This is a genomic window from Streptosporangium sp. G11 (genome assembly GCF_051192615.1).
In the GTDB taxonomy this organism is placed as follows: Bacteria; Actinomycetota; Actinomycetes; order Streptosporangiales; family Streptosporangiaceae; genus Streptosporangium.
The window spans coordinates 114,030-155,703 of the sequence record NZ_JBPJUQ010000016.1; the positions used below are offsets into that span (position 1 = coordinate 114,030).

At 72.4% G+C, this 41,674-nt stretch carries 31 protein-coding genes and 2 pseudogenes (1 of these 33 running past the window's edge); 13 read left to right on the plus strand and 20 right to left on the minus strand.

The genetic code is table 11. The features are described 5' to 3' along the window. Positions 1-355: the 5' portion of a glycerol-3-phosphate acyltransferase gene (locus ACSDR0_RS18090; protein WP_435289989.1), read on the minus strand. 242 nt of this gene lie to the left of the window's left edge; the window shows 355 of its 597 coding nt (coding positions 1-355); it begins with the start codon at positions 353-355; its stop codon lies off the left edge, out of view. Between ACSDR0_RS18090 and ACSDR0_RS18095 the strand changes: the two genes are divergently transcribed. Further along, entirely contained in the window at positions 330-1,040 is a 711-nt protein-coding gene (locus ACSDR0_RS18095) for a spheroidene monooxygenase (protein ID WP_435289990.1), read from the plus strand. The two genes, ACSDR0_RS18090 and ACSDR0_RS18095, sit on opposite strands and share 26 nt — an antisense overlap. A gap of 174 nt (positions 1,041-1,214) precedes the next feature. Here ACSDR0_RS18095 and plsX read toward each other — a convergent pair whose 3' ends face one another. From plsX to ACSDR0_RS18145, 10 genes are all read right to left on the minus strand, one after another. After that, positions 1,215-2,186: a phosphate acyltransferase PlsX gene (gene plsX, locus ACSDR0_RS18100; RefSeq protein WP_435289991.1), complete on the minus strand. Its 972-nt coding sequence runs from the start codon at positions 2,184-2,186 to the stop codon at positions 1,215-1,217. A 190-nt stretch (positions 2,187-2,376) separates the two neighbouring features. Continuing rightward, positions 2,377-3,276 (minus strand): phytoene/squalene synthase family protein, encoded by a 900-nt coding sequence (locus ACSDR0_RS18105; RefSeq protein ID WP_435289992.1) that lies wholly within the window; start codon positions 3,274-3,276, stop codon positions 2,377-2,379. Then, positions 3,273-4,733, minus strand: a complete 1,461-nt coding sequence (gene crtI, locus ACSDR0_RS18110) for a phytoene desaturase family protein (protein ID WP_435289993.1) — start codon at positions 4,731-4,733, stop codon at positions 3,273-3,275. Before crtI ends, ACSDR0_RS18105 begins: the two co-directional genes overlap by 4 nt. Positions 4,734-5,111: 378 nt before the next feature. Next, a complete protein-coding gene (locus tag ACSDR0_RS18115) occupies positions 5,112-6,710 on the minus strand; it encodes an AMP-binding protein (protein ID WP_435289994.1) in 1,599 nt (532 codons plus the stop codon). A 51-nt stretch (positions 6,711-6,761) separates the two neighbouring features. Beyond that, positions 6,762-8,207, minus strand: a complete 1,446-nt coding sequence (locus ACSDR0_RS18120; RefSeq protein ID WP_435289995.1) for a carboxylesterase/lipase family protein — start codon at positions 8,205-8,207, stop codon at positions 6,762-6,764. Beyond that, complete coding sequence (locus ACSDR0_RS18125) at positions 8,204-9,622, minus strand: M28 family peptidase (protein ID WP_435289996.1); 1,419 nt, start codon at positions 9,620-9,622, stop codon at positions 8,204-8,206. The genes ACSDR0_RS18120 and ACSDR0_RS18125 overlap by 4 nt, the downstream gene beginning before the upstream one ends. After that, positions 9,619-10,416: a carbohydrate ABC transporter permease gene (locus ACSDR0_RS18130; RefSeq protein ID WP_435289997.1), complete on the minus strand. Its 798-nt coding sequence runs from the start codon at positions 10,414-10,416 to the stop codon at positions 9,619-9,621. The genes ACSDR0_RS18125 and ACSDR0_RS18130 overlap by 4 nt, the downstream gene beginning before the upstream one ends. Next, entirely contained in the window at positions 10,413-11,348 is a 936-nt protein-coding gene (locus ACSDR0_RS18135) for a carbohydrate ABC transporter permease (protein ID WP_435289998.1), read from the minus strand. Before ACSDR0_RS18135 ends, ACSDR0_RS18130 begins: the two co-directional genes overlap by 4 nt. Next, entirely contained in the window at positions 11,345-12,634 is a 1,290-nt protein-coding gene (locus tag ACSDR0_RS18140; protein WP_435289999.1) for an extracellular solute-binding protein, read from the minus strand. The genes ACSDR0_RS18135 and ACSDR0_RS18140 overlap by 4 nt, the downstream gene beginning before the upstream one ends. Positions 12,635-12,844: 210 nt before the next feature. Next, positions 12,845-13,720, minus strand: a complete 876-nt coding sequence (locus tag ACSDR0_RS18145; protein ID WP_435290021.1) for an alpha/beta hydrolase family protein — start codon at positions 13,718-13,720, stop codon at positions 12,845-12,847. 66 nt (positions 13,721-13,786) lie between these two features. Here ACSDR0_RS18145 and ACSDR0_RS18150 point away from each other — a divergent pair, with 66 nt between their 5' ends. Further along, positions 13,787-14,467 carry a TetR/AcrR family transcriptional regulator gene (locus tag ACSDR0_RS18150; RefSeq protein WP_435290000.1) on the plus strand — a complete coding sequence of 227 codons (681 nt, stop codon included), beginning with the start codon at positions 13,787-13,789 and terminating at the stop codon, positions 14,465-14,467. A gap of 51 nt (positions 14,468-14,518) precedes the next feature. Here the strand turns inward: ACSDR0_RS18150 and ACSDR0_RS18155 are convergent, their stop codons facing one another. The 3 genes from ACSDR0_RS18155 to ACSDR0_RS18165 all read right to left on the minus strand — a co-directional run bounded on the left by ACSDR0_RS18155 (position 14,519) and on the right by ACSDR0_RS18165 (position 19,596). Beyond that, positions 14,519-16,534, minus strand: coding sequence for a hypothetical protein (locus ACSDR0_RS18155; RefSeq protein WP_435290001.1), 2,016 nt, complete (start codon positions 16,532-16,534; stop codon positions 14,519-14,521). Then, complete coding sequence (locus ACSDR0_RS18160; RefSeq protein ID WP_435290002.1) at positions 16,531-18,123, minus strand: hypothetical protein; 1,593 nt, start codon at positions 18,121-18,123, stop codon at positions 16,531-16,533. Before ACSDR0_RS18160 ends, ACSDR0_RS18155 begins: the two co-directional genes overlap by 4 nt. Positions 18,124-18,474: 351 nt before the next feature. After that, complete coding sequence (locus ACSDR0_RS18165; RefSeq protein ID WP_435290003.1) at positions 18,475-19,596, minus strand: LacI family DNA-binding transcriptional regulator; 1,122 nt, start codon at positions 19,594-19,596, stop codon at positions 18,475-18,477. Between the two features lie 404 nt (positions 19,597-20,000). Between ACSDR0_RS18165 and ACSDR0_RS18170 the strand changes: the two genes are divergently transcribed. The 5 genes from ACSDR0_RS18170 to ACSDR0_RS18190 are packed head-to-tail and all read left to right on the plus strand — an operon-like array spanning position 20,001 to position 27,070. Further along, the gene (locus ACSDR0_RS18170; protein WP_435290004.1) at positions 20,001-21,305 is read left to right on the plus strand and encodes an ABC transporter substrate-binding protein; all 1,305 of its coding nucleotides are present in this window, start codon (positions 20,001-20,003) and stop codon (positions 21,303-21,305) included. 5 nt (positions 21,306-21,310) lie between these two features. Next, positions 21,311-22,411, plus strand: a complete 1,101-nt coding sequence (locus ACSDR0_RS18175; RefSeq protein WP_435290005.1) for a carbohydrate ABC transporter permease — start codon at positions 21,311-21,313, stop codon at positions 22,409-22,411. Then, a complete protein-coding gene (locus ACSDR0_RS18180) occupies positions 22,408-23,223 on the plus strand; it encodes a carbohydrate ABC transporter permease (RefSeq protein ID WP_435290006.1) in 816 nt (271 codons plus the stop codon). The genes ACSDR0_RS18175 and ACSDR0_RS18180 overlap by 4 nt, the downstream gene beginning before the upstream one ends. Continuing rightward, the gene (locus ACSDR0_RS18185) at positions 23,220-24,218 is read left to right on the plus strand and encodes a serine hydrolase domain-containing protein (protein WP_435290007.1); all 999 of its coding nucleotides are present in this window, start codon (positions 23,220-23,222) and stop codon (positions 24,216-24,218) included. Before ACSDR0_RS18180 ends, ACSDR0_RS18185 begins: the two co-directional genes overlap by 4 nt. Further along, positions 24,215-27,070, plus strand: a complete 2,856-nt coding sequence (locus tag ACSDR0_RS18190; protein ID WP_435290008.1) for a family 78 glycoside hydrolase catalytic domain — start codon at positions 24,215-24,217, stop codon at positions 27,068-27,070. Before ACSDR0_RS18185 ends, ACSDR0_RS18190 begins: the two co-directional genes overlap by 4 nt. Positions 27,071-27,155: 85 nt before the next feature. Here the strand turns inward: ACSDR0_RS18190 and ACSDR0_RS18195 are convergent, their stop codons facing one another. Both ACSDR0_RS18195 and ACSDR0_RS18200 read right to left on the minus strand, forming a co-directional pair. Further along, positions 27,156-28,877 (minus strand): S8 family serine peptidase, encoded by a 1,722-nt coding sequence (locus tag ACSDR0_RS18195; RefSeq protein WP_435290009.1) that lies wholly within the window; start codon positions 28,875-28,877, stop codon positions 27,156-27,158. Between the two features lie 274 nt (positions 28,878-29,151). Further along, positions 29,152-29,472: a protealysin inhibitor emfourin gene (locus ACSDR0_RS18200; protein ID WP_435290010.1), complete on the minus strand. Its 321-nt coding sequence runs from the start codon at positions 29,470-29,472 to the stop codon at positions 29,152-29,154. A 145-nt stretch (positions 29,473-29,617) separates the two neighbouring features. Between ACSDR0_RS18200 and ACSDR0_RS18205 the strand changes: the two genes are divergently transcribed. Further along, positions 29,618-31,375, plus strand: a complete 1,758-nt coding sequence (locus tag ACSDR0_RS18205; RefSeq protein ID WP_435290011.1) for a PHP domain-containing protein — start codon at positions 29,618-29,620, stop codon at positions 31,373-31,375. After that, the gene (locus ACSDR0_RS18210) at positions 31,333-31,929 is read left to right on the plus strand and encodes a hypothetical protein (RefSeq protein WP_435290012.1); all 597 of its coding nucleotides are present in this window, start codon (positions 31,333-31,335) and stop codon (positions 31,927-31,929) included. Before ACSDR0_RS18205 ends, ACSDR0_RS18210 begins: the two co-directional genes overlap by 43 nt. Positions 31,930-32,163: 234 nt before the next feature. On the opposite strand, the gene ACSDR0_RS18215 is transcribed toward ACSDR0_RS18210, so the two are convergent. Next, positions 32,164-33,255, minus strand: coding sequence for a M4 family metallopeptidase (locus tag ACSDR0_RS18215; RefSeq protein ID WP_435290013.1), 1,092 nt, complete (start codon positions 33,253-33,255; stop codon positions 32,164-32,166). 379 nt (positions 33,256-33,634) lie between these two features. Between ACSDR0_RS18215 and ACSDR0_RS18220 the strand changes: the two genes are divergently transcribed. Together ACSDR0_RS18220 and ACSDR0_RS18225 are read left to right on the plus strand one after the other, a co-directional pair. Beyond that, on the plus strand, positions 33,635-34,474 hold the full coding sequence (locus ACSDR0_RS18220) for a metallophosphoesterase family protein (RefSeq protein ID WP_435290014.1): 840 nt from the start codon (positions 33,635-33,637) through the stop codon (positions 34,472-34,474). After that, on the plus strand, positions 34,471-35,121 hold the full coding sequence (locus ACSDR0_RS18225) for a 4'-phosphopantetheinyl transferase family protein (protein WP_435290015.1): 651 nt from the start codon (positions 34,471-34,473) through the stop codon (positions 35,119-35,121). Before ACSDR0_RS18220 ends, ACSDR0_RS18225 begins: the two co-directional genes overlap by 4 nt. Before the next feature lie 171 nt (positions 35,122-35,292). On the opposite strand, the gene ACSDR0_RS18230 is transcribed toward ACSDR0_RS18225, so the two are convergent. From ACSDR0_RS18230 to ACSDR0_RS18240, 3 genes are all read right to left on the minus strand, one after another. Then, the gene (locus ACSDR0_RS18230) at positions 35,293-36,756 is read right to left on the minus strand and encodes a family 43 glycosylhydrolase (protein WP_435290016.1); all 1,464 of its coding nucleotides are present in this window, start codon (positions 36,754-36,756) and stop codon (positions 35,293-35,295) included. A gap of 317 nt (positions 36,757-37,073) precedes the next feature. Further along, a complete protein-coding gene (locus ACSDR0_RS18235; protein WP_435290017.1) occupies positions 37,074-38,159 on the minus strand; it encodes a lytic polysaccharide monooxygenase auxiliary activity family 9 protein in 1,086 nt (361 codons plus the stop codon). A 212-nt stretch (positions 38,160-38,371) separates the two neighbouring features. Further along, positions 38,372-40,675 (minus strand): polysaccharide lyase 8 family protein, encoded by a 2,304-nt coding sequence (locus ACSDR0_RS18240; RefSeq protein ID WP_435290018.1) that lies wholly within the window; start codon positions 40,673-40,675, stop codon positions 38,372-38,374. A gap of 146 nt (positions 40,676-40,821) precedes the next feature. Here ACSDR0_RS18240 and ACSDR0_RS18245 point away from each other — a divergent pair. Further along, a pseudogene (locus tag ACSDR0_RS18245) lies at positions 40,822-40,953 on the plus strand (DUF6082 family protein); the annotation flags it as partial. 66 nt (positions 40,954-41,019) lie between these two features. Then, a pseudogene (locus ACSDR0_RS18250) lies at positions 41,020-41,674 on the plus strand (integrase core domain-containing protein); the annotation flags it as partial.

The following is a 41,674-nucleotide window of genomic DNA, read 5'->3' on the forward strand; positions in this document are numbered from 1 at the left end:
GAATCGACCGGCCGCCCCTGAACCCGGCGAAGACCGGCCAGGCGTGCCCTGCCATGGCGGCGGCCACCGCCAGATACACCGGCACCACGCTGTCGCCGCTCACCCCGACGGGCCAGGTGAGGTGCGAGCCGCCGGCCCACAGGCCGAGCAGCCCCGCGAACGTGCCCTTGAGCGTGTCACCCGCGAAGACCGGCACGGCGGCCCGCCAGCCGAGCCGCTGCCTGACGTTCCAGAAGCCGGGGTTGCGGTCGCCGACCTCGCGGGGGTCGAACCCGTGCGCGCGGGCGACCAGCACGGCGACCGGCACGGACCCGAGAAGGTAGCCGCCGATGATCGAGACGAGCAGGGGAACCATCGTTTCCTTCCATCTCACGAGATATGCGGATCTGGGGGCCATGCGCTACATGGCGTTCGACCGGCCGGTGCTGAAAAGCACGCCGGGGCTGCTGTTCTGGCGGCTGCTCGGCTCCGGCCGCGGGGCGTCGACGAGCATGGGCGCGGACCTTCGCCGCTGGGCCATGCTGGCGGTGTGGCGCGACGAGCGTGCCCTGGACCGCTTCCTGAGCGACTCCCCGGTGGCGGCGCGCTGGCGGAGCGAGGCCCGGGAGTCCTGGCAGGTGCGGCTGACTCCCCTGACCTCGCGCGGCAGGTGGAACGGGACGGCCCCGTTCGGCCCCCTCCCCGCGAGCACGCCCGGGATCGATCCCGGAGGCCCCGTCGCCGTGCTGACCCGCGCGTCGATCCGGCCCTCCCGCCTGGTGGCGTTCTACCGCTCGGTCCCCGGGGTGGACCGCCTCCTGAATGAGCAGAACGGCTGCCTGGCCTCGGTCGGCGTCGGCGAGTGGCCGCTGGCCAGGCAGGGGACGTTCTCGCTGTGGCGCGACGCCGCCGCGGTGCGGGACTTCGCCCACCGGGGGCGGGCGCACCGGCGGGTGATCGGCAGGACGCGCGCGGAGAACTGGTACTCCGAGGAGCTGTTCGCCCGCTTCTCCCCCTACGCCAGCGAGGGCACCTGGGACGGCGCCGACCCCCTGGCCTGACCTGGCCCGATCCGCCCGGCGTCCCGGCCGCGGCTCCGCTCCCGCCCGCCGGGCGGGGTGCACGGGAGGATGCGGGGCCCTCCGGCCGCCCGTTCCCGCCCGACCGGCGGGTTCCCCGGTGAGGTACGGGCGCCACGAGCGGGAACACGAGGCCGCCCGGCCGTCCACCCCCGTTCAACGGACGGGCTCCGCGGTGAGGTGGTCCCCGAAGCGGGTGACAACCCCGCCCTCGGCGAGGTCGTGCGCCACCGCGCAGGCGCGCGCGATCGTCGTCGCCCGCGAGGAGCCGTGCGCGACGACGACGGTGCCGCTCAGCCCAAGCAGCGCCGCCCCTCCGTGGGTCTCGGGGTCGTAGCGGCGGGCCACCTCCCGCAGCTCCTCGGCCCCGGCGACCCCCGAACGAGCCACCAGCGTCAGCGCGGCCCGTACGGAACCCTCGACGTTCTTGAGCACCACGTTGCCGGTGAAGCCGTCGGTGGCGATCACGTCGACGGTGCCCGCGAGCACGTCGTGGCCCTCCACGTTGCCGTGGAAGCGGAACGGCAGCCCGGGAAGCAGCTCGCCGGCCCTGCGGGTCAGCCGGTTGCCCTTGCCCGGTTCCGAGCCGATCGACAGCAGGCCCACCGACGGGTCGGCGACGCCGAGCACGAGCTGGGCGTAGGAGGCGCCGAGCAGCGCGAACTGGGCGATCATCTCCGGGGTGGGGTCGGAGGTCGCCCCCGCGTCGATCAGCACGGTGGCGCCGCCGGTGACCGAGGGCAGCGCGATGGCCAGGGCGGGCCGCAGGACCCCCGTGGCGCGGCCGATGCCGCGGATGGCGCACGAGACGACCGCGCCCGTGGAACCGGCCGACACGAAGGCCGACGCCGCTCCCCGCCGTACGAGGTCACAGCCGACCGTCAGGCTGGTCGTGGCGGAGGAGACCGCTCCCGCGCCCCGCTCGGCCATCGGGACGACGTCCTCGGCGTGCACCACGCCGACCTCGGCGGCGGCGCCGTGGCGGTCGAGCTCGGTACGGATGTCCCCCGCCCTGCCCACCAGCACCACGGGGATCCCCAGCTCGCGCCGGGCCGCCACCGCCCCGGCGACCGTCTCGACCGGTCCGTGATCTCCGCCCATCGCGTCGACGACCACAGGCTCCGACATCACACCCTCCTGACGACAACGACGACAGCGACCTCGGCGACCTCGGCGACCTCGGCGACGACGGCGTCGAACGGCCTCTCACCGGACGGCCCTGAACTGGGCGACCCCGAACCGGACGACCCCGCCCGTGGCGGCCTCGCGACGGACGCCCTTACGGCGGGCGACCTCGCGACGCGTCCGCCCGGCCGGTTCAAGGAATCTCGGCGATCAGGCGGCGCTCGGCGCGGTCGGCCGCGGAGGCCGCGAGCAGGTGCCGTGCGAAGATCGACAGTCTTCGCCGCCGGGGCACGGCCGCCCTGGTCCCGAGAACGTCGTAGCGGGCCGCCTCGATCCGGTCGAGGATGCCGCCGTACAGCTGGAAGGCCGCGCGGACGCACGGCCGGGAGGAGGGCGTCAGCATGTCGATTCCCTCCTCGGCCCGCGCGTAGTGGTCCCCGGCCCGCCGGGCCTGGAAGGCCAGCAGCTCGCGCAGGGCCGGGGTGGTGACGCCGCGCCCCAGGTTGGCCGTCTTCACCCCGAACCTGTCCAGGTCCTCCAGCGGGAGGTAGACCCGGCCGCGTTCCAGGTCCTCGGCGACGTCGCGCAGGAAGTTGGTCAGCTGGAAGGCCAGCCCCAGCTGGCGGGCCGGTTCGCGGGCCTTGTCCTCCATGCCGGGCAGCGGTTCGAGGACGGGCAGCATCATGGTGCCGATCACCGCGGCCGAGCCCTCCATGTAGACGAGCAGGTCGTCGTAGGTGGCGTAGCGGGTGACGGTCAGGTCGGCCCGCATCGAGCACAGGAACGCGTCGATGTCGCCGTGCTCGACGCCGAAGGAGCGCACGGTCTGCGCGAACGCGGGGAGCACCGGGTCTCCGGTGGTCTCGCCCGCCAGGGTGGCGGCCAGCCGGGCGGCCAGGCCGTCGAGCGCCCGCGCCCTGTCGCCGGTCATGGTGAAGGAGTCCACGATCTCGTCGGCGTAGCGTGCGAAGCCGTACAGGGCGTGCACGTGCGGGCGCTTCCAGGCGGGCAGCAACAGGGTCGCCAGGTAGTAGGAGCGGCCATGACGGGCGTTGAGCCTGCGGCAGAGTTCGTAACTCGCGGTGAGGGTCATCGGGGGGTCTCCAGTACGCGTTCCGCGGCGAGCCGGCCGGAGATCAGCACGGGGGGCACCCCCACCCCCGGCGCGGTGTACATGCCGGCGAAGTGCAGTCCCGGGACGCGCCTGGCCACGCCCGCCGGCCGGAACCAGGCCGTCTGGGTGAAGCGGTGGTCCAGGGCGAACGGGGTGCCCGCCGAGTGGCCGAGCCGCGCCCAGGCGGGCGGGTCGACGGTGAGTCTCGGCGCCGAGGACAGGTCGCCGTAGCCGAGGTCGGCCAGCCTGCCGAGCAGCCGGTCCTCCAGTCGCGGGGTGAGCCGGTCCCAGTCGGCGCCGCCGCGCAGGTTGGCTGTCGGTTCCAGCACGGTGAGGGTGGCGTGGCCGGACGGCGCGGCGCCGGTGTCGGACTCGGGATAGGTGACCAGCAGGTTCGGGTCGGGCTGCGGGCGCCCGGCCCGCAGCGCGGCGAAGGCGGCGTCCCACTCCCCGCCGAAGTGCAGGGTGTGGTGCGCCTGCCCGGCCAGGCGCCGGTCGAGGCCGAAGTGCACGACCAGGCAGGAGGGCGAGTAGCGGGGGCGGCGGAGCCGCCAGTCGCCCGCGCCCTTCGGGAGCAGCCCGGTGTGGGCGCGGGACAGGTCGCAGGCGACCACGACGTTGCCCGCCGCCAGGCGTTCCCCGGTGTCGAGCCTGACCCCGGAGACGCCGGAGGACCCGGCCTCGACCCTGACGGCGCGCACCCCGTACCGGATGCGCGCGCCCGCCTTCTCGGCCAGCGCGGCCAGGGCGAGCGGGATGGCGTGCATCCCGCCTTCGCGCGGGAAGAAGACGCCCCCGACGGTGTCCATGTGGGCGATGACCGCGTAGATCCCGAGCGCCCGCCGGGGCGGCAGGCCCACGTACAGGGCCTGGAAGGTGTGCGCCTTGACCAGCCGGTGGTCGGTGAGGTGGCTCCTGACGAGGGAGTCCAGGCTGCGGAAGCCGCCCAGGGCCGCCAGGCGGGCCAGGACGCGGGGGCGGGCGAGGTCGCGCAGCCTCGTCATGTCGCGGTCGATGAACGCGGGCCACTCGGCGTCGAACAGCTCGCCGAGCCTGGCGCGGAAGCGCCGGTACCTCTCGGCCTCCGCGGCACCGCTCAGCGCGCGCACCCGCTCGGCCATGGCGTCCTGTCCGGCCACCACGTCAAGGTGGGAGCCGTCGTGGTAGCGCAGCCGGTAGTACGGGTCCAGCCGCCGCAGCGGGAGCATGGTCTCCATGTCCTCCCCGGCGGCGGCGAAGACGTCGGCCAGGACCTCCGGCATGGTCAGTACCGAGGGGCCGGTGTCGAAGCGGTACCCGCCGAGGGTCGCCGTACCGCAGCAGCCGCCCGGCACGTCGTTCGCCTCCACGATCGTGACGTCCCGACCGGCGGCGGCCAGCCGGACCGCGGCGGCCAGTCCGCCGAGACCGGCGCCGATCACCACCACCTGGCTCACGCGCTCCTCCTCGCCGCCAGGTCTTCGCGACCGGCCGACGGGGCCGTCCCTCGCCCGGTACGGGGGTCCGTCCGCTCGCCGGGCCGATCGGTCTCACACGTGACAGCGGCCATGGGCATCACTCCTTAGCGTCCATGGAGGACTTCGCGAGCGATACCGCGTTCGGATGCGTTCGTCCGGCGGCGTGCGTGCGGCCCATGACCGATGGCGTCGGGCGACCCATCCCCGGGCGTGGCTACCGGTAAATCAACCCGTCACGCAAGAAGGTGCAAAGGAAGCGGCGAAGACGCGCGCGAGACCGGGTCGGAGGCCGAGCAGGCGAAGACGCGCGGAAGACCGGGTCAAAGGTCAGGCAGATGAAGAACGCGCGAGACCGGGTCAGAGGCCGAGCAGCCGCACCGCGTCCTCTCGCATCTCGACCTTGCGGATCTTGCCCGTCACCGTCATCGGGAACCCGTCCACCAGGTGGACGTAGCGGGGGATCTTGTAGTGGGCGAGCCTGCCCGCGCAGAACTCCCTGACCGCCTCCGCGGTCAGCGGGACCGCCCCGGGCCGCATGACGATCCAGGCCATCAGCTCCTCGCCGTACCGGGGGTCGGGGACGCCGATCACCTGGACGTCGTCGATGTCCGGATGGCCGTGCAGGAACTCCTCCAGCTCGCGAGGGTAGACGTTCTCGCCGCCCCTGATCACCATGTCCTTGATGCGCCCGACGACGTTGACGTACCCGTCGTCGTCCATGGTCGCCAGGTCGCCGGTGTGCATCCAGCGGGCGGTGTCGATCGCCTCGGCCGTCCTGGCGGGCTCGTCCCAGTAGCCGAGCATCACCGAGTAGCCGCGGGTGCACAGCTCGCCGGGCTCGCCGCGCGGCACGGTCAGGCCGCTCTCCGGGTGGACGATCTTGACCTCGATGTGCGGCATCGCCCGGCCGACCGTCTCGGTCCTGCGGGCCAGGTCGTCGTCGGTCCTGGTCATCGTGGACACCGGGGAGGTCTCCGTCATCCCGTAGCAGATGGCCACCTCGCGCATGTTCATCTCGCCGACCACCCGCTTCATGATCTCCACCGGGCAGGGCGAGCCCGCCATGATCCCGGTGCGCAGGCTCGACAGGTCGTACCCGCCGCCGGCCAGCTCGGCCAGCTCGGCGATGAACATGGTCGGCACGCCGTACAGGGAGGTGCAGCGCTCGCTCTCGACGGCCCGCAGGGTGGCGGCGGGGTCGAAGCCCGGCGCGGGGATGACGACGCAGGCCCCGTGGGAGGTCACGCCGAGGTTGCCCATGACCATCCCGAAGCAGTGGTAGAAGGGCACCGGCAGGCAGACCCTGTCGTTCTCGTCGTAGCGGATCATCTCGCCGACGAAGTAGCCGTTGTTGAGGATGTTGTGGTGCGACAGGGTCGCGCCCTTGGGGAAGCCGGTGGTGCCCGAGGTGTACTGGATGTTGATCGGGTCGTCGAAGGTCAGCGAGGCCATGCGCTCGCGCAGGCGCTCGGGGCGCACCGTCTCGGCCTCGGCCAGCAGCCCCCGCCAGCTGTCCTCACCGATGTAGACGACGTCGGCGAACCCGATCTCGTCGACCATGGCGCGATAGTCGCTCGTCTTGTGGCTCACCGCGCTGACCAGCAGCCGCATGCCGGACTGGCGGACGACGTAGTCCAGCTCGTGGCTCCGGTAGGCGGGGTTGACGTTGACCAGGATCGCGCCGATCTTCGCGGTGGCGTACTGGACGATCACCCACTCGGCGCGGTTCGGGGACCAGATGCCGACCCGGTCCCCCTTGGCGACGCCCCGGGCCATCAGGGCGCGGGCCAGCAGGTCGACGTCGGCGTCCAGCTCGGCGTACGTCCAGCGGCGGCCTTCGGGCACGTCGACCAGGGCCTCCCGGTCGCCGAAACGGGCCACGGTCCGCTCGAAGTTCTCGCCGATCGTCTCACCGAGCAGGGACGCGCCGGAGACGGCGCACGAATAGGACAGCATTGAGGATACCTCCGGTCGCTGAGACAACCTGAACAACAAGGTGCACGCCGCTCACGGTTCGCACAAGAGACGCCGCTGCGTCCGCAGCGGGTCATCGGCGACACCTGACGCGGCGTTGAAGATCATTACCTGCCTGCGGGCGCGCTCGTAGGGGGGCCAGCCCGGGTCGCCGTCGCGGGCGAACCGCACCCAGGCGCCGTGCATCGCCTCGGCCAGCGTCCCCGGGGGTTCCTTCCCCGCCGTACGCTCCACGCCCGGCGCGTCCAGCAGGTCGAAGGCGAAGGGCAGGTCGATGTTGTGCGCGGCGCCGACCAGCCCGGCCCCCAGGGGAGACGCCACCGGCGACTCCCAGCGGAACTCGTAGGCGTGGGTCGGGGCGGCGGCGGTGGCCGCGCGGGCCTCCTCGATCCAGATCGTCTCCCTGCGGAACAGGTGGTCGCCCGCCGCCCTGCCGACGAGCTCCGCGGGTGACAGCCCGGGATGGGCGTCCCGGTAGCCGGGCGGCAGGCCCAGGTGCGCGAGCACGGTCGCGGCCGTCGCCTCGTCGATCCCCCCGGCCATCGCGCGCACGAAGACACCGGCCTCGTCGGAGGTGCAGCCGACCAGCAGCGGGAGGTGGCCGCCGGCGCCCGCGCGCAGCGCGTCCAGCGGCACGCGGGGCACCAGGTCTCCGTCCACGACGGGCTGGATCGGCACCGTCCCGCCCAGCGTGCCGGACGCCCCGGCCGCCATCGGCGGCGGCTGCTCGGCCACCAGCGCGGCCGGGGGGATCGCCGCGAAGTCCTGCGCGCGGGGCCGGACGCCGAGGCGCGCGGCGAGGCCGGCGGCGTGCGCGCGGGCCTCCTCCTCCGGTACGGCCAGGCTCGCCGACCCGCTCATCACGATCGCCCGGCGGAACAGGCCCGCCGCGCGGGGCATCGTCAGGAGGGTGGCGCACGCCGCGCCGCCCGCGGACTGCCCGGCGATCGTCACGTTGCCCGGGTCGCCGCCGAACGCGGCGATCGCGGAGCGTACCCACTCCAGCGCGGCGAGCCAGTCGAGCACGCCCCGGTTGAGCGGCGCCCCGTCCAGGGCGAGGAACCCCTCGAAGCCCAGCCGGTAGTTGACGGCGACGCACACCACGCCGTCACGGGCGAAGCGGTGGCCGCGGTGCCAGGCGGCCCCGTTGCCGCCGATGGCGAACGCCCCGCCGTGGAACCAGACGAGCACCGGCAGGCCGGCCGCGCCGGCGCCGGGGGTGTGGACGTCGAGGTTGAGGCAGTCCTCGCCGGAGGCGAACGTCTCGGGGGCGTACAGCCCGACGTCGTCGCCGGCGGGCTGCGCCGCCGCCGCGCCCGGCAGGAGCGCGGGCCGCACTCCGTCCCAGGCGGGCGGGGGCACGGGCGCGCCGAAACGGTGCTCTCCGAAGGGCGGTGCGGCGTACGGGACGCCGAGGAAGGACGCCACCGTCCCGTCGAAGCGGCCCTCGACGAGGCCGGAGGGGGTGCGCACGATCATCTGGGCCTCCAGTCCCGGGTCCCCTCGACGATGCGGATCGCCGCGCGGGTCAGCGGTACCAGGCTCGCCTCGTCGACCTTGTCGAGGGTGTCGGCGGAGTCGAAGAGGTACATGGGGGCGGCGAGGAGGTGCACCAGCGGCACCCCCTCGGGGTGGAAGAACGCGCCGTCGGTCGGCGGCATCGGCGAGAACGCGTCGGGCGGTAGCACGAACGACCGGCGCAGGTCCTCGGCGACCAGTGCCTCCGCGACGAGCCGTTCCAGCTCGGGCCTGCGGGTGGTGAACCACCAGCGCGGCTCGGGAGCGCCGGTGGGCACCAGCCTGCCGCCCTCGGCGCGGCACTCGCGGGCCGCGTGCTCCAGGTGGACCTGGAGCACGACGCGGTCCAGCAGCGCCCGGTTCTCCGCGATGAACGCCCGGGTGCCCGCGGCGTGGGCCATGTGCCCCGCGGTCAGCAGGAAGAGCAGGTTGTGCGGTCGTTCCTCCTCGGACACCCGTGACCAGTGCCTGGCGGCGGCCAGCACCAGCGCGACGCCGGAGGCGTCCTCCACCGCGGAGGCCCAGGGGGCGTCGTGGTGCGAGGCGACGATCACCCAGCCGTCGCCCCGCCCCGGCAGGGTGGCGACCACGTTGTGGGAGGTCGCGGCCGAGGTCTCCGACTTCACCGACAGCGTGCCCGTGCACGGCCCCTCGTCCATGAGCGCCAGCACCCTCCGCGCGTCGGACGCCGACAGCCAGACGGCGGGCACGGGCCGGCGCACCGCGTCGTAGGGGACGTAGTAGTCGCGCGTCTCCCACGGCACGCCGGTCAGCGCCCCGACGTACCCGGCCACCCCCGAGGCGACCGCGCCGTCGAGGTCCTCCAGGTAGCCGGGGGCGAACGGCAGCGTCTGCACCAGCTCGTCGAAGGCGCCCTCGGGGTCGTGGACGGCGGTGGCGATCTCCCGTACGAAGGTCTGGGGCAGCCGGGCGAAGGCGTGCTCGCGCACGGCGATGCGGCCGGGCCCGGCCGACCGGGCGAGCGGCGCGGTCACCGTGGCCTCCGGGGTCGTGTACGGCAGCGCGAACGCCTCCACCTCGACGAGGCGGGACGGGCCGGCGTCCAGGTGGGCGCGGAGCGTGGCGGAGACCGGGTGCCAGGTGGGCACCTCGACGGGCGCGAGCCGCACGTCGAGCCCGAACCCGGCGAGCAGGCCGGCCGCCCACCGTTCCGTCCACGCGTCGGCGGGGTATCCGGGACGCCTGATCCCCCGGGCGGTGATCGTCTCGATCCACGCCATGATCTCGGCGGTCTCCGGGACGTCCGGCCGCCACTCCTGGCCGGTGGTCTCCGGGACGTCCGCCCGGCACTCCCGCGCGGCGCTGTCAGGAGCGGCCGCCCGGCGTCCGCGGCCGGCGTCGCCGGGGACGGTCACTTGACTCCTCCGAAGGTCAGCCCGGCCACGTAGTAGCGCTGCAGCCCGGCCATCAGTAGGAACGGCGGAACGGCGGTGACCAGCGCGGCGGCGGTCATGAGGTGGTAGTTGAACCCGTGCTCGCTCTGGAAGTTGGCCAGTCCCACCGGCAGCGACCACAGGGAGGGGTCGTTGGCGACGATGAGCGGCCAGAGCAGGTTGTCCCACTGCGCGAGGAAGTGGATGAGGAAGAGCGTCACGAGCGCGGGCCGCAGCAGCGGGAGCGCCACCCGCGCGAAGATGCGCAGCTCCCCCGCTCCGTCGACGCGCGCCGCGAAGATCAGCTCCTTGGGAAGGCCCAGCGCGAACTGGCGGACCAGGAAGACCCCGAAGGCGCTGATCATGCCCGGGACGATCACTCCCTGGAAGGTGTTCACCCAGCCCAGCTCCTTGACGATCAGGAACACCGGAATGATCATGACCATCGGGGCGAGCGCGAGCGTGCCGACCACGAGGGCGAACAGCACGCGCCTGCCGGGGAAGGACAGCTGGGCCAGGGCGTAGCCGGCGGCCGAGGAGAACAGCACGTCCAGCGCGCCGCTGCCGGCGCAGTAGAGCACGCTGTTGCGGAAGTAGACGGGGAAGCCCTCGCCCGAGAACAGCTCGGCGACGTTGCCCGGCAGGTGGAAGCCGTTGAAGACCAGGCCGCCCAGGTCGGTGTCGTCGGCGGCGGAGGCGACCACGAGCATCACGTAGACCGGCAGCAGCATCGCGGCCACCGCGCCCAGCAGCCAGGCGGTGCGCAGCGCCCTCATCCGTCCCCACCTCGCAGGAAGCCGAACTGGACGACGGAGACGATCAGCATCGCGACCAGCAGCATCATGGCCAGCGCGGAGGCGTAGCCCATGTGCTCGTAGGGGAAGGCGTTGGCCCAGATGTAGTAGGGCAGCACCTGGGTGGCGTCCGCGGGGCCTCCGCCGGTGAGCAGGAAGGCGGGCACGAAGGCCTGCATCGACCCGGCGACGGAGATGACCAGCACGAACAGCAGGGTCCTGCGCAGCAGCGGGACGGTGATCCTGCGGAACGTGGTGACCGGCCCGGCCCCGTCGATCGCCGCGGCCTCGTAGACCTCCCGGGGCAGCGCCTGCAGCCCGGCCGTCAGGATGATGACGAACAATCCGAGGCTCTTCCAGACGACCATCACGACCAGCGCCCAGATCGCCAGCTCCGAACCGGTCAGCCACGGCTGCGGGTCGATGCCGACGGCGCCGAGCAACGTGTTCGCCAGGCCGCGGTCGGAGTAGATGATGACCCACACCATCGACGTCGCGGCCAGCGGCATCACCGCGGGCACCATGACCAGCGAGCGGAGCACGCGGTTGAGCCTGCCGGGCGCGCTGAGCGGCACCGCGACGAGCAGCGCGAGCAGGATGGTCGGCACGACGGTGAAGACCGTGTAGACGACGGTGACCCACGCCGAGTTCCAGACCCCGGGGTCCTGGAACATCCGCGCGTAGTTGTCCAGCCCGATCCAGCGCGGCGCGCCGACCATCTCGTAGTCGGTGAAGCTGAGGTAGACGGCGCCGCAGAACGGCACGAGCCAGAAGACGGCGAAGAAGACCGCCACCGGGATCGTCAGCACGATCCCGGCCCCCGCCTCCCGGCGCGACCTGCCGCGCCCGCCCCTCCCCGGTCGCGGCGAGGACGCGGGCGCGGGGGCCGCGACGCTCTCCGTGGTCAGGGTCACAGGACGAGCCGGACGGCCGCGTCGAAGTCCCCGGCCGCCTGGGCGGGCTTGGCGCGGCCGTGGGCCACGGCGTCGCAGGCGCTGGAGGCGGCCTTGGCCAGCTCCAGCGCGGCGGGGACGGCCGGGCCGAAGTCGGCGTCGGGGAGGCCGGAGGCCGCGATCCTCATCAGCTCGGACCTGCCGCGCGGCCCGGCGTCCCGCCAGCCGGTGGCCGGGATGATGATCCCGTTGTCCAGGTTGGCGGTGACCGACTCCTGTCCCTGGAGGTAGTTGATCAGGTGCCAGGCGGTGAAGGCGTTCTTCGAGGCGGCGGAGACGCCCCAGCCCCACGTGTAGGCGGGCACGACGGCCTTGCCGCCCTCCCAGCGGGGCATCGGGGCCACGCCGTATTCCTTGCCCGGCTTGAGAGGGCGCTCGCCGAGTTTCTCCAGCGCGGGACCGAGGAACGCCCCGCTGACGACCATGGCGGCCTCGCCCGAGTAGAACAGGCCGAGCGCGCCGAGCGGATTGGAGAGCCTGGGGTTGCCGATCCCCGCGAAGTACTCCAGCGCCCGGATGCCGTGCTCGGTGTCGAGCGAGGCCCGGGTGCCGCCGGCGTCGACCAGCTCGCCGCCGGCGCCCCTGATCAGCGCGGTCAGCGTCATCAGGGCCCACTGCGGGTCGCCGTACGACCACTGCAGGCCCACCCGCCTGCCGTCGGCCGAGGTGAGCCTCGCGCTGTGGCGGGCGAGCTCCTCCCAGGTCGCGGGGGGCTTGTCGGGGTCGAGCCCCGCCTCCTCGAAGCGGTCCCTGCGGTAGTACAGCATCGCGGGGTTGAGGTCGATCGGCACGCCGTACGCCTGGTCGCGGTAGCTCAGCGGGGAGACCGTCCCGGGCTCGTAGCGCGCCAGGACGGCCGCCACGTCCGGCGCGCCGAACGCCCGGGGGTCGATGGGCGCCAGCCGCTCCTTCCTCGCGTGGGAGGGGAAGCTCCAGTGCCCGATCTTGAAGACGTCAGGCGGGGTGCCGCCGCCGAAGGCGGTCAGCAGCTTGGCGTCCAGCTGGGCGACGGGCAGGTAGAGGAGCTTGACGTCCACCTGGAACTCGGCGATGTAGCGGTGCACCAGCTTCTGGAACTGCGGGCCCGTCTCCTGCGAGCCGTGCAGCCAGACGCTGACCTCGCCGTTCGGCTTCCCGTCCTGGGCCCGCGGCGCGGGCCGGTCCTCGCCGCAGGCAGCCAGAAGGCTCGGCGCGGCCAGGGAGAGCGCGCCGGCCGCGAGCAGCCGGCGCCGTGTCAGATCCGCCATCGCGGTTCTCCTGGGGGATGGTCTCGTACGGCGGGTACCGCACGGGATGGGGTGGTCACGGGGCCCGTCGCCGCGGGGCGGCGTCGGCGAGGGGGGCGCGGGAGGCTCTGGCGGGAAGGTGTCGGGAGGTCTCCCGCGGTGCCGGCGAGGGGGGTCGAGGGGCTTCTGACGAGCGGCTGTGGCACGAGCTCCGCGGCACCGGCGGGGTGGTCACGGGAGGTTCTTCGCGGCCTGGTTCTGCCAGGCGGTGTTGCCGGTGAACTCGGGGGTGCTCCCGGCGAAGGCGCCGCGGGCGTAGGCGTCCCCCTGGAGGTGGTACATCAGCCAGGCCGTCAGATAGCCGAGGAAGCCGCCGCCGGTGCCCTGGATGTCGTTGTGGCCCGCGCCCTTCAGCACCGCCATGGCCGCCGCCCCGGGCACCTGGTCGTAGTAGCCCCGCAGCGCCGAGGCCGGGGAGATCAGCCAGTCGTTGTTCCCGCTGACGAACAGGACGGGACAGGCCAGCCCGGCGACCTGGAACCGGTCGCCGGCGCCCACCCAGAGCGGCGCGGGCAGCGCGATCGACACGGCCGTGGTGACGAGCCCGGCGGAGAGGTTGGCCGCGTTGACCGTGCCGCCCGCGCCCTGGGAGTGCCCGGCGGCGCCGACCCGGGTCGTGTCGAGCCTCTGGTGGAACGGGCTCGCGGGGTCGGCGTCCCTGCCCACCAGGTAGTGGGCGGCGGCGAGCATCTCCGTGCCGGTCCCGGTGGTCGTGTCGGTGGACGCGACCACGGCGAAGCCCCAGGAGGCGAGCTGGTCGAGCACGCCGGGGTAGAGGGCGGGGGTGGCGTACGAGCCGTTCCCCCACGTGACGATCGGGTGCCGGAAGCCGCCCGCGCCGAGGTCGGCCGGGTGGTGCAGCCGGTAGGTGCCCGAGGCGTCGCTCGCGTCGGAGGCGGTGACCGCCCAGGGGCCTCTGACCGCGTAGTGCGACTCGATCGTGCCGGCCGCCACCGCCGGGGTGGTCCGCGACACCAGGCCCGCCGACAGCAGCCCGACGGCCGCCACGCGCAGTACCCGCCGCCGGGACATGCCCTTGTCTTCCATGGTCACCTCACTGAATCTTTGGAGACGTGAACGTCTCCTAACAGAGGGAAGTACGATCTGTGATTGATGTCAAGACAGAATCAGAAGAAAATTCCGGAGGGTGAGCCCCTCCCCCGCGGCCGTCACGGGCTGTCGCCCGAGGTGGTCCGCACCTCGCAGCGCGACCGCCTGATCCAGGCCATGCTGCTGCTGGTCGCGACCCGGGGGTACGCCGCCACGACCGTGCCCGACGTGATCGCCGCCGCGCGGGTCTCGCGCAACGCCTTCTACGCCAACTTCCACGACAAGGAGGCCTGCTTCCTCGCCCTGTGCGAGCGAGACCTGCCCGATGTGGTGGGGACGATCCTGTCCGCGGCCGACGGCACCGGCCACGACTGGGTCGCCGCCGCCCGCGGCGGCCTGCGCGCCTACCTTCGGTGGTGGCAGGACCGGCCCGAGTACGCCCGCGCCTACTTCGTCGAGCTGCCCGGGGCGGGCCCGCGCGCCGTGGAGCAGCGCGACCACGCCTACCTTCCCTTTCTGGAGATGCTGCGGGCCCTCGCGGCGCGTGCCAGGGCGGACGACCCGGCGCTGGGGCCGCTCAGGGACAGCGTGCCCTCGCTGATCGTCTTCGGCGTCACCGAGTTCATCGCCGCCGAGGTGCGCGCGGGCAACGCGGCACGCCTGTCGTCGCTGGAGGACGACGTGCTGCACTACACGATCACGCTCCTCGCCGACCACGCGACGGCCGACGCGGCACTCGGCTGACGCGGCACCCGGCTTGACGCACCGCCCGGCTAGACGCGGCGTCCGGCCGGCTCAGGGCATCGCCCGCACCCCCTCCACCTGGACCTCCCAGCCCTCGGGGAAGCCGGGCGCGGGCCGGTCGGGCCCGCCGTCCCAGCCCGCCGCCATCAGCGCGACGGCCGCCAGCAGGCCGCCGTTGCCCGGCAGGTAGAGCGGCAGGATGCCGGGCCACTGCCGGTTGTGCCCCGAGGCCAGGTGCGCGTTCTTGGGCGCGTCCATCAGCAGCGCGTCGACCGCCCTGCCGGGCTCGCCCAGCCTGGCCGCGCACATGGCGAGCATCGGGTAGTCCCAGCCCCAGGTGCTCGGCAGGTCCCACGTCTCCAGCACGTCGTCGAGGGTGGCCCGCATGGTCTCCGGGTCGATCAGCGGCGTGGCCGGGACGAGGCCCAGGGCACCGGTCATCGAGGGATGGTCGGTCCTGAGCGTGTACGGCTCCACCTCGATGGCCGCGTAGACGCCGTCCCGCACGCACGGCGCGGCCAGCCCGTCGCGTACCCTCTCCCACTCCGGGTGGCGCCCGAGCCCGAGGCGCTCGCGCCAGCGCTGCGCGGTCTCCAGCCCCCACCACCAGTAGGCCAGCTCGAACGTGGGGTTCCTGACCGTCGTCCGGGTCTTCTCGTACGACTCCTGCGCCGGGATCAGCGGCGGCCCGAGCACGTGGCGGCCGTCCTCCTCCACCGGGAAGGACGCCATGAACTCGGCGGTCTCGAAGACCAGGTCGCGGTAGTCGAGCAGCGCCCCGGGCCGTACCCGGTAGAGCAGCTCGGCGAAATAGATCGGGTGCGGCTGCTGCCAGATCAGGAACGGCCCGATCGTGCTGGGGCTCTCCCTGCCGTCGGGGCCGGTCTGCTTGGGCCAGCGAGCACCCCGGTACCCCTGCCGGGCGGCCGTGGCCCGCGCCCGGGGAAGGACGCTCCGGTACCACGGCAGGCTCCGCTCCAGCAGTTCCGGCCTCCCCCACAGGGCGAAGTGCGCCGCGTGCCACCAGTGCATCTCCAGGTGGAACTTGCCGCTCCAGGAGTTGCAGACCAGGCCCGTCTCCTGCGGCGGCAGCGAGCCCGCGCAGTTGACCGCGGTCAGGTACTGGGAGAGCACCACGCGCCGTTCCAGCTCGGGGGCGCGCGGATCCCGGCTGCCCTCGAAGCCCACCGCGCCGCCGCCCGTCCAGAAGCCCTCCCAGTGCCGGGCGGCGGCGGTACGGACCTCCTCGAACCCGGGCAGGTCCGGCCCGGCCGGGTCGAGCCCGAAGGCCACGACGAACTCGGCGGCCCCCTCCAGCCGGTAGCGGTGCTCCCCCAGGGGCGTCAGCCGCGCCGCCCCCGGTCCCGGCCCGCGCCACGCGACGGTGACGTGGTGGCGGTCGTCGTCCAGCACCCGGGTGAAGTCGCAGCGCGAGGCGCCGAGGACGTGCTCGGTGGTGTGCCGCTCCGGGCGGTCCCAGTCGGCCGCCCGGTTCCAGGTCTCGCAGGCGTACGGGAAGGAGATCGTCACCGCCGCGCCGCCGGTGACGCGCACGGCCAGCAGGTCGCGCGCGGGGTGGCAGACCGTCTCCACCTCGTACGGCGCGCCGCCGAGCACGAACGCGCTGCGCAGCAGCCCGCTCCACAGGTCGAGGATCTGGCGGACCCGGGTGAGGTCGGTGATCACCACACCCTCGCCGAGATCGAGCCCGATCCTGCCCAGGTCGAGCCGCTGGGGATTGGCGTGCAGCCAGGCGCCCGCCTCGAACTCCGGCGGCACCGGGCCGCCGAGGGTCATCAGGTGGCGGTCGGGATAGCGGGCCCGGCCGTAGGAGGTGGTCGCGTCCTCCAGGGTGAAACCCCGGGGGTTGGGCATCGTGTGCCAGCCCCACTGCGACTGGGTGCCCAGCGGCATGCCCCCGGCGTGGAAACCGGGGAACGTCTGCAGGCCGGTGACGTCGGCGGTGAAGGCGAACTCGCCGTTGCCGACGGTCAGCGGGGACTCCGCGTCCGGCCCGGACAGCACCACGGTGTGCCGCCGGACCAGCGCCTCGCGGTCGATGCTCACACGCAGCCCGGCGTACCCGAGGCGCGCTGGGAGCGCATGAACGTGACGTCGCCCGCCACGTCCGCCTGCGGCATCGGGCCGAGGTCGAGCACGATGTCGGTGAAGGCCAGCGACGCCCGGCGCATCGCCGCCACGTCGATCGCCTCCGCGCCGAAGGCGGGCGAGAAGAGCGTCTTGGGAGCCGAGATCGGCGAGATGGTCGGCAGGAGGTGCTGGTTGTACGGCGTCCCCTCCCCTCCGAAACCGCAGTGGTGCGGCACCGTGCCCAGGTCGGCCGCCGACAGGCCCTTCAACACGGCGGTGCGCCGCACGTCCCGATACTGGACGTGGCCCTTGACCAGCTCGCGCAGAGGCGTGCTCTCGCTGACGGGGACCCACAGCAGCTCGGTCAGCGCGGGGTCGGGCACGAGCTCCAGCCCCGGCAGTCCTCCGGGGCGGGCGACCGCGTTGTAACGCCGGGCGCCCAGGTGCTCCAGGACGACGACCGAGGAGACCTTTCCCTGGTCGTACTCGGCGTCCAGGAGGGCCGCCAGCTGCCCCGCGCCGCCCTCGCGGACATCGGGCCCGGTGAGGTGCTGGTAGAGGTGGCCGGTGACGAAGGCGAACTGGACGGTGCGCGGGCGGCAGCTCACCGGCAGCGACGCCAGGTAGCGGGCCATCTCCAGCATCGTGAGCGGGCCGTTGTCCCACACCGGGCTCATGCCGTCGGTGTGGCTCTCCACGACGATCTTCTGCTCGCTCACCCCGGGGAGGGTCGCGAGCACGGTACGGGTCGTCGTGGGCGTCCACGCCGCGTCGACGGTCAGCACGGCCTGGACCGGCTGCCCGGCGGCGAGCGCCTGCTTGATCTGCTCACCCTGGTCGACGCCGAGATAGGCGCCCGGCACCTCGTACGGGAGCCCCTCGTAGGGCGCGTACATCCCCTTGATCTGGGCGTGCGGCAGGCGGCTGACCTCCAGCACCCCGGCCGCGCCCGCCGCCGCGGCGGCCTTGAGGTCGGCGTCGGCCCCGGCCGGGGCCTCCGAGGAGTCGGAGCCGAGCATGTTGATCGTGAGGGCGGGGTCGTACATGTGGTAGCCGAGCAGCGGCGGGTAGAACAGCAGGTTCGGCACCGTCGCCCAGGGCAGGTCCCTGACGACGATCTTGCCCGCCGCGTTGGCCGCGGTGATGGCGGTGCTCGCGGGCAGGTAGACGAGCGGCGCGGTGACCCCGCCGGAGCCGGTGGAGGAGGAGAACGGCACGGGCGCGGCGACCTGCACGGTCTGGCCGGAGACGGTCAGGCCGGTGCCGAGGTCGTCCCAACGGTCGATCTCGTAGGGCAGCGAGGAGATCTGCACGCCGGGCACCGCGCCGATCTCGTCCCGCAGCCAGTCGACGTAGTCGTCGTGGGCGGGCGAGCCGGTCGGCCGGGGTCCGAACTCCTCCTGCCTCTCGGCGAGTTCGAGCAGGCGGGCCTCGCTCGCGAACAGCGCCGGGTCGACGCGTACGGGACAGGTCGTCGCCGTCTCGGTGGCGAGCGCGGGCGCGGGGAGGGAGGCGGGGATCGCGAGTGCGAGGAGCAACGGTCCGATGAGGACGAGACGTTTCACGGGGGGGTTCCTTCGCTGGTGGAACGTTGGAAACACAGAGACGCGAAAACACGGAGACGCGGAGACGCGGGGTCACGGACACGGGGACTCGGCGGCCGCACGCGGGGACGCACGTGGAGCCGTGGTGACACGGCGGCGGCACGGTGGGCGGCACAGTGGCGGCACGGTGGCGGCACGGTGGCGGCCTCGGGCGGGAACGCCTCACACCGGCGTCGCCCCGGGTCGGGAGCGTTCCGGATAGAGGTGCGGTTCGGATACTTCGGGCGGGGAGCACTCAGGACCGGGGGGTGGTCGAGATCGGAAAGAGTGCTCGGGGGACGGACGGCTTTCGATACTTCGGGCGGGGAGCACTCAGGACCGGGAGTGGTCGAGGTCGGGAGGAGTGCTCGGGGGACGGACGGCTTCCGGTCGGCGGCGGGTCGGCGCCGGCCGGTCACCCCCTCCGGCCGGTGGGCCGGTGGTGCCGCGGACGACGAGGGTGGGCGAGACCGACGACAGGACGGAACGCCCGCGGCCCTCGATGCGCTCGACGAGCAGGCGCGCCGCGGTGGCCCCGATGACGTGGCCGTCCTGGTCGACGCTGGTCAGGGAGATGGGTTCGAGGGAGGCGATGCCGATGTTGTCGTATCCGGCGACCGACAGGTCACCTGGGACCGACAGCCCGGCCTCGTAGGCGGCGCGCAGGACCCCGAGCGCCGCGACGTCCGCGCCGGCGAAGATCGCGGTGGGTCTGACCGGCCGGGCGAGCAGCTGCCGCGCCCCCTCGTAGCCGCCCTCCTCGGTGAAGGAGGTGGCCACCAGGTCGATCCCCTCCGCCAGGCCCCCGGCCAGCATGGCCCGGCGATAGCCCTCGGCCCGGACGGCCTGCGGCGAGTCGGCCCCGGAGGCACGGCCCCGGTCGAGATGGGTGATGTGGGCGATCCGCCGGTGACCGAGGCCGGCCAGGTGGTCGACCACCAGGCGGGCGCCGGTGTCGTCGTCGTCGACCACCGAGTCGTACTCGGCGGCGCTTCCGTGGCGGCCGATCACCACGATCGGTGTGGTCGTCGCGATGGCGGCCAGTTCCGCGGCCGGCATAACCGGAGATATCAGGATGATTCCATCCATGCTCCGGTCGATCATCGCGTTGGTCATCCTGGCCTGGCTCTTGGGCTCGGCGCCGCCGGGGCCGAGCAGCACCTGGTACTCGGTGCCGCCCAGCTGCCCGGTGACGCCCTCGATGATGTCGGGGAAGAACGGGTTCCTGGTGTCGGAGAGCATCACGCCGAGGGTGTACGTACGGCCTCGCATGGCCCTGGCCGCGGCGTGCGGCCGGTAGCCGAGCTCGTCCATGGCCTCGCGGACCTTGGCCTGCATGCCGGGGCTGACCCCGTAGGCCCCGCGCAGCACCTTGGACACGGCGGCGGTGGAGACACCGGCCCGCCCGGCCACGTCGGCGATGGTCACCCGCCGCGGTGCTGCTCCTGTGGTCACGCGATTCCTTCGGTGGGGATCGGTAGGGAAAGGTAGGGGAACGATAGGACGGGCCGCGGACGAACCGCCGCCGAACCGCGGGGAAAGCCGGGGCGGCCCTACGGGACGAGCACGGCACGGACGCGGCGCCAGAGTGTAGAACGAAATACACTTCGCCAACGCAGAGGTGACGGTACCCCGTCGAAGGCGTCCCCGCCAGACCCGATTTTACCGCTCCTTAACGAGTTGGTCACCTCGGATATGGCCCTTGACGCCACAAACGTCCCTGGTCTAACAATGGAGAACGTTCTACGAAACATGACGGAAACTCGCGTGTCTCGTGGCCCGGAGGCGTGCAGGGAAACCGCCCGGGCATCCGGCCGGCCCCGGCTATCACCAACCCCGTGACGAACAGGAATACGAGCATGAGGGCATCGAAACGACTGCTGGGAGCCGCGGCCTGCGCCGCCCTCACCCTCGCCGCGGCGGGCTGCGGCGGCGCCGCGGGACCGGGCGAGGACGCCGGGAACGGCGGGAAGGTCACGCTGACGCTCTGGCACAACACCGCCGACCCCGCCCCGCTGGTGGAGATGTACAAGCGGTTCGAGCGGGAGTCGGGCAACAGGATCGAGCTGGTCCCTATCCCCTCGGACGGGTTCGAGGACAGCACGCAGACCAAGTGGGCGACCGGCGAGCGGCCGGACATCCTCGAATACCACGCCACGGTGAGCAACCTGCTCGCCCTGAACCCGACGGAGAACCTCAGGGACCTGTCCGGCGAGGCGTACGTCGCCAAGTCCGGCGACCTCTACAAGAGCGCGGGCGCCACCGGCGGGAAGGTCTACGCGGCCATCACCGGCTTCCCCCAGGTCTTCGGCCTCTACTACAACAGGAAGGTCCTCGCCGACGCGGGCGTCGAGCCCCCGGGCACGTTCGAGGAGCTCTCGGCGGCCTGCCGCGCGCTCTCCGCCAAGGGCGTGACACCGGTGTTCGAGTCGGGCGGCTCCATCTGGCCGGTGCAGATCCTGCCGCTGCTGTACGTCAGCGCCAGCAACGAGGGCAACGCCTACGGCAAGGCCCTGGCAGGCCACACCGCGTCGCTGGCCGACCCGGGCTCGCCGTTCGTGGCGGGGCTGACCTCCTACCGCAAGCTGCAGGACGACGGCTGCTTCAACAAGGACATCACCACCGCCACGTTCGAGAACTCGATGAAGGCCCTGGTGACCGGGGAGGCCGCCATGGTCGCCCAGCACTCCGACATGCTGCCGGCCATGCTCGCCGCCGCCGGGGGCGACCAGAAGAAGGTCGACGACACCGTGGGGTTCACCGGCCTGTCGAGCACCAAGGCCGTGGTCACATACGCGCCGGGACCGATCGGCACCTTCTACCTGCCCAAGACCGGTGACGCCGGGCGGGAGAAGGCCGCGCTGGACTTCGTCCGCTTCATGACCGGCCCCGCCTACGCCGACTACGTGAAGTCCGCGAAGACCTTCCCCGTGCTCGAGGGCGTGACCGGCCCGCAGGACGTCTCCCCCGTGCTCCAGGACGTCAAGAAGGCCTACGACAACGGCGCCGTCATCGCCTTCAACTCCGACGTCCCCGGCATGGCGGGGCTGGCGCCGCTGATGTCGGAGCTGATCGCCGGGCAGAAGGACCCGCAGAAGGCCGCGACGCAGCTGCAGGGCCAGATCGAGCAGGCAGCGAAGGCCGCCGGGCTGCCCGGATGGTGACCTCGGTGCCCTCGCACGGACATCCCTCCGATCCCGATCCCAATCCCGGTCCCGACCCCGGTCCCCGTCCCGCCACCACCGTTACCGCCGCCACCGCCGCCACGGATCCAGACACCGACGCCGACACCGACGCCGCTCCCGGCACCCCGTCCCCCACCTCCACCCCGCTCCCGCTCCCGCTCCCCGCGAGCGGGGGTGGGAGCGGGGGCGGGGGCCCCGGAGGGGACAGGGACGGGGGCGGGTCTCTCGGGACCAAGGGCCGCGCCGGACGGCGCTGGCTGCCGTGGGCGCTGCCCGCCGTGCTGCTGGTGACGGTCTTCTTCCTCCTGCCGTTCGCGCTCAACGCCCGTTTCGCGTTCTCCTCCTGGACCGGGTTCCGCTCGGAGATCACCTGGAACGGCCTGGACAACTTCCGCACGCTCGTCGAACAGGGCCTCCTGACGAACGCCGTCACGGTGACCGTGCTCTACGCGATCCTGTGCATGGCCATCCAGAACACCGTCAGCCTGAGCCTCGCGCTCGCCCTGCAGCGGACGGACCGGGTCAACACCGTGTTCAGATCGCTGTTCTTCCTGCCGACGCTCGTCTCGCCGCTGGCCGCGGGCTACATCTGGCGCGGCATCCTCGACCCGGCGGGCCCGGTCGACTCCTTCCTCGGCATCGACTGGGCCTGGCTGGGCGAACCGGCGACCGCGCTGGTCACGGTCGCCTTCGTGGACGCCTGGAAGTGGAGCGGACTCATCACCCTCGTCTACATCGCGGGCCTGAACTCGGTGCCCAGGGAGCTCCTGGAGTCGGCCACGGTCGACGGCGCGGGCCCCTGGACCCGCTTCGCGCGGGTGAGGTTCCCGCTGCTGGCCCCGGCCATCACCTTCAACGTCGCGGTCACCCTGGTCGGCGCGCTCAGCGCCTACGACGTGATCGCGGCCACCACCGGCGGCGGGCCCGGCGACCACACCAGGGCACTGAACATCGTCATGCGCCAGCAGTGGGGCCAGGGCTTCTTCGGCTCCGCCAGCGCGCTCGGCTTCACGGTGACGCTGCTCGTGATCGCGACGGCGGTCCCCCTCGTCTGGTGGCTGCGCCGCCGGGAGGTGACGGGATGAGAATCGTCAAGTACACGCTCCTGTCGTTGTTCGCGATCCCCTGGGTGATCGTGCCGTTCTGGCTGGTCGTGGTGAACTCCTTCAAACCCGCCGGTGAGGCGGCCGAGCTGGGCCTCGGCCTGCCCCGGGAGTGGGCGCTCGTCGAGAACTACACGACCGTCATCGACACCGGCGACTACCTGGCCGGGCTCGCCAACAGCCTCAAGATCGCGGTCCCGGTCGTGCTCGCCGTGCTGCTGGTCGGCGCGGCGGCGGCCTGGGCCTACGGCCGCGGCGACTCGCGGTGGCTGCAGGCGAGCTACTTCGTCCTGAGCCTGTCGATCCTCATCCCGCCGTCGATCATCCCGACCGTCCACGTGTTGCGCGGGCTCGGCCTGGACGGCACGCCGGCCGGTTACGCGCTGGTCCTGATCGGCACCCGGCTGGGCATCGTGGTCTTCCTGGCCACCGGGTTCGTCAGGGCCTTCCCGCCCGACCTGGAGGACGCCGCCTCCATCGACGGGGCGTCCCGCCCGCAGATCTTCGCGCGCATCCTGCTGCCGCTGCTGCGCCCGGTGCTGTTCGTGGGGAGCGTCATCCTCGTCATCAACGTCTGGAACGACTTCTTCTTCGGCCTCTTCCTCCTCAAAGGCCAGGACAACGCGACCCTGCCCCTCACCCTCTTCCAGTTCGCCTCCGGCACGCTGCAGACCCTGCAGTGGAACCTCGTCTTCGCCCACGTCCTGCTGACGACACTGCCCCTGGTGGCGGTGTACGTGATCGCGCAGAAGCACGTCCTCGCCGGCCTCACAGAAGGAGCACTCAAGGGATGACCGACCAACCGTTCGCGCTCGCCGTCGATTGGGTGAGGCGCATGGTCCGCGAGGGGAGACTCCCCTGCGCGGTGCTCGGGGCGGCCACCTCCGACGGCACGGTGCTGCTGGAGTCCTTCGGCGAGCACGACGGGCGCGCGACCCGGGTGGACGACCACTTCGCGCTGTTCTCGGTGACCAAGCCGCTGGTCGGGCTGCTGGCGATGCGCCAGGTGGAGCGGGGCCTGCTGTCGCTGCGCCGCCCGCTGCGGGACGCGGTGCCCGGCTTCGGCGGGCTGCGTTCGGACGAGGTCACGCTCTGGCACCTGCTGACCCACACCAGCGGCATCGCCGAGCGGACGCTCACCCCGGACGACCTGGTGGAGCACCTGATCGCCGCCCCCGCGCTGTTCGAGGCGGGCACGCTCAGCCAGTACTGCAACATCGGCTTCGCCGGCATCTCGGAGATGATCAAAGACGTCACCGGCCGGGACCTGGCCGACGTGATCGACACCGACCTGAACGCGCTGGTGCCCGGCGGCGGCCGGATCACCTTCGACCCCGCCTGCGACCCGGCCGAGGTCAAGGCCGTCGAGCTGCTCGGCGTCGACTACGACAGGTTCGTCCGGCTTCGGCATCCGGCCGGGGGCCTGTTCTCCCGGGCGGAGGACCTGCTCGCGCTGGGCACCTCCCTGCTGCGCGGCGACCGGGGCGTGGTGCACCCGATCACGCTGGCCGCCATGACGGAGCCGCAGACCACGGGCCTGGTCAAACTGCAGCCCGACCCGGTCAACGCGGGGCAGGACTGGGGGCTGACCTGGAACCTGCGCAACGCCGCGCCCGGCCTGCTGGAGCGGCGGCTCTACGGGCACGGCGGCGCCTCGGGGTGCCAGTGGTGGATGTACCCCGACCACGACGCCTGTTTCGTGCTGCTCATCAACGTGATGGCGCCCAGCCTGCACGGGGTCGACATCGACGGGCTGCACAACGCCTTCACCACCGGGCTCGGCGCATGATCCGCGTCTCGGGGGCCCCCGGCGCGGTGCGGCCCGTCTCGGACGGGCAGCTGCCACGCGGCTCCTCCCCTCCCGTCGAGGCGGTCGCCTGCCACACCTGCGGGCTCGTCGACCCGGTCGGCGTCGACGATCCCTCCCCGCGCCTGTCGTGGTCGGCGAGGCCGACCCGCTCCGAGCGGCTGTCGGTGTCCACCGGCGGGCGCGAGGTGTGGGCGCGCGACCTGCCCGCAGGTACGAGCTGGGCCGACGTGCCCGAGGAGGTGCTGGAGCCGCTCACCCCGTACACCTGGTCGGTCGCCGGGCACCTCGGCGGCACCTTCGTGACCGGCCTGCGCGCGGCCGGCGCCTGGGACACCCCCTGGATCGGGGACGGCGGCCACGCCCTCGACCGGCACGCGCGCGGACACGGCGGGACCGGGAGCGGCGAGCGCGCGTACGAAGGGGACGGCGGCGACGACGGCGACGGCGACGGGCGCGGGAAAGACGGCGGGGGCGCCGTCCGCCTGAGGGGGACGTTCGGCTGGGAGCCCCGGCCGGGGCGAGCCTGGCTGGCGACCACCGCGCTCGGCGTCTACCGGGTGCTGCTGAACGGCGAGCGGCTCGGCGACGAGGAGTTCGCCCCCGGCTGGACCGACTACGGCCACCGGGTCCGCTACCGGCTGGCCGACGTCACCGCGCTGCTACGCGAAGGGGAGAACCTGCTGGAGTTCTGGCTCGCCCCCGGCTGGTACGCCGGGCATGTCGCGGCGGGCGGGCCGCGCCGGTACGGCGACCGTCCCGCCGCCAGCGCGCGGCTGCTCCTGCGCGACCAGGACGGCCTGCACCCGCTCGCGGCCACCGGCCCCGGCTGGACGGCCGGTGACCTGGGCAGACCCCGCGCCGACCTGGTGATGGGCGAGACCGTCCACCTCGTGCCCCCGTCCACCGCGAACGGAACGAACCGCCACGAACCCCTGCCCGGCACGGACGGAACAGCCCGGCGCGGGTCCCTGTCCGGGCCGGGCGGGACCGTCGGGCCCGGGGAGACCGCGCCCTCCGGCACGGACCGGGCCGTGGCCGTGGTGGAGCCTTCGCCGGACCTGCTGGTGGAGGCCGACCCCGCCCCTCCCGTACTGGAGATCGCCACCCTGGCGGCGGTGTCGGTCACCGAGCCGGTCCCGGGCGTCCAGGTGCTCGACTTCGGCCGCAACGTGGTGGGGCGGCTCAGGCTGCGGGTGGACGCGCCGGGACCGGTCCGCCTCGTGGTGCGCCACGGCGAGGAGCTGGACGCGACCGGCCGCCTCTACGACGCCAACCTGCGCACCGCCGAGCAGCGCGACGAGTTCGTCCTGCCGGCGGGCCGTCACGTGGCCGAGCCCGTGTTCACCTTCCACGGGTTCCGCTACGCGGAGGTCACCGGCTGGCCCGGCGGCATGTCCGCGGGCGACGCCGAGGCGGTGCTGCTGTCCTCGGCGCTGCCCGTCACCGGCACCCTGACCGCCTCCGACCCGGCGGTCAGGCAGCTGGTCTCCAACATCGCCGCCTCGGCCGAGGGCAACCTCCTCAGCGTGCCCACGGACTGCCCGCAGCGCGACGAGCGGGCGGGCTGGACGGCCGACATCTCGGTGTTCGCCTCGACGCTGAGCTTCCTGCGCCATACCCAGGCCTTCCTGTCCGGCTGGGTGACGACGCTGATCGACGGCCAGCGCGCGGACGGGGCCGTCCCGCACGTGGCGCCGGTGCTCCCCGAGTACGGGTTCGACTCGCCGGTCTGGTCCGACGCGATCGTGGAGGTGCCCTGGCTGCTGTGGCGGCGCTACGGCGACGACCGGACCCTGCGCCGGGCGTACGGGCCGATGCGGCGCTGGGCCGACTACTGCCTGGCGCAGTGCGACGACGGGCTCCGCCCCGGGCGGGCGCTGGGCGACTGGCTGGCACCCGGGACCGTGGAGACGCCGAAGAGCCTGATCGCCACCGCCGCCCTCGCGCGCAGCCTGCGCCTGATCTCCGACATCGCCGGCGTGCTCGGCGAGCCGCACGCCCGGGAGTACGGGGAGGCCTCGACCGCGGTCTCCGGCGCCTTCCAGCGGGCCTTCCTGTCGGGACACCGGCTGCGCACCGAGACCCAGACCGGCTACGCCCTCGCCCTGGCCTGGGACCTCGTCCCGCCGGAGAACCGTGCCGGGACGGCGGGGGCGCTCGCGGAGCTGGTCGGGGCGGACGGCCACCGGCTCATGACCGGCTTCGTCGGCACGCCGCTGCTCCTGCCGGTGCTCTCGGAGACGGGTCACCACGACGTCGCCTGCCGGATCTTCAACCAGGAGGGGTACCCGTCCTGGCGCTACCAGCTCCGGGCGGGGGCGACCAGCATGTGGGAACGGTGGGACGCCTGGCACCACCGGCGGGGAATGCACACCCCGACGATGAACTCCTTCAACCACTACGCCTACGGCTGCGTCGGCGACTGGCTCTTCCGCCACGTCGCCGGGATCGGCGACGACCCCCGCGGGGTGAACGGCGGGTTCACCGAGCCGCTGCTGCGCCCGGGGCCCGTCCCGCTGCTGCGGGAGGCGCACGCCAGGTACGACAGCCCCGCGGGGGTCGTCGAGTCGGGGTGGCGCGCTGGGCCCGACGGCCTGCGGTTCGCCTTCGCCGTGCCGCCCGGCGTGACCGCCCGCGCGGTGCTGCCCGTCAACGGCACCTGGGACGGCATGACCGTCAACGGCACCTTCCTGATGGGGCTGGCCGGGGAGCTTCCCACCCGGCGCCTCGCCGACGGTTCGTGCTCGATGGACCTGCCGCCCGGCCGCTGGTCCATCACGGCCCCGGCCGCCGCCGCCGAACCGCTGCTCCAGGCGTGGGACGACCTGTGACACCGGCCCCCTTCCCGCGCGGGAAGGGGGCCGGTGGAGAGGCTCGCCGGGTGTCCGGCGGCGGACGCCGGGCACCGGGCTCAGATCAGCGGACCGCCCGGAGGGCGTCGACGATCCCGTGGCCGTAGAAGCCGTTGCGCGGCGTGCTTCCCTCACACGTGTGCGTCGAGGTCACCGTGGTGCCGTCCGGCAGGTGCCTGGTGTAGGTGTAGGCGGGCGGGGTGGGGCAGGGCGTCCTGGTCGCGGTGCCCTTGAGGACCGTCTCCACGACGGCGGGGTGGAGCTTCTTGCCGCCGTGCACCCGGTCGCGCTGGCCGTACTTGCTGACGATCAGCGCGGCGACTCCCGCGGCGCGCGGGGAGGCCATCGAGGTGCCCTGGAGATACACGTAGTAGGCGCAGACGGCGCCCTTGCAGCTGCGGACCACGTTGGTGACGTTGGGCGTGCCGTCGGGGTTGAGCTGGCCGCGCGCCTCGGCCACGGACTTGGGATAGGCCGCCAGGGTCGCCCTGGTGACGTCGCGGCGGTTGTCGGCGGTGTCGTAGACGTCGCCGCCCGGGGAGGAGACGTCGACGTAGCCGTTGCCGTAGTCGGAGTAGTACGACTTGCGCTTGCTGATGCCGGTCGAGGACACCGAGATCACGTGCTTGCCCTCGCTCGGCATGGAGACGCAGCTCGGGGGGATCTTGCGCGAGTAGGGCGCCTCACCGGGGACGCTGGCGAAGTCGGGGCTGGAGGCGTCGACGAGCTCCTTGGTGTAGTCGGTGGCGCCGTTGCCCGCCGCGGACACCAGGGTCACGCCCTTGCTGTGCGCGTAGTCGAGCGCCCGCTGGGTGGCCTTGATGATCGTGGCCTGCTCCTGCCGGTCGGCCGGGGAGTCGGCGGGGTTGTCGACGCAGTTGAACAGCCACGGGTCGATGTAGTAGCTCATGTTGACCACGTCGATGCCGACGTCACCGGCGTAGGTCAGCGCGTCGATGCTGGGCTGCAGGAAGAAGTATCCGGAGTCCTGGCCGGCCCGCAGGTTCACGATCGAGACCTTGGGCGCCACGCCCGACGTGCCGAGCCCGTTGACGGGCGAGGCGATCGACGACGCCACGTGCGTGCCGTGCTCGTTCTCGTCGACGTTCGCCGGGTCGTTGCAGGAGCGGTCGGGCTCGGCCTCGCACGGGCCGTCGATCTCGTTGCCGTCGGCGTCGACGGGGATGTCGACGGTGAAGTTGCGGCTCAGCCGGTTGTTGAAGTTCGGTGCGATGTCGGGGTGGGAGCCGTCGACACCGGTGTCGATGACACCGACCAGCACGCCCGGGTCGCCCTGCTCGTGGCGGTAGGAGCCGTCCACGGTCGCGTGGATCTGCTTCATGTCCCACTGGAGCTCCGACAGCGGCTCCGCGGCGGGCGCGGGCCCGCCGAAGGTGGAGGTGGCGGGGGCGCCGTCACCGGCCTTCTCCACGGCCCTCGCCTGTACGGTCCGGCCGGCCGCTCCCCTCCTGGCGCTGGGAACGCTGCCGATGGAGCGGTTGTGGGCGATGTCGTCGATCGAGGCGGCGTCGCGCACCGCCTCGGCGAAGCGGGCGTTCGTCGTCTTGACGGTGGCCACGCCGACCGCGGCGTTCTCCTTGAGGATGCTTCCGCCCGCCGCCTTGATGGCCTGCTGGGCGTCCGCGGGACGCGCGCCCTCCGTGTAGAGAACGACGTACTCGGCTTCCACGCCCGGTTCGGCGACCACCTGCCGGGCCTGCGCCGGGGGCACCAACGCGGCTGCCGCGAGGGTGACGACAGCTGCGGTGATGATGACGCGTTTCACATATACCTCCGTATATCCGAAGAGCTCCCCGCAAATGTGGTTTCACGCGCGCCAACAATCCAGACGTGAACACATTTGCCGCCAAGGTGTAATAAAGCCAGCAGGCGCCGGGGAATCCCGCCACTCCTGTGACCTGCACACATTGGCGAATCATGCCATCAGTGAACCGTTACGGGGGAATTCTCGCGCCAAAACCGGTGACAGCACGAAGTTTTGTATGGTCAAGAGCGTTTTGCAGCAGCCGGAATGAGACAGAAAGGGACCGCGGAGCAGGTCAGCCGGGCGGGCCGATCCGCTCCTGCCGTCCCGGCAGCGAGGTCACGTATGAGATGAGCGCGCGGAGCGGGCCGGGGAGGTCGCCCTCGCCTGCGCGCGTCGTGAGCACGCGGCCGTCGTCCTCGACAGTCAGCTCGTAGTCGAAGCGGTCGGGCTGTCCCGCCGGGGGCTTCGACCGCTCCAGCGTGCCGGACAGCCCGGCCCGCTCCACCCTGGCGCGCAGCTCGGCGGCGGCGTCGGGCGCCAGCGACGCGGAGTCGACCGTGGTGACCGTGACGAGGCCGGCGATGCCGCCACCCCGGACGATCGAGACCTTCATGGAAGCGATCCTAGACCGGCCCGCGCGACCTGGCATCGACCGACTGCCAGCAGTTCATCCCTCCTTGGATATGGCCCGTTAACGTGTGGTTCAGATGGTTTTGCGAGGGTCCATGCGCAGCCGGAGCAAGATTTCTCCGGCGGGGATGGAAAGGCAAGACATGGGCCACGGGCACGACCACCCTCACGACCACACTCATGCTCACCCGCACGACCACTCTCACGGTGCCGAGCACGCCCTCGACCAGGGTGAGATGGCTCCGGTCGTGGACTTCTCGGTTCCGGACGCCGAGCTCTCCCCTGGCCAGCTGTCGCGGCGCCAGATGTTCCGGCGCGCCGGGCTGCTGGGCGCCGGCCTGAGCGCGGCCGGCGTTCTCGGCACGCAGGGCCAGGCCGCGGCCGCCACGCGGGTCACGCGCGACAGGGGCGGCCCGGAGCCGCGCGACGGCTACCTCTGGCTCGCCGGAGACCACCACATCCACACCCAGTACAGCTCCGACGGGATCTACAAGGTCAGCGACCAGGTCCGGCACGGAAACGCGTACGGGCTGGACTGGATGGTCATCACCGACCACGGAGGCACCACACACGCCAAGATCGGCGTGGACAAGGTCAACCCCGACATCGTCGCCGCGCGGCAGGCCGTCAAGGACGCCCTGGTCTTCCAGGGGCTGGAGTGGAACATCCCGGGCGCCGAGCACGGCACCGTGTTCGTGGCCCCCGGCCGCAACGAGGTGTCCACCCTCAAGGAGTTCGAGAACTCCTTCGACGGCGGGGTCAAGAACGCCTCGGCCTCCACCCCGCAGAACGAGGCCCTGGCCATCGCCGGGCTGAACTTCCTGGCCGACGCCGTCAGGCGGCGTCGCGTCGAGGCCGCGCTGTTCCTCGCCAACCACCCGTCGCGCAAGGGGCTCGACTCCCCGCACGAGATCCGGGCCTGGCGCGACGCCCAGCCGGACATCGCCGTCGGCATGGAGGGCGCTCCCGGCCACCAGGCCGCGGGAATCCCCAAGCCGCACGGTCCGGGCGGCGGGCGCGGCTTCTACGACAGCAACCCGGGCGCGGACTCGTTCCCCGCGTACCCCGCCGAGAGCTACAAGACCTTCGGCGGCTTCGACTGGATGACCTCGACCGTCGGAGGGCTGTGGGACAGCCTGCTCGCCGAGGGCAAGAGCTGGTGGATCACCGCCAACTCCGACTCGCACTCGGTCTACGCCGACACGAGCGACCGCGGGCCGGGCAGCGACTTCAACGCCAACGGCAAGTACAACGACCCCGTCTACAGGGGCTCCCAGAACCTGGCGGCCGGCGACTTCTGGCCCGGCTTCTACAGCCGGACCCACGTCGGGGCAGAGGACTTCTCCTACACCGCGGTCATGGACGGTCTCCGAGAAGGCCGCGTGTGGGTGGACCACGGCGGTCTGATCAGCGCCCTGGTCGTGCGCGCCCGGCAGGCCGGCAGGGGGCAGCGCGGGGTCTCGCTCGGTGACACCCTGCATGTCCGCAAGGGCGCCAAGGTCGAGCTCGTCATCGAGATCACGCTGGCGAACCAGCCGAACTGGGCGCAGTACGTCCCGACCCTGGCCCGCGTGGACGTCATCCAGGGCGACGTCACCGGCCCCGCGGCCGACAAGGACGTCTTCACGACCTCGGCCACCAAGGTCGTGCAGTCCTTCGAGGTCGGCAAGAACACCGGGACGGTGACGTTCACCTACCAGCTCGGCGCCGTCGACCGGCCGGTCTACGTGCGGCTGCGTGGCACCGACGGCAACCGCAGCGCCCCCGGGCTGCTCGGCGCGGCGATCGACCCGGCCGGTCCCCAGATCGACGTCTTCGGCGACGGCGACCCCTGGAAGGACTTGTGGTTCTACAGCAACCCGATCTGGGTCGTGCCGCGCGGATGATCCTCGGCCTCGACGGAGGCTCGCGGACGGTCGCGGAGGCCGAGCACCTTCTCCATGACGTGGAGAAGGTGCTCGGCCTCCCGGCCGGGACCGTGGGCTGCACGCATTTCGTACGCACCGCGGGCGGAACGCCGCACGTCGCCTGCTCGCTCACCGTTCAGAAGAGCATCGACCTGGCCGTGCTCCCCGACGGGGTGGCGGCCGCGTTCGGTGACAGCCGTAGCGGCCCGGAGGATCTGGCGGAGGGGGCCGCGCTCGCCGCGGCCGCGCACGCCGCCGGGTCCGGCGGGCGCCTGGTCGTGTTCCCGGGCCGGGCGGAGCTCACCGGCACGCTCAGCGTGGCCGAGGTGCTGGCCCGTTCGGCGATCGACCACGTCGTCGTGCTGGCGCGGGCGGAGGAGCCGCCGCCGGACACACTCGTCGCGACCAACGATCATGTACGGCCACAGTTGCGCGACGGGCGCGTGGTCCTGCTGACCATGCCGGCCTCGGGCGGGCGCCTCATGCCCGCCGAGGTGCCGAACCCGACGCCCTGCTGCGCCGACCACGGCTGAGGCGGTGCGCTCGGGCCCGTCGGGGGCGAGGTCCGTCGATGGCGAGGCCCGTTCGGGACGAGGTCCGTCAGGGGCGAGGCCCGTCGGAGGCAAGGCCCGTTCAGGACGAGGTCCGTCAGGGGCGAGGCCCGTTCGAGAGCGAGGCCCGTTCAGGACGGGTGCGAAAGGTCCGGAGGCGGAGATGAAGACGTGGTGAGGCGCCCGCTGTCGCCGCCTCACCACATGGGACCTTCTCTAAAGGACCCCGACCTGCTGCCACGCGGCGCGCACCTTCCTCTGCTCGTCCCCGTCCGGGCCGAACAGCTCCCCGGCCACCTCCACGGTCGCCTCCGCGGCCTCCTGGAAGTCGGAGCGCGGCCGGAGCCGCTCGGTGAGCGTGACGTACCAGACGCGTCCGGCGCGCTCCCAAGCGTTGCCGCCGATGGCGGTGGCGGCGAGGTAGAAGGCGTGGTTGGGGATGCCCGAGTTGATGTGGACGCCACCGTGGTCGTTGGAGGGGTTGCCGTCGTCGGGCAGGTCCACGTAGTCGCGCATGTGCCCCGGCTGGCGGTCGCGTCCCCCACTGGGGGTGGACCAGGCGGTTCCCGGCGCCTTCATCGACCGCAGGGCCGTCCCCTGCAGGGCGCTGCCCAGGATGCCGTCGCCGATGAGCCAGTCGGCCTGCTCCGCGGTCTGCCCCCGGCCGTACTGCTTGGCGAGCGACCCGAAGACGTCGGAGAACGACTCGTTGAGGGCGCCGGGCTGCTTGCTGTAGACCAGGTGCGCGGTGAACTGGGTGATGCCGTGGGTCAGCTCGTGCGCCACGATGTCGACGGCCTTCGTGAGGGAGCCCTTGGTGAAGATCTGCCCGCTGCCGTCACCGTAGATCATCTGGAAGCCGATCCAGGCGGCGTTGTCGTAGTCGGTCCCGTAGTGGACCGAGGAGACGATCTCCAGCCCCCGCCCGTCGATGCTGTCCCGCCCGAAGATCTGCCGGTAGAACTCGTAGGTGACGCCCGCCCCGTCGTAGGCGTCGTCGACCGCCTCGTCACCGGACGACGGGTCGCCCTCCCCGCGCCTCTTCCGCCCGGGGAGGTCGAAGTCGCCGCCGTTCTCGACGTCGTAGACCGTGCGCACCATGCCGGGGGCGGGCGCCACGTCGGCGATGGTGAGGTTGAGCTGGCGCAGCGCGCCGGAGAACGACGCGCGCTGCGCGCGGGCGCTCTCCGAGGTGGCCAGGGTCCTGAGCGCGGCCTCCCGCTCCTCGGGGCTTCCCTGCTCGGCGACCGCCTCGAGCAGGTCGGGGGGTGCGATGCAGCACGAGGGCATGCTGTCGAATGTAGTCATGCGTCAAGGATCGCCGCCGTCTTCGGCGGTCGCACGGGGATTGCCGTACTTGATGCCTTCATAGCGGGGTGGGGTGTGCCTCCGGGAGCGGTCGTGAGAGGGTTCTTCTGCTCGGCGATCACGGGTTCGTGACCGTGCCCGGGGAAGCGGGCGAGACGGAGGCGGCGGTGCTTGGGAACGTGCGAACGAACGAGGGGACAGCGGGGGCGCTCGCGGCGCCGGTTCGCGGCGGGCGGCCCGCTCCGGCCGCCGGACCCGCTCCGGCCACCGGCTCGCCGGGGGCGGTCTCACCGGTGACGGGCCGCGTGCCGGAAGGCGCCGGTTCGCGGGGAACGAGCCGCGTGCCGGAAGGTGCCGGTTCGGGGAGGACGAGCCGCGCATGACGTCACTGCTGGCCATCAGCGACCTGCACATCGGCTACCAGGAGAACCGGAGCATCGTCGAGGAGCTGCGGCCCACCTCCGCCTCCGACTGGCTGCTGGTCGCCGGGGACGTCTCCGAGAAGGTCTCCGACGTCGAATGGGCCCTGGGGCTGCTCGCCGGACGGTTCGAGAAGGTGGTGTGGGCGCCCGGCAACCACGAGCTGTGGACCCATCCGAGCGACCCCGTCCAGTTGCGCGGCGAGGAGCGCTACCGGCACCTGGTCGAGGTGTGCCGGAACCTGGGGGTGGCGACGCCGGAGGACCCCTACCTCACCTGGACCGGCCCCGGCGGCCCGGTCACCGTCGCCCCGCTGTTCGTGCTGTACGACTACACCTTCCGCATGCCCGGCGTGGCGACGAAGGAGGAGGCGCTCGCCCGCGCGTACGACAAGGGCGTGGTCTGCACCGACGAGATGCTGCTCCACCCCGACCCCTACCCCACCCGGGACGCCTGGTGCGACGCCAGGATCGCCGAGACCGAACGACGCCTGGAGGCCAGGCCGCCCGGGGTCCCGACGGTGCTGGTCAACCACTATCCGCTGGTGCGCGAGCCCACCCTGATCCTCCACCACCCGGAGTTCGCGATCTGGTGCGGCACCGAGCGCACCGCCGACTGGCACCTGCGCTTCGACGCCGCCACGGTCGTCTACGGCCACCTGCACATCCCCCGGACCACCTGGCACGACGGTGTCCGCTTCGAGGAGGTCTCCTTGGGCTACCCCCGCGAATGGCGTCCCAGGTCCACCGCGCCCGGCCAGCTGCGGCGCATCCTGCCCAGCCCGCAGCCCGTCGCATGATCGAGAAGATCCTGCCGCCGTGGGTGGCGAGTTCGGAGTGCTTCGAGGACCCGCCGGACGTCGTGCTGTTCCCCGAGGAGGAGGCGGTCATCGCCCGCGCGGTGGAGAAGCGGCGGCGTGAGTTCGGCACCGCGCGCCACTGCGCCCGCCAGGCCCTGGCCGCTCTCGGGCTGCCCCCGGCGCCGATCCTGCCCGGCGAGCGCGGTGCCCCCGGGTGGCCGGACGGGGTGGTGGGCGCCATCACCCACTGCGCCGGATACCGGGCGGCGGCCGTCTCCCTCGACGCGCTGACCGTCGGCATCGACGCGGAGCCCCACGAGCCGCTCCCCGACGGCATCCTGTCCTCGGTCTCCCTTCCCGAGGAGCGGGCCGCGATCGCGCGGCTCGACGGCGGCGTGCACTGGGACCGGCTGCTGTTCAGCGCCAAGGAGAGCGTCTACAAGGCGTGGTTCCCGCTGGCCAGGCGCTGGCTCGGCTTCGAGGAGGCCCACCTCGTCTTCTCCCCCGCCGGTACGTTCACCGCCCGCCTTCTCGTCCCGGGCCCCCTGGTGGAGGGCCGGGAGCTGACCGGCTTCACGGGCCGCTGGCTGGTGTCCGACGGGCTGGTCGTGACCTCCATCGCCGTACCGGGAAAGCCCGCGCCCTGACCGCCCGCCCGAGCCCCCGGTGGAGCGCGGCCGGGAGGTCACCGGCGTCGGCGACCCGCTCCTTCAGCGGGTACCCCCTCGCGAGTCCTCGGCGACGTCTCCACGTCGCCGCCGGGAGCGCCCGCACGGCCGGGGTGTCCCCGGCCGGTGCGGGCACCCGGTGCGCGACGGCTAGTGGACGAAAGGCCAGCCGGTCGAGTCCCAGCCGAGTTTGTTGATGCCGAGCAGGGACGCGCCGTTGTCGGCGTAGTAGTGGTAGAAGAGGATCGACCCGTCGCTGTCGTCCAGGTAGGTCTGGTGGCCGGGGCCGTGGATGCCGCCGCGGCCGGCCAGGATCTCGGTGCCGCCGCCGGAGTTCATCGCCACCCCGTTGCGGTCGGTGAAGGGGCCGTTGACCGAGGTGGAGCGGCCCACCATGATCCGGTAGGTGCTGGCGGCGCCCTGGCAGCAGTGGTCGAAGGAGACGAACAGGTAGTAGTAGGCGCCGTGGCGGACGAGGGTGGGCGCCTCGATGGCGCCGCCGCCTCGGCCGGCCACGCCGGTAAGGGTCGAGCCGGTGCGCCTGCCGGTCGCCGGGTCGAGCTGGATCTGCTTGATGCCCGACCAGAACGAGCCGAAGGTCAGCCACCAGCGCCCCTGGACGTCGATGGTCATGCTGGGGTCGATGGCGTTGAAGTTGTCGCCGGTGCGCGACTCGATGACCAGGCCCTGGTTGGTCCACGACCCGGAGGCGCCGGTGGTGCTGGTGGCCAGGAAGATCGCTGAGCGGTTGGAGCCGAAGGTGGAGGCCGAGTAGTACAGGTAGTACCGGCCGTTGACGTGGGTGATGTCAGGGGCCCACATGTTGTTGCTGTTGTTGGTGTAGGCGTGGGCCCAGGGAACTCCGCCGGGGAACGCCGAACCGGCGTTGCGCCAGGTGGTCCGGTCGGTGGAGGTCTTCAGCGAGATGTTGTTCCCGGTGTGTGCCAGCAGGTAGGTTCCGTCGGGCCGCTTGGCCACCTCCGGGTCGTGCACGCCGGTGTCACCGGCGACCGGGCCTGGCGGGGGGTAGGTGGGTGGTGGGCCGCCGGTGGTTTTGACGAGTCGCCACTGCTGGTTGGCGCCGCCCAGGTCGGTGTACTGGGAGATGCGGCCGCCGTCGGCGGTGGACCACTCCCATGTTTCGAGGGTTTTGCCGCTGTTGCGGTTGATCAGGCGGATGTGCTCGCTGTCGCTGTCGACGACGCGGAACTGCTGGTTGCCGGCGTTGGTGTCACTCCACTGCACGACGTTGGCGCCGTCGGCGGTGGAGCCGCCGGAGATGTCGAGGACCTTGCCGCTGTGGCGGGAGCGCAGCCGGTAGTAGCCGCCGCCGGAGTCGACGAACTGCCACTGCTGCCAGGCGCCGTCGTTGCGCGACCACTGGACGATGGCGGCGCCGTCGGTGGTGGCCCGGTTGTAGACGTCCAGGGCCTTGCCGCTGTGCCGGTTGACCAGGATGTAGGAGGCGCCGGTGTCGATGTCCGCCGCGGCGGCCGGGGGCGCGGCCACGATCGACTGGCACACCGCGAGCAGCACCACGACGGATGACGCGAGCGCGGCGGCGGCTCCGCGGAGGACGCGTCGCGGGCGAGGGGGGCTTGCGAGAGCGTTCACGGGGGGTGCCTCTCGTTGCGGACGACGATCGAGGGACGGGTGCGCCATGGCCGGCCTCGCGGCGCCACCGGCGCGCCGCCCGCGCGGCGGCAAGGCGAACCTCGGCCACGAGCCCGGCCTGTGCGCCTACGAGGCCGGCGCCGCCCCGGTCCCTCGCGACGGACTCGGCGCCGCACTGGTCACTCGCGGAGGAAAGGCCAGGACCGCGAGCGGCGAGATGAGACCACGGACGCCTCCACCGGAACGAGCGGCCACGCCGCGTGCCGGCCCGCCGCCGGAGGGCGGCGGGCCGGCACGCGCGTGCTCGGCGAAAGGGGTCAGGTCGCCGTGCAGGTGAGGGTGGGGGTGCCGCTGGTGCCGGAGCCGGTGAATCCGAAGGAGGTCGCGGCGCCGGCGCCCAGCGAGCCGTTGTAGGCGACGTTGCGGGCGGTGACCGCGGACCCGCTGGTGGTCACGGTCGCGCTCCACGCCGAGCTGACCCTCTCACCGCTCGCGAAGGTCCAGTTCACCGTCCAGCCGGTGATCGCCCTGGAGCCGGCGGTCACGCTCACGTCGGCCTGGAAGCCGCCGGACCACTGGGAGGTGACGCGGTAGGTGGCCGAGCAGCCGCCCGGGGCCGGGGTCGGGGTCGGGGTGGGCGTGGGGGTGGGGGTCGGCGTGGGAGTCGGGGTCGGGTTCGTACCGCCGGTGAAGTTGACGTCGCTGCAGAAGTAGTAGGACTGGTCGAGGTGGCTGGCCTGCCAGACGGTGTAGACGATGTGGTGGCCGGTACGGCCGGGCGCGTTCACCGGGATGGGCGTGCTGGTGCCGGTGGGCCTGCTGCCCAGCTGGTTGACGAGTTCCAGGTCACTCCACCTCAGCGGCTGGGTCTTGGGGTTGAAGCCCTGTTTGGTGACGTAGACGCGGATGTAGTCCGCGCCGTGCGAGGCCTGGTCATACAGGTTCATCGTGAACGAGGCGGGACGGTCCACGGTCTTCCACGCGCCCACCGTGTCCATGGAGTTGTAGCGGCCGCCTTCGGTCCGGCCGCCGCTGCACAGCTGCCCGTCGGGGATCGCGGCCTGGTGGTTGCCGCCGACGCCCTCGCGGAACAGCCCGTTCCAGTTCCACATCGCGTTGGTGTTGCTCTGCCAGGCCTGCCAGCACATGGGGTCCTGCTGGGCCATGGCCGGGTTCTGGAAGTCGCTTCCCCAGCGCTCCCAGCAGCCGTAGTTGCGCGAGGGCGGGTCGGTGATCGAGCCGTGCGCCGAGGCGGGGGTCGCCATCACGGTGGTGAACATGAGCGCGGTCGCGACCGCGACCAGCGCCGCGACGACCGTCCGCCACACCGGGATCCGGTGGAGGGGCGCGAGGTCGGACACGCGGGCCTGTTCGCGCAGGAGTCGGAGCGTACGTGACCTCATCGGTGCAGGTCTCCTTTTCGAGTGCCGGGGGACGGGTCCTGGCGCGCCGAGTGAGGGCGGAGTTCTCACGCCAGAGGGTCCCCACCGTCGCCCAATCCGCATCGGGGGGCAATGGTGGCTCCCGGCTCTCGAAGGGGGAGGGGCCCGGAGCTGGCCAAACCCCGCAAAGCGGATGAAAGGTTCATTTCCGATGTCCTGCAGCGAGCCGGGAGTCAGACGCACACCTCCGCGGTGTGGGCGTACCCGCGGCTGCCACCCACTTCCACCTTGAGCGCGGTCCTGGCCCTGCGCACGCTACGGTCGCTTTCCCTGACCGATTTCACCGGCCAGGGCAACGTGATCTTCACCTCGTCGATGGTCCTGGACGGGTCGGACACCGCAAGCCGTACCCGCTTGCCGGCGCGGCGGACCAGCAGCGTGCAGGGGCCGTCGACGGCGAGCGGCCCATCCGCGGTCTCGACGGTCCCCGCACGCCAGAAGACGGCGGCGATCACACCGTCGCGCGAGATGGCCTGCACCGCTGCGGAATTGGCGAGGATCTCGATCCGCCCCTCATAAGCCTCCATCTGCGTGATGGAGGCATCAGGCAGTACGGCGTAGGCGTAGCGGGCCTTGCGGGGATCGACGCCATGGTCGATGAGGATCGTCGTGTAGTGCCTGGTGACAGGGGATGTGTCGCCACCGGTGGTGGCGCCCTTGTCGATGTCGCGCCAGCGGCCGGTGCGCTCCTTGCGGATCACCTTCGCATCGGCGCCGTCGAGCAGCGCGTAGCCGGCCACACCGGACAGGTGGATCCAGCCGTCGCCCCGGGTCAGCGGTGGATGCCGGTCGTGGGTGTTGCGGTTCTCCAGGATGGTCTCGACACGGCGGCCGTCGGAGGCGGTGATGCCGGCGCCGAGGGCGATCACCGCGTCGTCGAGCAGGAACCACGCCTTCTTGGCCCGCAGCGAGGAGTCACCGGCGATCAGCCTCATGGCGGCCACGCCGTACTCGCCGTCGAGTGCCACGCCGCCCGCCCACGGGGTGGAGGGCAGGCGACGGTGGTCGTGCGAAAGATCGGCGCGTCTGCGGGTGTCGACCGTCGTGCCCGGCAGCCGGTACGGGTCGATCGTGGGCCACAGGTCGTCGTTCCAGTGGGTGAGGTCGCCGGTGTAGAAGTAGGTCATGCCGTCGCCGGTGTACCAGCCGTGCAGATTCTCCCGGTTCATGGCCTCGGCCGCGCCGATGCGCTCCGAGCTCATCGCGATCGCGTACGCCCAGGTGGGACGGCGGTGCACGACCCGGTCCATGTCGGCGAAGACGTACGTGCCCGTCGTGCGCGGGCCGACCGGCACCGACGGGTCCTCCAGCAGGGCCGTGGCCCTCGCGATGCTCGCCGGCGGTGCGAACGCGCCGTAGGGGGTGGCCTGGTTGCGGGTGAGCCAGCCTTTGACCAGCGGTCGCCAACGCCGGGCATGGCGCTCGGGCGCCGTTTCCAGCAAGGTGAGGACGGCCTCGACCGCCTTGTGTCCCGAGTGGTGGTCACGGTGGCCCTGCACCGAGATCTGCCGGCCGCGTACGCAGTCCATCATCAGCCCGTCGAAGAGGAACGGCACGAACGAGCGATCCACGAGGTCGTAGACGTTGCCGATGCCGGTGATCTCCCACGGTGACCCGGCGAGCATGGCGATCAGCTTGGCCACGCTCTCCAGGTAGTCCACGCCGTAGCTGCCGGTGTAGGGGTACACGTCGTGCTGGATGAACGATCCGTCACGGTAGAAGCCGTCGCCTGGGCCCCTTGTCGGCCGCAGCAGATCGGAGACCGCGTCCCTGGCCCGCCTGACGAGGCGTGCGTCGTGGGTGAGCACTCCGCGCATCGCCACCGCCATGGCCTTGCCCGCACGGTTGGCGCCGGTCTCGACGACGCCGGGGTGGCTGACACGGCGCTCCGGGTCAGGGCACCAGCGGCGCAAGGGTCGCAACCAGCGCTCGAGGCGGCCTGAGGGCAGGCCGTCGTACAGCAGGGCGCAGGTGTCGGTCAGCGCGCGGGGGACGCCGATCTCCCACCAGAACCAGTTGCTGCCCCGCCGGTCGAGCCCTTCGTGGTAGGCGTGCTCGTAGAGGAAGTCCAGCGCCCTGACAGCGGTCTCGGCGACCTGGCTGTCCCGATGCATGGCGGTGCCCGGCGTGGCCCAGGCCAGCGCCAGTGTGCGCATGCGGTTGTAGGAGCGGTTGAAGTTACCCGTCCGGGGGTCCGACAGCGGCAGGTCGGGCCACAGGCTCGGGCGACCGGCAGCGGGCTTCAGCTTACGCAGCACCGCATTGGCCGAACCCTCGAGCGCCCGCGTCCTGTCGGTATAAGCCCTGTCGGTATGAGCGGAGTTGTATGCCCCACCGGCCAGCAGGCTCACCCACCGCTCACGCGCGGCGTCGAACACGGCGGCGCCGACCGCCTCGGCCGGTCTCTCCCACAGGGCGAGACCGGCCACTGTCGCGGCGCTCAGCAGGGCGGACCGCCGACTGAGGGGGTGGGTCATGAGGACTCTTCCGGCAATAGGGCACACACCAAACGAAAAGATCATAGGGTGACATATGAGTAGGCTGTTCACCTCCGGTGACGGTGAGTGGGCGTACGAACGACGTCGCCGGGAACACACCGCGCACCGACCTGATGCGGATGGCCATGGAGGACCCGGTGTGCCGGGCCTGCTGGGGCGCGTTCTTCACCTCCAAGAACACCGGCGAACAGCGCGCGCACATGTACGTCAACATGATCGTCAATCACTGGCCGATGATGTGGGAACCCCGCTCCATCACCGAGACGCACCCGCGCTCGATCGCCGACGTCGTCCTCGCCAGGCCTGTCGGCTGGAGGTTCTGCACCGGCCGGGCCGTGTGCCTGGCCCTGGCCGACGCATTGAGCCGCCACGGGATCCCTGATGAGCTGCTGACCGACAACGGCAAGCAGTTCACCGCCCGGTTCGACCGCGGCGGAGAGGTTTTGTTCGACCGGATCTGTCGCGAGAACGGCATCACCCACCGGCTGACCCGCCCGCACTCGCCCACCACCACCGGCAAGGTCGAGCGCTTCCACCAGACCCTGCGGCGCGAGTTGCTGGAGGAGCACGGCCCGTTCGACAGCGTCGAGCATGCCCGGCAGGTCCTGGACGCCTTCGTCGCCGACTACAACACCCACCGCCCCCACCAGGGGTTGGACATGGACCGTCCCGCCGACCGGTTCCGGTCCCGCAACGGCGAGCGGCTGCCGCTGCGCCTGCCGGCGGTTCTGCGCGCCGCCGGAGCGCTTCTCGACGCTGAGGCGAAACCTGCGACCGTTGCTGAGCCGACGGTGGCGGTGTCGTCGGTGCCCATCGAGACAGCCGGGCCGGTGATGTCGGCGAACGGGATCGATGCGGTGGACCTGGCCGTTGAGTTCACCCGCGTCGTACCCGCTTCGGGCAATCTGACCGTCTGCGGGCAGCAGTTCTGGCTCGGCACCCACCGGGCCGGGCTGACGCTCACGTTGCGGGCCGATA

Bases quoted from the DNA above. Each gene is read 5' to 3' on its own strand.
- ACSDR0_RS18095 (WP_435289990.1), top strand. From the start codon at position 330: ATGATCGAGACGAGCAGGGGAACCATCGTTTCCTTCCATCTCACGAGA.
- plsX (WP_435289991.1), bottom strand. From the start codon at position 2,186: ATGTCGGAGCCTGTGGTCGTCGACGCGATGGGCGGAGATCACGGACCG.
- ACSDR0_RS18105 (WP_435289992.1), bottom strand. From the start codon at position 3,276: ATGACCCTCACCGCGAGTTACGAACTCTGCCGCAGGCTCAACGCCCGT.
- ACSDR0_RS18115 (WP_435289994.1), bottom strand. From the start codon at position 6,710: ATGCTGTCCTATTCGTGCGCCGTCTCCGGCGCGTCCCTGCTCGGTGAG.
- ACSDR0_RS18120 (WP_435289995.1), bottom strand. From the start codon at position 8,207: ATGATCGTGCGCACCCCCTCCGGCCTCGTCGAGGGCCGCTTCGACGGG.
- ACSDR0_RS18130 (WP_435289997.1), bottom strand. From the start codon at position 10,416: ATGAGGGCGCTGCGCACCGCCTGGCTGCTGGGCGCGGTGGCCGCGATG.
- ACSDR0_RS18140 (WP_435289999.1), bottom strand. From the start codon at position 12,634: ATGGCGGATCTGACACGGCGCCGGCTGCTCGCGGCCGGCGCGCTCTCC.
- ACSDR0_RS18145 (WP_435290021.1), bottom strand. From the start codon at position 13,720: ATGGAAGACAAGGGCATGTCCCGGCGGCGGGTACTGCGCGTGGCGGCC.
- ACSDR0_RS18150 (WP_435290000.1), top strand. From the start codon at position 13,787: ATGTCAAGACAGAATCAGAAGAAAATTCCGGAGGGTGAGCCCCTCCCC.
- ACSDR0_RS18170 (WP_435290004.1), top strand. From the start codon at position 20,001: ATGAGGGCATCGAAACGACTGCTGGGAGCCGCGGCCTGCGCCGCCCTC.
- ACSDR0_RS18180 (WP_435290006.1), top strand. From the start codon at position 22,408: ATGAGAATCGTCAAGTACACGCTCCTGTCGTTGTTCGCGATCCCCTGG.
- ACSDR0_RS18185 (WP_435290007.1), top strand. From the start codon at position 23,220: ATGACCGACCAACCGTTCGCGCTCGCCGTCGATTGGGTGAGGCGCATG.
- ACSDR0_RS18190 (WP_435290008.1), top strand. From the start codon at position 24,215: ATGATCCGCGTCTCGGGGGCCCCCGGCGCGGTGCGGCCCGTCTCGGAC.
- ACSDR0_RS18200 (WP_435290010.1), bottom strand. From the start codon at position 29,472: ATGAAGGTCTCGATCGTCCGGGGTGGCGGCATCGCCGGCCTCGTCACG.
- ACSDR0_RS18205 (WP_435290011.1), top strand. From the start codon at position 29,618: ATGGAAAGGCAAGACATGGGCCACGGGCACGACCACCCTCACGACCAC.
- ACSDR0_RS18215 (WP_435290013.1), bottom strand. From the start codon at position 33,255: ATGACTACATTCGACAGCATGCCCTCGTGCTGCATCGCACCCCCCGAC.
- ACSDR0_RS18220 (WP_435290014.1), top strand. From the start codon at position 33,635: ATGACGTCACTGCTGGCCATCAGCGACCTGCACATCGGCTACCAGGAG.
- ACSDR0_RS18225 (WP_435290015.1), top strand. From the start codon at position 34,471: ATGATCGAGAAGATCCTGCCGCCGTGGGTGGCGAGTTCGGAGTGCTTC.
- ACSDR0_RS18235 (WP_435290017.1), bottom strand. From the start codon at position 38,159: ATGAGGTCACGTACGCTCCGACTCCTGCGCGAACAGGCCCGCGTGTCC.
- ACSDR0_RS18240 (WP_435290018.1), bottom strand. From the start codon at position 40,675: ATGACCCACCCCCTCAGTCGGCGGTCCGCCCTGCTGAGCGCCGCGACA.